The sequence below is a fragment of the Rhodococcus sp. NPDC060090 genome (assembly GCF_042729855.1).
GTDB lineage: Bacteria > Actinomycetota > Actinomycetes > Mycobacteriales > Mycobacteriaceae > Rhodococcus.
In genome coordinates, this window is the sequence record NZ_JBHWXB010000003.1 from 137,472 (window position 1) to 195,142 (window position 57,671).

Sequence of the window (57,671 nt, forward strand, 5' to 3'; positions counted from 1 at the left end):
CCGCCCCGGTCCCGGGGTTACTCCGGCTGTTACCCAACCCCCCCCTCCCCCGCCTGTTCTTTTACCTCCCCCCCCCCCCCCCCGCCGGGGCCCCCCCCCCGGCCCCCCGCGTCCGTGTGCGGTTCGCGGGGCGACTCGTCGACGGATTCCTCCTGTCCAGAGTCGCCACGAGCGACCATCCCGGCAAGCTGGGCATGCTCGACCGCGTGGTGTCCGACGAGGTGGTCCTCACCGAGGAGATCGTCGAACTCGCCGACGAGGTCGCCACCCGCTATGCCGGGACCCGTGCGGACGTCCTGCGGCTGGCGGTGCCGCCGCGGCACGCCCGCGTCGAAGCCGAAGCGCCTCGCGTCACGGAGGTACCACCGGCGCCCGAAGTCGATCACGCCGCATGGGCGCGATATCGACACGGCGAGAACTTCCTCGACGCGCTCGGTGCCGGTCGCGCGGCCCGTGCCGCGTGGCAGGTACTTCCGGGCGACGACTGGCCGCGTCGTCTCGCTGAACTCGCGGCGGTCGTCGCGTCCACCGACCGCGCCGCGGTCCTCGTCGTACCCGATCAGCGTGACCTCGATCGGGTCCTGTCCGCATGCGTCGAGGTGGCCGGCGTCGATCATGTGGTCGGTCTCGCGGCGGGGCTCGGCCCCGCCGAACGGTACCGGCGCTGGCTCGCCGCGCTGCGCGGCTCGGCGCGCATCGTCGTGGGCACCCGCGCAGCGGTGTTCGCACCCACACCGCGACTCGGGCTGGTGGTCGTCTGGGACGACGGCGACGACCTGCACTGCGAACCACGCTCGCCCTACCCGCACACCCGTGAAGTAGCGGCGTTGCGCGCCCACGCGACGAATGCCTCGGTCGTCATCGCCGGGCACGCCCGCACCGCGGAGACCCAGTCGCTCGTCGAGGCCGGATGGGCTCACGATCTCGTTCCGTCCCGCGATGTGCTGCGAGCGTGGGCGCCGAAGGTGACCGCGCTCGCCGACAGCGACCAAGCGCTGGCCCGCGATCCCGCGGCCCGCGCCGCCCGGCTCCCCGCGATCGCCTTCGCTGCCGCACGCACGGCGCTCGGCGCCGGTCACGGCGTGCTGGTGCAGGTGCCGCGTCGCGGCTACGTCCCCGCACTCGCGTGCGGGAAGTGCCGAGCACCCGCGCGGTGCCGGCGCTGCAACGGACCACTCGCATTGCCGTCCGCGGGTGGACCCGACGGCGCGGCGGTCCCCGCCTGCCGGTGGTGCGGCGTTGCCGACGCCACCCATCGGTGTCACGCATGCGGTGCCCGCTCCTTACGTGCCGTCGTGGTCGGCGCGGGACGCACCGCCGAGGAGCTGGGTCGCGCGTTTCCCGGTGTGCCGGTGGTGATCTCGGGAGGATCCGACGTCAAGGCGGTCGCTCCGGAAGGGGCGGCGCTCGTCGTGTCCACTGTCGGCGCGGAACCCGTCGCGCCCGGCGGATACGGTGCTGCGCTCCTGCTGGACGGTTGGGCGCTGCTCGGACGTGCCGACCTGCGGGCCACGGAAGAAACGATGCGCAGGTGGCTCACCGCATCGGCGCTGGTGCGGTCGTTTTCGGACGGCGGCCAGGTGGTCGTGGTCGCCGATTCGGGGATCCCCACTGTGCAGGCACTGGTGCGATGGGACCCGGTCGGGCATGCGCGCAACGAGGTCGCAGATCGCGCCGAAGTGGGTTTCCCGCCCGTCGTCCACATGGCGGCCGTCGACGGGGGAGCGGCAGCGGTGGCCGAGTTGATCGAGGCCACACATCTGCCCGACGGTGCAGAGGTACTCGGGCCGGTGCCGCTACCGCCTGGCCAGCGACTGCCTTTCAGTGCCGACGACCCCGAGCCCGACGAGGTGCACCGCATGCTCATCCGGGTTGCCCGCAACCGTGGGCGGGAGCTGGGTCTGGCGCTGCGGCAGGCGCAGGCGACCCGCACGGCACGCCGCGCGAACGGGCCGCTGCGCGTGCAGATGGATCCGCCGAAGATCGGTTAGCGGGCGAAGGCCGGCGGCGTCACCGGTCGGCTCGCAGCGCAGGCATCATCTGCGCCGTCAGAGGCGCGATGTCGTCGGGGAGAATGTCGAGACCGAGGTCGAGCCAGCGCACCTCGTCGATTTCGGCGGCAGGCCCCCCGATCGGCACGGTCGGATGTTCGAACACGGTGGCTTCGACCTCGAATCCGTCCTCGTTGGCGGCTGCAGCCCGGAAGACTCCGAGCGGTCGCAGGGCTGAGGGGTCCAGGCGCACTCCGAGTTCCTCGTCCAATTCACGGATCAGGGTTTCGGCGGCGGTCTCGCCCGGTTCCGGTTTGCCGCCGGGAAACATGAAGCGGGTCGTTCCGCGTTTGCGGACGGTCAGCACCGACGACCCCGCTGCGTTCCTCAACACGACTGCACTGACGGTGATCACTCCGGTCGTTGCCACCTCGACATGTTATCCGCGCGACGCACGTGATTCACGACTCGCACTGTGGAACCTCATGTAGGTGCGACAATTGCGATGTGTGAAGTCACAATTGAACAGGGTCGGGTGAGGGAAGGAGAACGTTGTGCGGACACATCGGATGGCGGGTGCGGCGATCGTGGGTGCGGCGATCGTGGGTGCGGCGATCGTGGGTGCGGCGATCGTGGGTGCACTGTGCGCCCTCGCCCTCGTTGCAGGACCGGCGGGTGCACAACCCGCAGAAATCTCTACCGACTTCATTCCCGTGACCCCCGGCCCGGTGGCCCACACCCATGCGGAGGCTGCCGAGTACGCCGACCATCACCGTGGCGCAGCGCCCGCAGACACGAACGACTTCACGTGCGTGCCGTCGGCCGAACACCCCAGGCCGGTGATACTCGCCCACGGTACCGACTCCAATAGTTACTCCGACTTCGCGGCTCTCGCTCCGTTGCTCGCGGAGTCGGGCTGGTGCGTGTTCGCTCTGAACTACGGCCTGGCCGCAGGTGACGAGGAGTACGGCACCGGCGACATCCGTGTCAGCGCCGTCCAACTCGGCGAATTCGTCGACACCGTCCGAGCGTCGACCGGCGCCGAAGAGGTCGACTTGGCCGGCTACTCGCAGGGCGCCACCGTCGCCCGCTACTACATCAACGAACTCGGCGGCGCGGACGTCGTCGACCGCTGGGTGGGCATCGCATCGCCGAGTTACGGAGGCACCTTCTACGGCCTCGGCGCCGCCGCTGCCCTGCTGCCGGGCGCCTTGGACACCGCTCAGGCGAGTTTCTCCGAAGCCCTCGTCCAACAACTCGAGGGATCCGCCCTGCTCGCCGAGGTCAACAACCCCACCGACACGGTGCCCGGCGTGCGGTACACCACGATCGGTTCGAGCGTCGACGAGGTGATCCAACCGTCCGGGAACGTCGCACTACGAAGCGGCGATGCCGTGAACCACATCATCCAGGACCTCTGCCCGCAGAACCGGACCGGGCATTTCAACATGGTGTACGACCCGTTCACCCTTGCGCTGGTCCGTCATTCTCTCGACCCCGACCGCTACGGTCTCGGCGAGTGCGTTCCCGTAGCGTTGGGCACCGAAATCCCCGAGATGATCGTGCAGAGCAACTTCTGAGTCCGGGAGGATCGGCTGCATCCGGGTCGCAGCCGTCGACTCCCTGGACCGGTGGACTCCTTAGACTGTGGGAATCATCGTCGTCGAGACTCGGGAGCAGCATTCGTGACACGTCCGGCCGGACCCACCCCCACACCCCCTCACTTCGTGCCGGTGGTGCGCTGACATGCGTCTCGTGTTCGCGGGCACACCCGAACCCGCTGTTCCGTCCCTGCGCCGCCTGATCGAGTCCGCTCGGCACGACGTCGTCGCGGTGGTGACCCGCCCGGACACCACGGCAGGCCGCGGCCGCAAGGCGGTGCGCTCGGCCGTCGGACAGCTCGCCGACGAGTACGGCATCGAGGTGCTCACCCCGCGCTCCCCGCGCGACCCGGAATTCGTCGCTCGGTTGACCGAGCTGGCACCTGACTGCTGCCCGGTCGTCGCGTACGGGGCGTTGATCCCGCAGGACGTCCTCGACATCCCCGGCCACGGCTGGGTGAACCTGCATTTCTCGCTGCTGCCGGCGTGGCGCGGCGCCGCGCCCGTGCAGGCCGCACTCGCCGCAGGCGACGAAATCACCGGTGCGAGCACCTTCCGGCTCGAAGCCGGTCTCGACACCGGGCCCGTCTACGGTGTGGTCACCGAGACGATCCGCCGCACGGACACTGCCGGTGACCTCCTCGAACGCCTCGCCGACGCCGGAGCCACCCTTCTCGAATCGACCCTCGACGGCATCGCGGACGGCATCCTCAGCGCCGCCCCCCAGCCCGCAGACGGGGTCTCGCTGGCCCCGAAGATCACCGTCGACGCGGCCCGGGTCATCTGGGCGCACCCGGCGCACGTCGTCGACCGGCATATCCGTGCGGTCACCCCCGCGCCCGGCGCGTGGACGATGATCAGTGACGTGCGTGTGAAGCTCGGGCCCATCACGGTGACGGACGAGACTCTCGAACCCGGCGAAATCCTCGCACGCAAGGACGGTCTGTTCATCGGGACGGCGACGACCGCAGTCCGGCTCGGCACCGTCCAGCCACCCGGCAAGAAAGCGATGGCCGCCGCAGACTGGGCGCGCGGCGCCCGCCTCGATGAGAAGGTGCGTGCACAGTGACCGAATCCCGCAGACCAGCACGCCGCCCCGGTCAGGGCACCGGCGATCGCAACGCGAAACCGCGTCAGGCGCGGCGACCGTCGCCGTCCGCGGTGGACCCGGCACGCACGGCGGCCCGCGACGTACTGCGCGCGGTCCGTGACCGCGACGCCTACGCAAACCTGGTGTTGCCCGCCCTGCTGCGCGAACGGAAACTCGATTCCCGCGACGCGGCGCTCGCCACCGAACTGACCTACGGCGCCGCCCGCGCGCAGGGCCTGCTCGACGCCGTCATCGAATCGGCCGCGCAGCGTCCGGTCGACGAGATCGATGGTGGGCTGCTCGACGTGCTGCGGCTGGGTACCTATCAGCTGCTGCGCACCCGTGTCGCGCACCACGCCGCCGTCGCCACCAGCGTGGATCTGGTGCGCGCCGAATTCGGCCAGGGCCGAGCGGGGTTCGTCAACGCCGTGCTTCGCCGTGTCGGTGAGCAGACCGAGGACCAGTGGATCGAGCGACTCGCCCCCGACGCCGATCGTGATCCCGTCGGGCACCTTGCGTTCCGATACGCGCACCCGATGTGGATCGCGCAGGCCTTCGCACACGCGCTCGGGGCGGACGCGGGTGAGCTCGCCGAGGTGCTCGCGGCCGACGATGCTCGCCCGATCGTGCATCTTGTCGCGCGTCCCGGCATCATCACCGCCGAGGAACTGGCCCTCGTCACCGGCGGGGAACAAGGGCCGTGGTCGCCGTACGCAGTGCACCTCGATCACGGTGATCCCGGCCGGCTCGACGCCGTCCGCGAGGGCATGGCAGCCGTGCAGGACGAGGGCAGCCAGCTTGTCGCACGGGCATTGACCCTCGCACCGCTCACCGGCGACGACGGCGGGCGCTGGCTCGACCTGTGCGCCGGGCCGGGCGGAAAAGCTGCGTTGCTCGGCGCCCTCGCCGACCTCGACGGATTCACCGTGGACGCCGTCGAGCCGATCGAACACCGCGCCGACCTGGTCCGCAAGACCACCCGCGGCATGCCGGTCACCGTGCACGTGGCCGACGGACGCGAACCCGGGCTCGACCCCGGCTACGACCGTATCCTCGTCGACGCACCCTGCACCGGGCTCGGCGCGCTGCGCCGCAGGCCCGAGGCGCGGTGGCGCCGCCAACCCGGCGACGTCGCCGACCTGGTGCGCCTGCAGAAGCAACTCCTGGCCTCCGCGATCGAGTTGCTGCGTCCCGGTGGCGTCGTGCTGTACTCGACCTGTTCGCCGCACGTGTCCGAAACCGTCGCGATCGTGGCCGACGCAGTGCGCCGCCACGGCGTCGAAGAACTCGACACCCGCGAACTCGTGCCGGGAGTACCTCAGCTCGGCGATGGACCGGGTGTGCAGCTGTGGCCGCACCGGCACGGGACCGATGCGATGTTCATGGCGGCGCTGCGCAAACCGATCGGTTGAGTCATCTTCGCCGGGGCGCGCAGTACACCGCGCCCCGGCGAAGATGAAGACTCTCTCATCTTCGTTTCACGAACTGTTCACCACGGCGATAGAACATTGTTGCCATGGCAGTCGTGAAGCGGATATCTGCGCTGGTAGCGCTCTTGGTGATCCCGGCGGGTCTTGCATGGGCCGGTCAGGCACTCGGCGGAAACGCCGGGTCACCCGACGTCGGTAATGCCTCGATCACCGTGTCCGTCGAGCCCTCGGACGATGCGGACCTCAGGGGCGGTGTCGAGAATCCGGCCACCTCACCGTCGGCGACTCCGATGCCGCCTGCCGACGCATCCGAGGTGCCGGTGGTCGCCGAGAGCGGCGCCGCGCCGATTCCCGGCGTTACCGGTGCACCCGCCGGGCCTCCCGCGGCGAATACGCGCGCCCCCTCGTCTCCGCCGATCTCCGATGTGCAACGGCAGCCGATTCCCGCTCCGCAACAGGAATGGGACGACGACTGGGACGATGACTGGGATGACGACGGGGGAGACGACGACTGGGACGACGACGCAGACGAGGGCGACGACTGGGACGACGATGGCGAGTGACGGTGAGAAACGCCCCAGTGGGTCGGCTCTGCCGGCCCGCTGGCGCATCCTCTCGTGGATTCTCGTCACCACAGCAGTCGCACTGGTCTCGGTGGTCTTCACCACGCGTGTGCTGCTGCTCAGCGACGTCGACCACGACGCAAACGCCGACATCACGCAGGAGATCGACGAGTTCCGCGCGTTCGCGGCCGTCGGTGTGGACCCGACCACCGCCGCACCGTTCACCTCCGTAGACCGGATGCTCGAGGTGTACCTGAACCGGCAACACACTTCGGAAGGCGAGGTGATCGTCGGGGTCTTCGGGGGCCAACTACTGTTCGATCGCCGTATCGCACTGGACCGGCCCGACCTGCCGCCGGATCTGACCGACGACGGAAACCTGTTCGACCAGATCCTCGGCATCCCCGCCAACTCCGGTGTCATCGATGTCGACGGTGGCCGGATGCGGTGGGCCCGTGCCGATGTGACGTCGGGAAACGACAACGGCTCCCTGATCGTCGCCGTGTTCACCGCCGAACAGCGAGCACAGGTCGGTGAGACCATCCGCACCATCGCGCTCGTCGCGGTCGGGGGTCTCGGGCTTCACCGCCATCATCGGCTGGCTCGTTGCAGGCCAGATCCTCGCCCCGATCCGCCAGGTGCGCGAAGTCGCGTCCGAAATCGGGGAGAAGGACCTCACGAGCCGGGTGCCCGTCCACGGGCGCGACGACATCGCCGCGCTCGCCGAGACCTTCAACTCGATGCTCGACCGCCTCGAACAGGCGCACGACACCCAGCAGCGCTTCGTCGACGATGCCGGGCACGAACTGCGCACCCCGATCACCGTGATCCGCGGGCATCTCGAGGTGATGGAACTCGACCGGACCGCCGATGCCGCCACCCGCGCCGCGACCCTCCGGCTCGTCGAGGACGAACTCGACCGCATGGCCCGCATCGTCAGCGACCTGCTGGTGCTCGCCAAGGCGGAACGCCCCGACTTCGTGACTCGCAGCGCCGTCGACGTCACCGACCTGACACTCGACATCGAAGCCAAGGCCCAGATGCTCGGTACCCGCGACTGGCAGCTCATGGAGATCGCCGAGGGCGTCGCCGACATCGACAGTCAACGCGTCACCCAGGCCACCCTCCAACTCGCTACCAACGCGGTCTCGCACACTCGCGACGGTGACGTGATCCAGCTGGGGTCCGCCTTCGTCGACGACGAGGGACAGCACCTGTTCCGGGTGTGGGTGCGCGACACCGGCCCGGGAGTGGCACCGGAGGACGCGACCCGCATCTTCGAACGTTTCCGTCGCGGCAACCCCAGCGCCGCAGACCTCGACGGCCCCGCACCCGAACGCGGTGGTGCGGGACTCGGGCTGGCCATCGTCCGAGCCATCACCGATGCCCACCACGGTTCGGCGTGGGTCCACAGCGAACTCGGTCACGGAGCCACCTTCGGCATCGACCTTCCCGTCGAACGCCCCACCATCGCGAACTCCGACCAACTTCTCATCGCCACCCACGACCCCGAACCCGCCACACGAAAGGCCGCAACTCCGTGAGCCGCATCCTGATCGCCGAAGACGACACACGCATCGTTGCCTTCCTGGAGAAGGGCCTGCGCGCCGCCGGCTACACCATCACCCATGCGGGCGACGGAGACACAGCCCTGTTGCTGGCCCGCAGCGACGAGTTCGACCTCGTGATCCTCGACATCGGGCTGCCCCGGATGGACGGATTCACCGTCCTCGGCCGACTCCGTGGCGAAGGCGTCCGCACTCCCGTCATCGTGCTCACCGCCCGCGACAGCGTCACAGACACCGTCGCGGGACTCGAGGGCGGCGCCAACGACTACGTGAGCAAACCCTTCCAGTTCGCCGAACTCCTCGCCCGGATCCGACTGCGTATCGGAGACGCAGGCACGTCCGATCCGACGTCGGTGCTCGGCGACGGTGATCTTGCACTCGACCTGCGGACCCGTCGCGTCGAAGTCGGCGGCGCCACCGTCGACCTCACCAGCCGCGAATTCTCCCTCCTCGAGGTGTTCCTGCGCCATCGCGGGCAGGTGCTCTCCCGCGAACAGATCCTCGGGCACGTGTGGGGCTACGATTTCGACCCGGCCTCCAACGTCGTCGACGTGTACGTGCGCGCGTTGCGCAACAAGATCGGCGGCGACCGCGTCGAGACGATTCGCGGAGCGGGGTACCGGTTGCGATGACCTATTACTCCACCACACCGCCGCGCGTCCCGACGTCACCGACGTCACCGACGTCACCGTCGACGCCGCCTCCGCGTGTGCAGCGCAGAGCAGCACCCGGCCGGGTCGCTGCCCTCGCAGTCCTGGTCGCGGCGTGCGCAGGCATCGTGCATCTCGCCCGCACCGACGCTGCTCTCAGCGCGGAGGCCGCGGTCACGTTGATCGTGTTCGTGATCGCGGTGTGGTTGTGGATCTTCACCCGCGTCGACGACACCTACGTGGCGCTCGGAGCCGCAGCCGGTCTCACCGTCGTGGGGGTCGCCGACGCCGATGCGCTGTTCGCCACCCTCGGCGACGACATCGTGTGGCTGCTACTGTCGGCGTTCGTCATTGCCGCCGGCGTTGCCTCGTCGGGCTTGGCCACACGCGGCGCCGCCTTCCTCGTCACCGGCGCCCGCACCCCCCGCGCCCTGATCCACCTGGTGACCGCGGCGCTCGTGGTGACCGCCTTCGCGGTGCCGTCGACATCCGGCCGCGCGGCACTCGTTCTGCCGGTCTTCGTTGCCATCGCCGCGGTCCTGTCGGACCGGCCCCGGCTGGTGCGCGCACTGGCGCTGCTGTTCCCGACCGTGATCCTGCTGTCTGCCGTGGCATCCCTGCTCGGTGCCGGAGCACACCTGATCACCAGCCAGATCGTCGCGACCGCCACCGGCGCCGGATTCGATTTCGCGACGTGGATGCTTCTGGGCCTGCCGCTCGCGATCGTCTCGTCGCACGCCGCAGCGGAACTGGTGCTGCGGATGTTCACCGCCGCCGACGACCGCCGCCGACATCTGACGATCACTGCCGAGGACATCGAAGCTCACTCGTCGACTCCGGTGACCGGACCGTTCACCGTCGCCGAATCCCGGTCTGCGGTGCTGCTTGCCGTGGTGACGGTGCTGTGGTGCACCGAACCGCTGCACGGCATTCATCCGGCAGTGGTCGCGCTCCTCGGCGCACTCGTCGCGGCGTCGCCGCGCTACGGGTCCGTCCGACTCGGAGCGGCGCTGAAGACCGTGCCGTGGTCGCTGCTGTTGTTCATGGCTGCCACCCTGTCGATCGGCACCGCGCTCACCACGAGCGGCGCCGCGGACTGGCTCGCGAACACCGCGTTCGGACCGCTCACCGCACGAGGTGCGGCCGCGGGCCCGCTGTTCGTGGTGGTCGTCGTCGTTGTCTCGACCGCGGCGCATCTTGTGATCCAATCGCGTTCGGCCCGGTCGGCGGTGCTCATTCCCGTGGTCGTCGCGCTCGCGCCCACCGTCGGGGTCGATCCGCTTGCCGCAGCATTCATCTCGACCGCCGCAGCCGGTTTCTGTCACACCCTGCCCAGTTCCGCGAAGCCGGTGACACTGTTCTCGTCGGTGCCGGACGTCCCCACCTACACGAGCAGGGACCTCCTGCGGTTGTCCGCGGTGCTCGGTCCTCTCAGTGCCGTGCTGGTGCTGTTGTTCGCCTGGTTCGTGTGGCCGTTGCTGGGCATGCCGCTCTTCCCGTGATCCCACCCGTATCCGCCCATTGATTTTTCTCACCGCATTTTTTCACCGCACCGATCGGAGTGAAGTTATGGCACTGAAGGTTCCGCACCGAATCCTTGTCGCGCCCAGCGGATTCAAGGAGAGCCTCGACGCCCCCACAGTCGCATCGGCGATCGCTATCGGTGTCCGCCGCGCGCTGCCCGGGGTGGCCGTCGACACCGTCCCGATCCCCGACGGGGGCGAGGGCACCGCCGAGATCCTCGCGGCCGCCACCGGTGGCGTCCTCGTTCCGACCACCGTCACCGGCCCCGTCGGCGAGCCTGTGGTCGCGCACTGGGCGCGACTCGGAGGCGATGCCTCGGGCACCGCCGTGGTCGAGATGGCCTCGGCTGCCGGTCTGCGTCTCGTGCCCGGCGACCGCCGCGACCCCGGCGCGACCACCACCCGTGGTGTCGGTGAACTCATCGTCGCCGCACTCGACGACGGGATCCGTCGCATCTTCGTCGGATGCGGTGACTCCGGAACGAGCGACGGGGGCGCCGGCGCCTTACGTGCTCTCGGCGTTCGCATCCTCGATCGCGACGGACATGACGTTCCGGACGGGGGCCGCCATCTCGTGCATGCCCTTCGACTCGATCTCGACGCGCTGCACCCCGCCCTCGCCGACACCGAGATCGTCCTCGCCTGCAACACCCACAACGTGCTCTGCGGTCCGCGGGGTGTCGCCCGCGTGTTCGGTCCGCAGAAGGGCGCGAGCCCCGCGCAGGTCGAAGAGCTGTCCGCCGCGCTCGATCGGTGGGCCGAGATTCTCGAACAGCACAGCGGTACCGCTCAATTCGATATCAGGACCGGTCCGGGCACCGGCGCATCGGGTGGGCTCGGCGCCGGACTCGCCACTATCGCCGGGGCACGCATCGCGTCGCGCTTCGACGTGTTGCTCGACAGCGGCCTGTCCGGTATCGATCTCGACGCGCTCGTCGCCCGCGCCGACCTGATCATCACCGCGGAGGGGAGCATCGACTTCCAGACACCGCACGGCAAGGTGCCCGCCGAGATCGCGCGACGCGCTCAGCAGGTCGGAGTGCCGGTGCTCGCGCTCGCCGGGTCGCTCGGCCGGGGTGCCCCGGACGTGCACGACGTCGGGATCGGCGCGATCGCCTCGATCATCCCCGTGCCGATGAAGCTCGAGGACGCCGTCGCCAACGGACACGACCTGCTCGTCGATGCCGCAGCACGGTCCATGCGGCTGCTCATGCTCGGCTCTGCCGTCGCGTGTCGGAGCAAGGGGCGCGGCAAGAAGGTCGAGCGCCAGGTCGCCGCGGTAACCGCGGCCTGACGCGGAGGCCGGCCGCCTCGCCCCTCGATGCGCCCAAGGCAGGTCGAATGCCTTCAAGGTAGTGCTGCGCGTGCTGCGGCGAGGAACTCGGTGGACTGCATCCAGTCGAGGTTGTCGGCGCCCGCGACGACCCGGTCTGCTCCGGCCGCGTGGAAGTCGGTGAACACCTCGGCGAGTTCCTGCGGGGTACGTGCGCGGATCGGGACGGCCGATGCCTGCTCCGGTGGGATTCCGTGCACCTCCACCAGGTTGCGCACGAAGGCGTCGTAGGCCGCTCGGGCCTCCGCGTCATCGCCCACGATGAGGTGACCTCCGACGGTGACTCCCGGCATCGGCAGCCCACGTTCGACGGCCGACTCCCGCAGCTTCCCGACCGCGCTGGCAAGACCCGACGGGGAAATCAGCGACGGGCACCAGTCTGCACCGAACCGCAAGACTCTATCGAACGCGTGCTCAGTACCACCCACCAACAGGGGTGGCATCACCGCTGCCGGGGCCTGCACCAGTGGTGGACGCGTTCCGTCCAGTCCGACCGGGTCTCCGGTGAGCAGCCGTGGCAACAGGTCGAGTGTGACGTCGGTCATCCGGCCACGATCACGGCCGGACACACCCACGGCCTGCCAGAACGGACTGTCGGGAAACCCACCGGAGCCGACACCGAGCAGTAGTCGGTTACCCGACAGGTGCTGCAGAGTCGCGACTTGCGCCGCGAGCCAGGGGGCGGGACGCAGCGGCACGACGAGGACACTGAACCCGATTCGCAGTCGCTTCGTCGCGGCGGCTGCGGCAGCAAGGACCAATGGTGCGTCCAGTGCCGGTGTTCCATCGCCGAGGATCAGATCGGAGATCCAGACGGATTCCAGTCCCATGTCCTCGGCGGCGCGCGCGGCAGCCGCGATAGAGGGGCTGCCGGTGGTGTCTGCGCCTCCAGGGGCTCCTGGCAGGCCGGTTCCGACCTCGATTCCTGCCGTGACACTGATTCCTGCCGTGACACTGATTCCTGCCATGACACTATGGTGCAACGCGCACAGAGCAGCGATGCTGGATTCGACGGTTTCCCGATCCGAGGCCAGGAGACAGCGATGATTCTGCAGCCCCGACAGTGTCGATACCGGACATGAGGACACTTGCGATCACCCAGAACATCACCCTCGACGGCGCCATCGAGATGCTCGGGGACTGGTTCGATCCCATGGACCAGGACCCGGAATTGCTGGAAGAGACCCGTACACAGTCCGCGGGTTCCGACGCGATCGTGCTGGGTCGGCGAACCTTCGAGGACTTCCGCGGCTTCTGGCCCCAGCAGACCGACGACGAAACCGGGATAACCGACGAGCTCAACCGCATCGAGAAGTACGTCGTCTCGTCGACGCTGACCGACCCCCAGTGGCAGAACTCGACCGTGCTCACCGGCGACTGGGTCGCCCGGGTGCAGGCCCTGAAAGCACAGTCGGGCCTCGACATCGTCGTCACCGGCAGCATCATGTTGACCCATGGCCTGATCGAGTTCGGTCTGGTCGACGAGTACCGACTGTTCGTCCATCCCGCCGTCCAGGGCCGGGGGAGACGGCTGTTCCCCGACGGGTACGAGACGTCGAACCTCCAACTGGTCGAAGCCCGAGGCTTCCCGAGCGGCGTCTCCCTGCTGCGCTACACCGTCCGAGAAACGGGGCTCGAGCAGTGAACAGCCGACTCTCGCCACGCCTCGTCGAGATCGTGGCAGCGCTGCCGATCCGACCGCACCTGCGAGTCCTCGAGATCGGCTGCGGTTCCGGTCCTGCGGCCCGCGCGATCGCCGACGAGCTGGCCACCGGCCACATCCTCGCGATCGACAGGTCCGCCACCGCGATCGAACAGTTGAAGGCTCGCTCGATCGACCAGATGGCCGCAGGCCGCCTGAGTGCACGCCACGTGGCCATCGAGGATTTCACCCTGGCCGGTGATGAAGAGCCGTTCGACCTCGTCTTCGCGATCCGTGTCGGCGCCCTCGACGGCCGGCACCCCCAAGCAGGCCGAGTAGCCATCGAACGCATCGCGGCAGCAACCCGCCCACGCGCCCGACTCTTCATCGACGGTGGAAACCCATTGCTCGAACTGCCGATTCACGGGCCCTCGGAGTCGACGAGCGCGCACCTCTGCCAATAGGGTTCGCGTATGCCCGACATCGTCACACTGACCATGAACCCGGCCCTCGATGTCACCACATTCACCGACCAGGTGGTTCATACCCGCAAACTCCGGTGCGACGAGCCGTTCTACGACGCAGGCGGGGGCGGGGTGAACGTCGCGAAAGTTGCGCGCGTGCTCGGTGCGTCGGCCGCAGCGGTGTATCCGGCCGGGGGTGCGCGCGGCGAACAGATGAGCGGGCTACTCGACGACGATGATGTCGAAGAACACATCGTGCCCATCGCCGACGACACCCGGGAATGCTTCACCGCGATCGACCGCACGAGTGGTCTCGAATACCGGTTCGTCACCCCGGGGCCGGAACTGACCGCCGAGGAGCAGGAACAGTGCCTCGTCACGCTGACGAAGGTGGCGAAGGACGCGAAATATGTCGTCGCCAGCGGAAGCTTCCCGCCCGGTGTGCCAGGCTCCTTCATACGGCAGGTCGCCGATGCCGTCCGCGATGCAGGCGCGCGATTCGTCCTCGATTCTTCGGGCGACGCACTCGCCGGCATCGAATCGGGGGTGTTCCTCGTCAAACCGTCGTTGGACGAACTGTGCGAATGGGTCGGTCACCACCTCCCCACGTCGGACGACCGGATAACCGCAGCCCGCGAGCTCGTCGAACGTGGTGTCGCGGAGGTCGTCGTGGTGTCGCTGGGCGCGGACGGCGCCATCATGGTCACGGCCGACGACACTGTGCAGGTGCCTGCCCTCGATGTCGAGGTGCGCAGCGCGGTCGGGGCCGGCGACAGCATGGTCGCCGGGCTCGTCGTGGGATTGTTGCAGGACCGGTCGCTGCGCGACGCGTTGGCGCTGGGTGTCGCCTGCGGCTCCGCGGCCTTGCTCACGGCAGGCAGCCACGTCTGTCGCCGCGAAGACATCGACCGGTTCGACGCGCTCGCCCGCGATCTGTGACTCCGCGACTCCGGCAGCACCGCGTCGCCCGAACTTTCCTCCATGTCTCCGGCTTTCCGTGACTCGACGACCTGCGGAAACCCGTGTAACCGGAGGAAAGTTCCGGAGGTTGACGCGTAGTCAGTCGAGGAAGAGATCGAGCTGCAACTCGCCGTCGCCTGCCCGGTACGGCTCGAGGTCGGTGACCCCGGCAGCGGCCAGCACCTCGTCGTCGATGTAGAAGTTGCCGGTCGCCTCGGTGCTCGGCGAGGTGAGGACCACGTATGCGGCATCGGCGTAGATATCGGGTGTCCGCGAGGAATTGACCATGTGTTCGCCGCCGAGAAGGTTGAGCACCGCCGCGGTGGCGATGGTGGTGCGCGGCCAGAGCGAGTTGACGCCGATTCCGTCGTTCTTCAACTCTTCTGCCAGTCCGAGCGTGGTCAGACTCATTCCGTACTTGGCCATTGTGTAGGCGAGATGCCCGCCCGCCCATTTCGGCGACAGGTTCAGCGGCGGCGACAGGGTCAGGATGTGCGGATTGCGTCCTGCTTTCGCGGAGTCGCGCAGTGCGGGAATCGACAGCTTCGAGAGCAGGAACGTGCCGCGGCAGTTGATGTCCTGCATGAGGTCGTACTTCTTCATCGCGATATCGGCGGTGGGGGACAGATCGATCGCGGATGCGTTGTTGACGACCATGTCGATACCGCCGAACCGTGCGATCGTCTGTTGGACGGCGTCGGCCACGGCGTCGTCGTCTCGGATGTCGCCGACGAACGGCAGCACTTGCCCGCCCGCCCGCTCGAGTTCGGCGGCGGCAGTATGGATGGTGCCTGGAAGCTTCGGATTCGGGGTGTCGGTCTTGGCGATCAGTGTGATGTTGGCGCCGTCGCGCGCGGCGCGCAACGCGATCGCGAGGCCGATTCCACGGCTCCCGCCGGACATGATCATGGTTTTGCCGGCGAGTGGTGTCGGATCTGAAGTGCTCATCGGTGCCTCCTTCGTCGGATGCCGTCGAGTATGGGGGCGCCGCAGGATTCCTGAAGGAGATTCACCTGTTGTAGTGAATTCGTCGACTGGTGGGTGAGGTCGGGCCACATCGCGGTCGCGATCACCGGAGCACCCCCCTGCGGTGCTGAGGGATCGCCACCGCGATGTTGCCGCGGACACGGACCCGATGGCACCTCGCCGAGATCGGCGGACTACCCACGATTGTGGGCACAGTGCCGTGACCCTCTCCAGGGAACCATCCGGCCGGCTCGCCGACCAGGGGAAAAGGTCCCGGATTCGGTGTGTTGCCCGCCCCGGCCCCGGCTGCTCCCGCGCGCACTAGACTTGCCAGACGTGGCCCACCCGATGATCGCTCCCTCCATCCTGTCCGCAGATTTCGCACGCTTGGCCGACGAAGCCCAGGCCGTCGCCGGCGCCGACTGGCTGCATGTCGATGTCATGGACGCACATTTCGTGCCGAACCTGACCCTCGGCCTGCCGATCGTGCAGTCACTGCTGAAAGCGACCGAGATTCCTCTCGACTGCCACCTGATGATCGAAGATCCGGGCAGGTGGGCACCGCCGTACGCGGAGGCCGGTGCGCACAACGTCACGATCCACGCCGAAGCCACCGACGACCCGATCGCGGTCGCTCGGGACATCCGTGCCGCCGGAGCGAAGGCCGGACTGTCCGTCAAGCCCGGCACCCCCATCGAGCCGTACCTCGAGATCCTGAAGGAATTCGACACCCTCCTCGTGATGAGTGTCGAACCCGGATTCGGCGGTCAGTCCTTCATTCCCGACGTACTCGACAAGGCCCGTGCTGTGCGGCGGCTGGTGGATTCCGGTGAACTGCGTCTGCTCGTCGAGATCGACGGTGGTATCAACGCCGACACCATCGAAGCCGCTGCCGAAGCCGGCGTCGACTGCTTCGTCGCAGGCTCCGCTGTCTACGGCGCGGAGGACCCGAGCGAGGCGGTACGCAAGTTGCGCGCGCAGGCAGGGAAGGCCTCGCCGCATCTGACCCTCGCGCCGTGACCGCACCGGAACTCGCCGAAGCGCTGCAGTTCGCGCTCGACGCGGCGGAAGCCGTTCGCGGGACGACGAGCCCCAATCCGCCGGTCGGCGCGGCGATCGTCGCCGCGGACGGTCGCATCGCCGGCGTCGGTGCGACGGCGCCGCCGGGCGGTCCACACGCCGAGGTGCGAGCGCTGGCGGTCGCCGGAGAGCGGGCGCGCGGTGGGACCGCGGTCGTCACTCTCGAACCCTGCAACCACACCGGTCGCACCGGACCGTGCGCGCAGGCCCTGATCGAGGCCGGCATCGCGACCGTCCACTACGCGATCGCCGATCCGAACCCGGTCGCAGGCGGCGGTGCAGACACCCTGCGTGCCGCGGGCATAGCGGTTCACGAAGGCCTCGGCGCCGACGCCGTGGCCCACGGCCCGCTGCGGGCGTGGCTGCACCGGCAACGCACCGATCGGCCACATGTGACCTGGAAGTACGCGGCGGGGCTCGACGGGCGCAGTGCCGCCGCAGACGGCACCAGCCAGTGGATCTCCGGCCCGGACGCACGCACACGCGTGCACGACGAACGCAGCCGGTTGGACGCGATCATCGTGGGCACCGGCACCGTACTCGCCGACGACCCGTGGCTGACGGCACGCCTGCCCGACGGTGACCTCGCGCCGCATCAGCCACTGCGGGTGGTCGTCGGGTTCAGCGACCTCCCCACCGATGCGCGGGTGCTGGACGACAGCGCCCCCACCCTCGTTCTGCGTACTCACGACGTCGACGAGGTCCTTGCGGCACTGACCGACCACCCGGATGTCCTCATCGAGGGCGGTCCGCGTCTTGCCGGTGCGTTCCTCGCGGCCCGTCGCGTCGACCGCATCCAGGCGTACATCGCGCCGGTCGTGCTCGGGGCCGGAAGCGCGGCGGTGCAGGATGCGGGCGTCACGACGATCGCCGAGGCGCTACGGTTTCGTCGGGAGCGCGTCGAGACCGTCGGCGCTGATGTCCTGATGACCCTGGTCCCGGAACGGGACTGATGAGCCCGGTCCCTGGCCGGGAGTGAAGGAGCCGAACGTGTTCACCGGCATCGTGGAAGAACTGGGTGAAATCGTGGCGCGCGAAGACCTCGCGGACGCCGCGCGATTCACTGTGCGGGGCCCGGTGGTGACCACCGACGCAAAACATGGCGACTCGATCGCCGTCAACGGAGTGTGCCTGACCGTCGTCGACGTGGTGGACACCGACTCGTTCACCGCGGATGTGATGCAGGAGACACTGAACCGTTCGAGCCTCGAGGGTCTGGCGCCGGGCAGTCGCGTCAACCTCGAACGCGCGGCGGCGGTGAACAGCCGTCTCGGCGGTCATATCGTGCAGGGGCACGTCGACGGCACCGGCTCTGTGCTCTCGCGTACCCCCTCCGAGAACTGGACGGTGGTCCGGATTTCGTTGCCCGCGAGCATCGCCCGATATGTCGTCGAGAAAGGGTCGATCACCGTCGACGGTGTGTCGCTGACGGTGTCGGCGCTCGGCGGCGAACCCGGCGACGAATGGTTCGAGATCTCTCTCATCCCGACGACGTTGTCGCTGACAACGCTCGGCGGCGCCGAGCCCGGTACCACGGTCAACCTCGAGGTCGATGTGATTGCGAAGTACGTGGAGCGACTGCAGAACGCTCGGTGACAGGTCGTACTGTGGAACAGGACAGTGGACGCGAAGCACGAGTCGTCCGACTAGAAGATTTGGAGTCAGGGCAAGTGACGAGGTTCGACACCATCGAGCGCGCGGTCGCCGACATCGCCGCCGGTAAGGCGGTCGTCGTGGTCGACGACGAAGACCGTGAAAACGAGGGCGACCTCATCTTCGCCGCGGAGAAGGCCACTCCCGAGCTTGTAGCGTTCATGGTGCGCTACACCTCCGGATATCTGTGTGTGCCGCTCGACGGCGACGACTGCGACCGGCTCGGGCTGCCCCCGATGTACTCCACGAATCAGGACAAGCACGGCACGGCCTACACGGTCACGGTCGACGCGAAGGAAGGTATCGGCACCGGCATCTCGGCGTCCGACCGCGCCACCACGATGCGGCTGCTCGCCGACCCCGATTCGACCGTGCTGGATTTCACCCGTCCCGGCCACGTGGTGCCGCTGCGCGCGAAGGAAGGCGGCGTGCTGCGTCGTCCCGGCCACACCGAGGCCGCTGTGGACCTCGCCCGTATGGCCGATCTGCGCCCGGCCGGTGTGATCTGCGAGATCGTCTCCCAGAAGGATGAGGGCCACATGGCCCGCACCGACGAGCTGCGCGTGTTCGCCGACGAGCACGATCTCGCGCTGATCTCCATCGCCGACCTCATCGCGTGGCGTCGTAAGCACGAGAAGCATGTGGTGCGTGTCGCCGAGGCCCGCATCCCCACCCGGCACGGTGATTTCACCGCGGTCGGCTACCAGAGCATCTACGACGAGGTCGAGCACGTCGCGCTCGTCCGCGGCGACCTCGCCGGGCCCGATGGCGACGGCGCGGACGTGCTCGTGCGCGTGCACTCCGAATGCCTGACCGGTGACGTGTTCGGGTCGTTGCGGTGCGATTGCGGTCCGCAGCTCGACGCCGCACTCGAGATGGTGGCGGCGGAAGGCCGCGGTGTCGTGCTCTACATGCGTGGCCACGAGGGGCGCGGTATCGGCCTGATGCACAAGCTGCAGGCATATCAGCTGCAGGACGCCGGGTCCGACACCGTCGACGCCAACCTGGAACTCGGGCTCCCCGCCGACGCCCGTGACTACGGCATCGGCGCGCAGATCCTCGTCGATCTCGGTGTGTCGTCGATGCGGTTGCTCACCAACAACCCTGCCAAGCGGGTCGGGTTGGACGGATACGGACTGCAGATCACCGAGCGTGTCCCGATGCCGTTGCGCGCCAACGCCGAGAATCTGACCTACCTGCGGACCAAGCGCGACCGGATGGGTCACGATCTGGTCGGGCTCGACGACTACGAGGCCGGTGATGCCTGATGAGCGGTGAAGGGCTACCCGACCTGCAACTCCCCGACCTGCACCGCGCAGGCGCCGCGGGTCTGCGTCTGGCGATCGTCGCGGGACGCTGGCACGCCGAGATCTCCGATGCGCTCATCGCGGGGGCACAGCGTGTCGCCGAGGAAGTCGGGGTCGCGGACGTCACCGTCGAGCGCGTGGCCGGCGCGATCGAACTGCCCGTGGTCGCGCAGCAGCTCGCCCGCACCCACGATGCCGTGGTCGCGTTGGGCGTTGTGATCCGCGGCGGGACCCCGCACTTCGAGTACGTGTGCGATGCGGTGACCTACGGGTTGACGCGCATAGCGCTCGACGAGGGCACCCCCGTCGGCAACGGTGTGCTCACCACCGACACCGAGCAGCAGGCACTCGACCGCGCGGGGCTGCCGGATTCGGTCGAGGACAAGGGCGGTCAGGCGTGCGCGGCGGCACTCGACACCGCCGTCACCTTGCGTCGACTCCGGGAAACGACGCCGTGACCGCCGCTACCGACACCGAGTGGGAGCTCGACGTCCGTGCTCGCAAGATGACCCTCGCGGCGCAGCTCATCGCCGGGTTCCTGGTGGTCGGACACATCGGCGCCGCCCTCGTCCTACGATCGGGCGGTGACACCGGTGTGAACCTGCGCATCGCCGACCAGATCGCGATGGTCGCGATCGGGCTCGTCGTTGCGTCCGGTGTGCTGCTCTTCACCCGACCTCGTCTGCGCGCCGGTGCGAGTGGTGTCTTGGTGCGGAACATGTTCCAGGAAAAGCTCTTCGGCTGGAATCAGGTGTACGGCGTCTCGTTCCCGCACGACGCACCGTGGGCACATCTCGAGCTTCCCGACGACGAGTATCTGGCTGTGGTCGCGGTGCAGGCCCGAGACGGTGCGCACGCCGTCGACGCCCTGGAACGCTTCCGCGAGATCGAAGCACGCTACGGTCGGGGTGTCGGAGCAGACGACTAGCCTGGACGTCGTGCCCGACCCCTCGACATACCGCCCCGCCCCCGGCACCATCCCCACGGAGCCGGGGGTGTACAGATTCCGCGACCCGCACGGCCGGGTCATCTACGTCGGCAAGGCCAAGAACCTGCGGTCACGGCTGAACTCGTACTTCGCCGATGTCTCCTCGTTGCACCCGCGCACGCGGCAGATGGTCACTACCGCCGGCAGTGTCGAGTGGACGGTGGTGCGCACCGAGGTCGAGGCACTGCAGCTCGAATACAACTGGATCAAGGAATTCGATCCGCGCTTCAACGTGCGCTATCGAGACGACAAGACGTATCCGATGCTTGCAGTCAGTGTGGGGGAGAAGTTCCCGCGACTGTTCGTCTACCGCGGTCCCCGACGTAAGGGTGTGCGCTATTTCGGTCCCTATTCTCATGCGTGGGCGATCCGGGAAACCCTCGATCTTCTGCTGCGGGTGTTCCCGGCCCGCACCTGCTCGGCCGGCGTCTTCAAACGGCACTCGCAGATCGGGCGGCCGTGCCTGCTCGGGTACATCGACAAGTGCTCGGCGCCGTGCGTAGGCCGGGTCGATCCCGACGAACATCGCCGGATCGTCGACGACTTCTGTGATTTCCTCGCCGGCCGCACAGACCGGCTGGTCCGCGACGTCGAAGCACGCATGCACGCCGCCGCCGAAGAACTCGACTTCGAACTCGCGGCACGCCTGCGCGACGATCTCGGGGCGCTCCGCAAGGCGCTCGAGAAGCAAGCCGTGGTGCTCGGCGACGGAACGGATGCCGACCTCGTCGCGTTCGCCGGTGACGACCTCGAGGTCGCCGTTCAGGTGTTCCACGTGCGCGGAGGCCGCGTCCGCGGACAACGAGGCTGGGTCGTCGAGAAGTCCGGCGATGTCGTCGATCGGCCGGCCGACCGCGACGCGCGGCCGGCCGAATCCGACGACGCGGATCGGGACGAAGAGTTGTCGCTGCTCGTTGAGCAGTTCCTCACCCAGTTCTACGGGGAGGAGGTCGAGCTCACTACAGAGGCCGACATCGACCGCGCCGCAAGCGCCGTGCCACGCGAGGTGCTCGTTCCGGCGCTGCCGCCCGACCCGGACGAGATGAGCCGTTGGCTCTCCGGGCTCCGCGGCGGACCGGTACGGCTGCGCGTGCCCCAGCGCGGCGACAAGAAGGCGCTCGCCGAGACGGTACTGCGTAACGCGAAGGAAGCATTGACCCAGCACAAGTTGCGGCGGGCGGGCGATTTCACTGCGCGTTCGGCGGCACTGCAGGGCATCCAGGAGGCACTCGACCTGGACTCGGCGCCCCTGCGTATCGAATGCGTCGACATCAGCCACGTGCAGGGCACCGATGTCGTTGCCTCACTGGTGGTCTTCGAAGACGGTCTGCCCCGCAAATCCGACTATCGGCGATATGCGATCAAGGAGGCCGCCGGCGACGGACGGTCCGACGACGTCGGCTCGATCGCCGAGGTCACTCGCCGACGGTTCCTCCGGCACAACCGTGACGTTGCCCACTCTGCGGCAGGTGAGGGTGGCGCCGACGGTGGCGACACCGCGCCGGAGGCTGCGTTGGATCCGGTCACCGGCAGGCCGCGCAGGTTCGCGTATCCGCCGAACTTGTACGTCGTGGACGGCGGTGCACCTCAGGTGGCGGCGGCGGCCGAGGTCCTCGACGATCTCGGTATCACCGATGTCGCCGTGATCGGTCTCGCGAAACGCCTCGAGGAGGTGTGGGTGCCGGGCGAGGAGGATCCGGTGATCCTGCCGCGGGCGAGCGAGTCCCTCTACCTGCTGCAGCGGGTGCGCGACGAGGCGCACCGGTTCGCCATCACCTTCCACCGCAGCAAGCGTTCGCAGCGCATGACGGCGTCGGCACTCGACGGTATCCGTGGTCTGGGCGACGCGCGCCGCAAGGCACTCGTGACACATTTCGGGTCGGTCGCGAAATTGCGGGAGGCCACCGTCGAGGAGATCACCGCGGTCCCGGGGGTCGGCCGCGCGACCGCGCAGACCGTGCACGACGCACTGCGCGGCGAGACGCCGAACGGCGCCTCGCCACCACCGGCCGACCCGACTCCGGAACTCGACCCGGATGCAGGAGACACGCCGGTGGGCAATGATGGCACCGTCGGCGTGTCGGAAGTACGAGCGGAGTCGCAGCAATGACGGATGTGGGTAGAGAGACCATCGGGTCCGATGGGGACGGTGCCGCTCGTCGTGCTGAGGTGATCATCATCACCGGGTTGTCGGGGGCGGGGATGAGTACCGCGGCCACTGCGCTCGAGGATCTCGGGTGGTTCGTCGCCGACAATCTCCCGCCGCAGTTGGTCATCTCGATGATCGATCTCGCGGTTCGCGCCGATCCGCCGCTCGAGCGGCTCGCGATCGTCATGGATGTGCGCAGCCGCTTGTTCACCGGCGATCTCGGCCAGGTCGTCAACGAACTGGCCGCGCGGCCGGTCCAGACCCGCGTGCTGTTCCTCGAGGCGACCGACGCCGTGCTCGTGCGACGCTTCGAGCAGGTGCGCCGCAGTCATCCACTGCAGGCCGACACCGCCGACCGCACTCTCATCGACGGGATCGCGGCCGAACGAGCACAGCTCGCACCGGTGAAGGGTGCCGCCGACCTCGTGGTCGACACCTCCGCGCTCACCGGACCGGAGTTGCGTCGCAAGATCGAAACGGCCTTCGGAGATGCGACCTCCGACACCATCCAGGTGACCGTCGAATCGTTCGGTTTCAAGTACGGTCTGCCGATGGACTCCGACCTCGTATGCGATGTGCGTTTCCTCCCGAACCCCCACTGGGTTCCCGACCTGCGTCCGCAGACCGGCCGCGATGCGCCGGTGAGTGACTACGTGCTGTCCCACGAGAGCGCACCGGAGTTTCTCGACAGTTATCTGCGGATGCTCGACCTGACGACGGCCGGTTACCGGCGTGAGGGCAAGCGTTACATGACGATCGCGGTGGGCTGCACCGGTGGCAAACATCGCAGCGTCGCGATGGCCGAAGCCCTGGCGGGGCGATTGAGCGGTGAACTCGGACTCGATGTGCATGTCGTGCACCGTGATCTGGGGCGCGAGTGAGCACCTATCTCGGAGATTCTCCGACCGGTCCGGCGATCACGGCACTCGGCGGGGGGCACGGGCTGTACGCGACGCTGCGCGCCGTGCGTCAGCTCACAGAGCGGGTGACGGCTGTCGTGACCGTTGCCGACGACGGCGGCTCGTCGGGTCGATTGCGATCCGAGCTCGGCGTGATCCCGCCGGGTGACCTGCGCATGGCTCTCGCCGCGATGTCCGCCGACCTCCCCGATGTACGTGTCTGGACCGAGACCGTGCAGCATCGCTTCGGCGGAACCGGCGCCCTCGCCGGGCACTCGGTGGGCAATTTGATCTTGGCGGGCCTGAACGAGGTCCTTGGCGACACCGTCGCCGCTCTCGACGCCGTGGGGCGTCTGCTACAGGTGCGCGGCCGGGTTCTGCCGATGTCACCGATAGCCCTCGACATCGAGGCGGACGTCTCCGGGCTCGAATCCGATCCGCGGGCAAGCCGATGTATCCGTGGCCAGGTCGCGGTCGCGACCACGCCGGGGAAGGTGCGGCGTGTCCGGCTGATCCCGGCCAATCCACCGGCAAGCCCCGATGCGCTGGACGCGGTGTGCGACGCCGACCTGGTGGTGCTCGGGCCGGGGTCGTGGTTCTCGAGTGTGATTCCGCACGTGCTGGTCCCGGACGTGCACGATGCCCTGGTCCACACGAACGCACGGAAGGTGCTGGTACTCAACCTGGCTGCCGAGCCGGGGGAGACCGCCGGGTTCTCCGCGGAGCGGCATCTGCACGTTCTGGCGCAGCATGCCCCGGATTTCCGCGTCGACAACGTCGTCGTCGATGCGGCGTCGGTGCCGGTGGGGCGCGAACGTGAGCATCTTCGCCGCGCGGCGTCCGGATTCGGTGCCGACGTGGACTTCGTCGATGTGGCCGAGACCGGCACTCATCGGCATGACCCCGCCAAGTTGGCGAGGGCGCTCGGACAGTATCTGACCAAGCCGGACGGATACAGCAGTTCCGTCGGCGGTGGCGGAAGGGAGATCGTCTCGTGGCAATGACAGCGGAGGTCAAGGACGAGTTGAGCAGGCTCGTCGTCACCCGCACCAGCAACCGCAAGGCGGAGGTGTCGTCGTTGCTGCGGTTCGCCGGTGGACTGCACATCGTCGCGGGTCGCGTCGTCGTCGAGGCCGAGGTCGACCTGGGGTCGATTGCGCGGCGGCTGCGCAAAGAGATCTTCGAGCTGTACGGCTACCAGGTGGAGGTCCTCGTTCTCGGTGCGGGTGGGCTCCGCAAGAGTTCGCGGTACGTGGTGCGGGTGGGCAAGGACGGTGAGGCACTCGCTCGGCAGACCGGGTTGCTCGACAGCCGCGGCCGGCCGGTCCGAGGCCTGCCTGCGCAGGTGGTCGGCGGCAGTGTGTCCGATGCTGCTGCCGCGTGGCGCGGTGCCTTCCTCGCGCACGGTTCGCTCACCGAACCGGGGCGCTCCTCGGCGCTGGAGGTCAGCTGCCCCGGGCCGGAGGCCGCGCTCGCGTTGGTGGGGGCGGCCCGCCGTCTCGGGATCACGGCCAAGGCGCGTGAGGTGCGCGGCGCAGACCGCGTCGTGATCCGCGACGGCGAGGCCATCGGCGCGCTGCTGACCCACATGGGCGCCCAGGACACCCGGCTGACCTGGGAGGAACGTCGCATGCGCCGCGAGGTGCGCGCGACCGCCAACCGGCTCGCGAACTTCGACGACGCGAACCTGCGACGGTCGGCGCGGGCCGCAGTCGCGGCAGCAGCACGGGTCGAGCGGGCTCTGGCGATCCTCGGTGCCGACGTCCCCGACCACCTCGCGGCGGCAGGCACACTGCGGGTGCAGCACCGGCAGGCCTCGCTCGAGGAACTCGGCCAGCTCGCGGATCCGCCGATGACCAAGGACGCTGTCGCAGGTCGGATCAGGCGTCTGCTGTCGATGGCCGATCGGCGCGCGAAGGAACTCGGGGTGGCCGACACCGAGTCGGCGGTGACCGCAGAGTTGCTCGAGGAAGCGTAGCGCGTCACCCTGAAGTGGTGATCCATGCCACGCGAGGGTGGATCCCGCGCGGTGAACCACGCACATTAGGGTAGTGGTTACACCAGCACAATCATCTTAAATTCTGGGCAAAGGAGCTTCACTGTGACTGTCCGCGTAGGCGTGAACGGCTTCGGTCGTATCGGACGTAACTTCTTCCGTGCCGTGGAGGCGCAGAAGGCGCTCGGCACCACGGACATCGAGATCGTGGCGGTCAACGACCTCACCGACAACGACACCCTGGCGACGCTCCTGAAGTACGACTCGATCCTGGGTCGCCTCGGCAAGGATGTCCGTGTCGAGGGCGACTTCATCGTCGTCGGCGACCAGAAGATCAAGGCTCTGTCCATCAAGGAAGGCCCCGCCGCGCTTCCGTGGGGCGATCTGGGTGTCGACGTGGTCGTCGAGTCCACCGGCATCTTCACCGACGCCGCGAAGGCCAAGGGCCACCTCGAGGCCGGCGCCAAGAAGGTCATCATCTCCGCGCCCGCCAAGGGTGAGGATCTCACCGTCGTGATGGGCGTCAACGACGACAAGTACGACGGCAGCCAGAACATCATCTCGAACGCCTCGTGCACCACGAACTGCCTCGGCCCGATCGCCAAGGTCCTCGATGACAGCTTCGGCATCGAGAAGGGCCTCATGACGACGGTCCACGCCTACACGCAGGACCAGAACCTGCAGGACGCGCCGCACTCTGACCTGCGTCGTGCCCGTGCTGCCGCGCTGAACGTCGTCCCGACCGGCACGGGTGCCGCCAAGGCCATCGGCCTGGTCCTCCCGCAGCTGCTCGGCAAGCTCGACGGCTACGCGCTGCGGGTGCCGATCCCCACCGGCTCGGTCACCGACCTCACCGCCAACCTGCGCACCAAGGCGTCGGTCGAAGAGATCAACGCCGCGATGAAGGCTGCCGCAGAGGGTCCCCTCAAGGGCATCCTCAAGTACAACACCGACCCGATCGTGTCCTCGGACATCGTCACCGACCCGCACTCGTCGATCTTCGACGCGCCGCTGACCAAGGTCATCGACGAGCAGGTCAAGATCGTGTCCTGGTACGACAACGAGTGGGGTTACTCCAACCGCCTGGCCGACCTCATCGGTCTCGTCGCCAAGTCCCTCTAGTCACCTCACACCGAACAGGACATCCGAACAGTGGCAGTTCAGACGCTGAAGGATCTGCTCGACGCCGGGGTGGAGGGTCGTGGCGTGCTGGTGCGCTCCGACCTCAACGTCCCCCTGGACGGCGAGACGATCACCGATCCCGGCCGCATCCTCGCGTCCGCGCCCACGATCAAGGCGCTCGCCGAGGCCGGCGCCAAGGTTGTCGTGACCGCGCACCTGGGTCGCCCCAAGGGTGAACAAGACCCGAAGTTCTCGCTGGCGCCCGTCGCGGCGAAGCTCGGTGAGGTACTCGGTCGCAATGTGCAGCTCGCCGGCGATGTCGTCGGGCAGGACGCTCTGGCTCGCTCGGAGGGTCTGACCGACGGCGACATCCTCCTGCTCGAGAACATCCGCTTCGATCCGCGCGAGACGAGCAAGGACGAAGCGCAGCGTCAGGCGCTTGCACGTGAGCTCGTCGAACTCGTCGGCGACGACGGTGCATTCGTCTCCGACGGTTTCGGTGTCGTGCATCGCGCGCAGGCGTCGGTGTACGACGTGGCGAAGCTGCTCCCGCATTACGCGGGTGGCCTCGTCGCGGCGGAGGTGGAGGTGCTGGCGAAGCTCACCACCGACACCGAACGTCCGTACGCGGTGGTGCTCGGCGGTTCGAAGGTCTCCGACAAGCTCGCGGTGATCGAGGCGCTCGCACCGAAGGTTGACACCCTCGTCATCGGCGGCGGAATGTGCTTCACATTCCTTGCTGCGCAGGGCATTTCGGTGGGTACCTCGTTGCTCGAGGAGTCGATGATCGACACCTGCAAGAGCTTGCTCGACAGGTTCGCCGACGTACTGCACATCCCGCAGGACGTGGTGGTGGCCGACAGCTTCTCCGCCGATGCGGAAGCGAAGACCGTCCCGGTCTCCGAGATACCCGACGGCTGGATGGGTCTGGACATCGGGCCCGAGTCGGTGCAGCGATTCGCGTCGCTGCTCACCTCGGCACGGACAGTGTTCTGGAACGGCCCGATGGGCGTGTTCGAGTTCGAGAAGTTCGCCGCAGGCACCAAGGGTGTCGCCGAGGCCATTGTCGAAGCTACCGGCAAGGGCGCGTTCAGCGTCGTCGGCGGCGGCGATTCGGCCGCGGCGGTGCGTTCGCTGGGGCTGCCCGACGACGGGTTCTCGCACATCTCCACCGGTGGCGGTGCTTCCCTCGAATACCTCGAGGGCAAGGAACTGCCCGGCATCTCGGTTCTGGAGGGCTGACACAGTGACATCACCCGGCGCTCCGCTTGCGCGGAAAGCACGTAAGCCGCTCATCGCGGGCAACTGGAAGATGAACCTCAATCACCTCGAGGCCATCGCTCTGGTACAGAAGATCGCGTTCACCCTTCCCGACAAGTACCTCGAGAAGGTCGACGTCACCGTCATCCCACCGTTCACTGATATCCGCTCGGTGCAGACCCTGATCGAGGGCGACAAGATCGCGCTCACCTACGGCGCCCAGGACGTGTCCGCCCACGCTTCCGGCGCCTACACCGGCGAGATCTCCGGTGCGATGCTCGCCAAGCTCGGCTGCACCTACGTGGTCGTCGGTCATTCCGAGCGGCGCACGCTGCACGGCGAGACCGACACGATCGTCCGAGACAAGGCGAAGGCCGCGCTCGCACACGGCATCACGCCGATCGTGTGCATCGGCGAGGGCCTCGACATCCGTGAGGCAGGTAACCACGTCGCGTACAACGTCGAGCAGCTGAAGGGCTCGCTCGCCGGCCTGTCCGCCGACGACATCGCCAAGATCGTGGTCGCGTACGAGCCGGTCTGGGCGATCGGCACGGGCAAGGTCGCTTCGGCTGCCGACGCCCAGGAGGTGTGCGCCGCAGTGCGTGCCACCCTCGCCGAGCTCGCCTCGTCCGAGGTCGCGGCATCTGTCCGCGTCCTCTACGGCGGTTCCGTCAACGCCAAGAACGTCGGCGAGCTCATCGCTCAGACCGACGTCGACGGTGGCCTCGTGGGCGGCGCGTCGCTCAAGGCCGACGAGTTCGCGCAGCTGTCGGCGATCGCTGCCGGCGGCCCGCTGCTGTAAGGCAACCGACACACCGGTTTCACCACTGTGGGGCGCAGGATCCGAACGGATCCTGCGCCCCACAGACAATGTCCCTCAGTCCGCGGACCGGCCACTCGGCCGACGGCGGGAGCCACGAAGCCGCGCGGATCCGATCACCGGGTAAGCTGACGCCCGACGTCACCCACCAGCCGAAGGACACCGCACACCGACATGGAACTGTTCCTGGACATCCTGCTGATCGCCACCAGCCTCCTGCTGATTCTGCTGGTGCTGCTGCACCGCGCCAAGGGCGGCGGCCTGTCGAGCCTGTTCGGCGGCGGGGTCCAGTCGAGCCTGTCCGGTTCGACCGTCGCGGAGAAGAACCTCGACCGGGTGACCCTGTTCGTCGGCATCATCTGGGTCGTCTCGATTCTCGGAATCGGGCTGCAGATCAAGTTCAGCTGAGGCTGTAGCGGTCGCGGAGCGGCCACCGCCCGCGGATACTGGGCGCATGACCGACACCGCTCCGGCCTCGGCCACCGAACCTCTCCGCGACGACATCCGACTACTCGGCGGCATACTCGGCACCGTCGTCCGCGAACACGCGGGCGACGAGATCTTCGATCTCGTCGAAGCCGCGCGTGTCGCCAGCTTCCAGATCCGGCGTTCCGAGCTGGAACGTCCCGAGCTGGCCGCGCGCCTTGCCGCGGTCCCCACCGCCGACGCGATCCCGGTGGTGCGCGCGTTCAGCCACTTCGCACTGCTGGCGAACCTTGCCGAAGACCTTCACCGCGAACGGCGCCGCGCCGTCCACGTGCACGCAGGGGAGTCGTCGCCGGACAGTTCGCTCGCCGCGACCTACGCACGACTCGACGCGGCCTCTCTCGACCCTGACACCGTCGCCGATGCACTCGCCGCCGCGCTCGTTGCCCCCGTCGTCACCGCGCATCCCACCGAAACCCGCCGACGCACCGTATTCGACGTGCAGACCGCCGTCACCGATCTCATGCGTCGCCGCGAGTACACCGTCGACCCGCACGCTCACGAGGCGCTCGAGAAAGATCTGCACCGCCAGATCCTGACGTTGTGGCAGACCGCGTTGATCCGGCTGTCCCGGCTGCGGATCAGCGACGAGATCGAGAACGGCCTGCGGTACTACGAACTCGCACTGTTCGACGTCGTCCCCGAACTCAACACCGAGGTCCGCCGCGAACTGCGACGCCGCTGGCCCGATGCCGCGATCCTCACCCAACCGCTCGTGCGGCCAGGATCATGGATCGGCGGCGACCGTGACGGCAACCCCAACGTCGACGCCGACGTCGTGGCGACGGCCTGCGACCGGGCGAGCGCCACGGCCCTGCGCCACCACCTCGGTGAACTCGCCGCGCTCGAACGCGAACTGTCGATGTCCGAGCGGATCACCCCGGTCTCCGGACAACTGCGAGCGCTCGCGGACGGCTCCGGCGACGACGACCCCGCCCACAGCGACGAACCGTACCGACGCGCGATTCACGGGATTCGCGGCAGACTGTCCGTGACCGCGACCCGACTGCACCCGGGAATCGAGTTTCCGGACACCGTCGACACCGGACGAGAAGGCTACGAGACACCGGCCCAACTGCTCTCTGATCTCGGCGCTCTCGATGCATCGCTGCGCGGTGCGGGCAGCGCCGTGATCGCCGACGACCGCCTCGTCCGGCTACGCGGCGCCGTCGAGGTGTACGGGTTCCATCTCGCCCCGCTCGACCTGCGCCAGAACTCGGAGGTCCACGAACGCGTCGTCGCCGAACTGCTCGCCTGGGCGGGCGTAACCGACCGCTACCGGGAACTCGACGAGGACGCCCGGGTTGCGCTGCTCGGCGCGGAACTGCGTGTCCGACGTCCGCTGATCAGTCCGCGGGCACACCTCACAGAGGAAACCTCGAAGGAACTCGCCATCCTGCGTGCCGCCGCAGCGTCGGTGCGCCGCATCGGTCCCGCGGCGATCGAGCACTACATCATCAGCATGTGTACGTCCGTATCGGACCTGCTCGAAGTGGAGGTGCTGCTCAAGGAGGTCGGTCTGCTCGACCTCGACGCCGGCTATCCGCGATGCACCGTGCAGGTCATTCCGCTGTTCGAAACGATCGAGGACCTGCGTGGGGGTGCAGCGACCCTCACTGCGGCGCTCGCAGTCCCCGAGTTCCGCAGTCTCGTCGACGCCCACGACGGCGTGCAGGAAGTGATGCTCGGCTATTCGGACTCGAACAAGGATGGCGGCTATCTTGCCGCCAACTGGGCGCTGTACCGGGCCGAGCTCGATCTGGTGGACGCGGCACGCAGCACCGGGATTCGGCTACGACTGTTCCACGGCCGGGGCGGCACCGTCGGCCGCGGCGGCGGGCCGAGCTACGACGCGATCCTCGCGCAGCCACCGGGTGCGGTGAACGGTTCGCTGCGGCTGACCGAACAGGGTGAGGTGATCTCTGCGAAGTACCGCGATCCGATCCTGGCCCGCCGCAACCTCGAGGCGCTCGTCGCGGCCACACTCGAATCCACACTCCTCGATGTCGAAGGCCTCGGCGCCGCCGCACCCGCCGCGTATCGGGTCTTCGACGAACTGGCCGACCTCGCATACCGCGCCTACCGTGATCTGGTGCACGACACCCCGGGTTTCGTCGAATACTTCACCACCTCGACACCCGTCGCGGAGATCGGTGATCTGAACATCGGGAGCCGTCCGGCCTCACGCAAACCGACGACAGCGATCGCCGACCTGCGTGCCATCCCGTGGGTGCTGGCCTGGACCCAGTCCCGCGTGATGCTGCCGGGGTGGTACGGCACGGGCAGTGCCGTCACCGAATGGATCGGCGACGACCCCGAACGGCTCGCGACGCTGCAGGATCTCTACCGCCGGTGGCCGTTCTTCCGGTCCGTGCTGTCGAACATGGCGCAGGTCATGGCCAAATCCGATCTGGGGCTGGCGGCCCGCTACTCGGAACTCGTGGAGGACGAAGCGCTGCGGGAGCGGGTGTTCGGCAGGATCGTCGCCGAACACGAACGCACCGTGCGGATGTACCTGCAGATCACCGGATACGACTCCTTGGTCGCCGACAATCCCGCGTTGGAACGGTCGTTGCACAACCGGTTCCCGTATCTCGAACCGCTCAACCACCTGCAAGTCGAGTTGTTGCGTCGATACCGTGGTGGTGAGGACACCGACCAGGTGAGGCGCGGTATCCAGCTCACCATGAACGGATTGGCTACCGCACTGCGCAACAGCGGCTGAGATTCCCGCGCGGGAATTTTCTCGCGCGGTTGTCGATTCGAGGGGGATCCGATCGTCGTCATCATGTACGGCAACCCGGCCGCACATTCCCACACAGGAGAACCGCCGTGAAGTACATGTTGATGATCTATGCAGATACCGGCTCCGACCTCGAGCCCACCTGCGACTTCGAGGACTGGCAGCGATACGACAAGGAATTGAAGGAGGCGGGCGTCTTCGTCTCCGGGCATGCTCTCGACGACCTCGTCACGGCAACCTCCGTCAAGGTCGACGCCGACGGCCAACGCAGCATCACCGATGGTCCGTTCGCGGAAAGTCGTGAAGTTCTCGGAGGATACGACGTCATCGACGTCCCGAATCTCGACGTTGCACTCGAATGGGCGGCACGATGCCCGGGGTCGCGTGACGGCGGCCGGGTCGTCGTGCGACCCATCGCCGAATTCGGGGCGTAGAGCCGTGACCGACCCGGGCACCTCCGCCGACACCGCGCTGCGGGTCGAGGCGGTGTTCCGGGAGGAACACGGACGGCTGCTCGCGGCGCTCGTCCACCGGTTCGGCGACCTCGACCTCGCTGAGGAAGTCGCCTCGGAAGCCGTCGAATCGGCGCTGAGGCACTGGCCGGTGGACGGTGTCCCGGACCGGCCCGGCGCGTGGCTGCTCACCACTGCGCGCCGGCGCGCGGTGGATCGCCTGCGACGCGACCGCACCTACGCCGCTCGGCTGGCGATCCTCGCGGTGGAGTCCGAACGATCCGAACCCGGTCCGATCCCGGTCGGGGGCGACCTGCCCGACGACCGGCTCGAACTCTTCTTCGCGTGCGCACATCCGGCGTTGCCGCCGGACGACCGCATCGCATTGATCCTGCGGTGCCTCGCCGGATTGAGCACCGGTGAGGTCGCGCGCGCTTTCCTGGTCCCGCACAAGACGATGGCACAGCGAATCGTGCGGGCCAAGAACAAGATTCGTGGTGCGCGGATCCCGTTTCGTGTGCCGCGGCCCGACGAATTGTCGGAGCGGCTGCCGGTGGTGCTCGGTGCGGTGTACTCGATCTTCACCGAGGGATACGCCGCGAGCACCGGCGACACTCTGCAACGTCTCGACCTCGCGGAGGAAGCCATCCGCCTCGCCCGGATCCTGCACCGGCTGATGCCCTCGGAACGCGAGGCGACCGGGCTGCTCGCACTGATGCTGCTGGTCCACGCGCGGCGCGCGGCACGCACCGACTCTTCGGGTGCGATGGTGTTGCTCGCGGACCAGGACCGCACCCGATGGGACAGGCCGATGATCGACGAAGGCCTGGGGTTCGTGGCCGCTGCGTTGATGGGCGGCCGACCCGGTCCCTACGCCGTGCAGGCCGCGATCGCGGCGGTACACGACGAATCGGACCGAGCCGACGACACCGACTGGTCGCAGATCGTCGCGCTCTACGACGTGCTGTGTGCGCTGATGCCGTCACCGATCGTCGCGTTGAACCGCGCGGTGGCCGTTGCTATGCGGGACGGTCCCGCTGCCGGACTCATCCTGCTCGAGGATCTGGCCGACGAACCGAGACTGCGTGATCACCATCCGTACGCCGCGGCTCGTGCCGAATTGCTGCACCGACTCGGTCGCCACGGCGAGGCCGCCGAGTTGTACCGGCGCGCGTTGGACCTCGCCGGTAGCGCGCCGGAGCGTCGGTACCTGGAGATGAAGCTCGGCGAGATCACCGCGCAGTGACGCCCCGGAGTCGTGTCTCGGTCACGATGTCCCAGTGGTCACCGGTACTCGTCGACGAGATCCGGATATTCGTCCCACTGCGGAAGCCGAGACCCGAGCAGAGTGGCCTCGAGCCGGTCGAGATAATACTGCCAGCCCGGACCGATCTCCCCGGCCTGGGACCGCGGCACATGCCGATGGGAGAACTCGACGGTGGTGACCTGACCGACCGCATGCAAACTCACTTCGAGCAACCACCCGTCGATGTCGACGACGAACCCCGTCGGGGGAGTGCACCGCACGACCCGTACATCGGTGGTTGCGCTGTCGTGCTGGTCGGTCATCGTCAATCGGATCCATCCCGTCGTGGGATCGCCGGTGTAGGAGCCGTACCAGTGCAACAGGGATTCCGGGTCGGTCAGGGCGGTCCACACCTCACCGAGCGAGCGGACGACGGCCCGCTGGTACTGCAGCGTCACCAGGTTCGATCCGTCGGGGCAATCCCGCTCGGGCCGCACTACTCCGGGGATTGTCGTCGGGATGCTCATCGTGACGCTCCTCTCCCACGTATCGCATGTCGTACTCACCCATTGTCGCGCAGTGCGTCAAGGTTCCGGTGACGTATTCGGCGCGGGAGGGAACCGTTCGGGCCTTCGCCGCGTCGAACTTGACGAGAGGGAAATCTCGCGGCGAGAGGCCGCGGCAACCACGTGAGGAGACTGCCGCATGGATCCACGAACGGCGCGATGCGTACCGACCAGATCGCCACTGAGGGCACTGCGCGCGACGAGCAGTCCGCGTTCGCTGACGCGGATGCGCTGCGTGCATGTGGCAGAAGCTACGCCGCAGCCGCGGTCGGGTCAGGACGACACGGATCGGAACGGGCCGGAGGAGTCGTGACCGGTGCGGGGCGAGCGCGGTGGGTCGGCGGAACGGGAACACCGTGACGAATGCGGGTGGCGGCGTCCACACCCGCGAAGAAGTTGCGCACATTCGAGATCATCGGATGGATCCGCATGGAACTGGCCTCCTTGATGGTCCTGACCGCTGTCACGCTCTGAGCACACCAGTGTCGGCACGCCGACAACAGTGGCAGTCACGTCATGTCTCGGTAAGATCTGGTCATGTCGCATGTGGTGGCTCTTCCGGTGTACGACGGAATGACTCTGCTCGAATACGGCGCCGTGGTCGAAGCCCTGGGGTTTCGGTGGCCCGAGTTGCCCGAGCTCGGCTACGAGCTGCGTACCTGCGGTCCACAGACGGGCGTGACCACGATCAGCGGCGCCACCCTCGTCCCTCGATACCCGATCGACGCGATCGCCGACGCCGACACCGTCGTCGTGACGGGCGTCCGCGATCCCTATCGCGATCGCTGTGCGGAGTGGGCGGATCTGCTCCGCGCGGCCGCGACACGCGGCGCCCGCATGGTGTCGGTCTGCACCGGTGCATTCGCCTTCGCCGAGGCCGGACTCCTCGACGGTCGCCGGGCCACGACCCACTGGCGGCACGAGCACCTCATGAGGTCCGCATTTCCGGCTGTCGACCTGAACATCGCGGCCATCGTCGTGCGCGACGGCAACTTCGTCACCAGCGCCGGAGCATCCGCGGGCCTCGACCTCAGCATCGCCCTCATTCGCGACGACCACGGGGTCGAGCGGGCCAACGACGTCGCCAGGCGACTGGTGGTGACACCGCATCGCCACGCGGATCAATCACAATTCGTCGACGTCGACCGGATCCAGGTCCGCGACGACGTCGACTTCACACGCATGCTCGATTCGGTCGGCGACGACGTCTGCCGCTCGTGGACGGTCCAGGAACTCGCCGACGAAGCGAACGTATCGCCGCGCACGCTACACCGGAGGTTCCGGGCATACACCGGGTTCTCGCCGTTGGACTGGCTTGTCCGCCAGCGCATTCGAGCGGCCATGTCGCTGCTCGAACGCACCGACCGGCCGATCGAAGCAATCGGCCGCGCAACCGGATTCGAAGCCGCCGAAACCTTCCGATACCACTTCCGGCGTATTGCCGGTACCAGTCCGCGTGACTACCGCATGAGCTTCCGCGGAGCGTAGAACCGGTCGGAGAATCAGGACTTCGGAAGGTCCGCTGCCGCAGCAGGGTCGACGAACCACACCGTCCGCTCACGACCCCGCGCGCCCGCGGCCGGAATCTCGTGCGGATCGGCACCACCGACCGCGGCGGCCACCGCCTCGGCCTTGGCTTCACCGGTGACGAGCAACCACACCTGCCGCGACCGCCGCACCGCAGGCAATGTCAACGTCACCCGTGCCGGCGGAGGCTTCGGGGAATCGTCGAGGCCGACTACGAACTCGGCGCCTTCGCGCACCGCATCCGTGTGTGGGAACAACGAATTGACGTGCCCTTCACCGCCCATACCGAGCAGGTGCACATCGAAGATGGGGACGGTGCCGTCGGGGGAGTGTTGCGCGAGCATCTTCGCGTACCGGGCAGCGGACTCCTGCGGGGTGGTGCACCCGTCCTCACCGAGTGCGGGCATCGCGTGAATACGGGCCGGGTCGATCGGCACCAGATCGAGCAGGGCCGCACGGGCCTGCACCTCGTTGCGGTCGGAGTGGCCGGACGGCAGGAACCGTTCGTCGCCGAAGAACACGTTCACTGCCGACCAGTCGATTCCGCCCTGGGCTCGGCGGACGTGCTCGAGTACCGCAATGCCGGTACCCCCGCCGGTCAGGACCACCGATGCCTGCACGCGCTCGCTCTGCGCGGCAACGATCGCCTCGACCAACTTCGACGCAGCAGCTTTCGCGACCGCGTCGGCATCGGCGAACTTCGCGACTTCCACGGGACCGAACTCAGACATATTCCACCTTCGACAGTTCGGCCAGCGCGGCCTCGTAGATTTCGTCGGGATCGAGACGTCGCAGTTCCTCTGCGAGACATTCGGCAGAGTCGCGGCGTGCCAGAGTGATCAGCGCGTCGGGCTTGTCGGTGCGCTGCAACGTCGCCACGCGACCGTCCTGCGGGCGATCGAGCACGATCGTCTGGGTTTCGGTGTGCAGTTCGACACGAAGTTCACCCACCGCGCGCTGCACCGGGCAGTCGAGCCGGCTCGCGAGCCATCCAGCCAGAAGATCGATCGCGACCTCCCCGTGCAGGCCGGACACCTTGGCCGAGAGCACCTTCTCGTGGGGCGGCTGGTCCAACGCGGCGACGAGCAGCGCACGCCAATACGTGATCCGGGCCCACGCCAGGTCGGTGTCGCCGGGCTTGTACCCGGTCAGCCGTCCCACGATGTCGGAGCGCGGATCGATCGCGTTGGTGGCGTCGGTGATGCGCCGCACCGCGAGTTTCCCGACCGGATCCCGGGCCGGCACGGCAGGGGCCTGATTCGGCCACCACACGACCACCGGTGTATCCGGAAGCAGGAACGGAACCACGACCGACTCCTGGTGGTCGCCGAGCTCACCGTGCAACGCCAGGATCAGCACCTCGGAGGCACCGGCCTCGCCGGCGACCCGGATCTCCGCATCGAGGCGCGGCGGGCCGTCGGCACGTCCCCGGCCGATCACGATGACGCGACACGGATGTTCGCGGGATGCGTCGGTCGCCGCGGAAATCGACGCCTCGAGACGTCGTGCGTCTCCGGCACACACGATCAACGTCAGCACGCGGCCCTGGGTGACGACGCCACCCGTGCGCCGCAGTTCCACGATCTTCTTACTGACATCCACCGCGGAGGTGTCGCGCAACTGGACTCTCACGGTCGCCTCCATTCGCGGCCGGATCGGCGCAGCATCTCGTCGCCGCTCGCCGGACCCCACGTGCCCGACTCGTATCCTTCGGGACGGCCCGACTCCGCCCAATGCTCGAGCACCGGATCGAGGATCCGCCAGGACAATTCGACTTCCTCGTCCACCGGGAACAGTGACGGCTCGCCGAGCAGTACATCCAGCAGCAACCGCTCGTAGGCCTCGGGGGACGACACCGTGAAGGCCTGGCCGTAGCTGAAGTCCATGTTCACGTCCCGCACCTCCATCTCGGAGCCGGGCACCTTGGAACCGAAACGCATCGTGACACCTTCGTCGGGCTGGACCCGGATGACGAGGGCGTTCTGACCGAGTTCCTCCGTCATGGTGGTGTCGAACGGCAGATGCGGTGCGCGCTTGAACACCACCGCGATCTCGGTGACACGCCGACCGAGCCGTTTGCCCGTGCGGAGATAGAACGGCACACCCGCCCACCGGCGAGTGTCGACCTCGAGGGTGATCGCGGCGTAGGTCTCCGTCGTCGAATCCGTCGCGAAGCCCTTCTCCTCGAGCAACCCCACGACCGGTTCGCCGCCCTGCCAGCCCGCGGTGTACTGGCCCCGCGCGGTGGTCTCGTCGAGCGGCTCGGCGAGACGGGTCGCGGAAAGCACCTTGATCCTCTCGGCGCGAAGCTGAGACGGCGCGAAGCTGACTGGTTCCTCCATCGCGGTGAAGGCAAGCAACTGCAGCAGGTGGTTCTGGATGACATCGCGAGCTGCGCCGATCCCGTCGTAGTACCCCGCGCGGCCCCCGAGACCGATGTCCTCGGCCATCGTGATCTGTACGTGGTCGACGTAGTGGGCGTTCCAGATCGGATCGAACAGCTGGTTCGCGAAACGCAGCGCCAGGATGTTCTGCACCGTTTCCTTACCGAGGTAGTGGTCGATGCGGAACACCGAATCCTCGGAGAAGACCTCGCCGACGACGGCATTGAGGTCGCGGGCACTTTCCTCGTCGTGCCCGAACGGCTTCTCGATCACCACACGACTCCATGCGCCGTTCTGCGGTTCGGCGAGCCCGGAGCGGGACAGCTGCCCGCACACCACGGGGAACGCGGCGGGCGGCACCGACAGGTAGAACGCGTGGTTTCCGCCGGTGCCGCGTTCACGGTCGAGTTTCTCGAGCGTGGCCGTCAACTCCTCGAAGGCGCGGTCGTCGTCGAACGAGCCCTGCACGAAACGGATTCCTTCGGCGAGGCGCTGCCAGACTTCTTCACGGAACGGGGTGCGCGAATGGTCGCGCACCGCATCGTGAACGACCTGGCCGAAGTCCTCGTCGACCCAGTCCCGCCGGGCGAAGCCGACCAATGCGAATCCGGGCGGCAGCAGACCTCGATTGGCAAGGTCGTAGACCGCGGGCATCAGCTTCCGTCGGGCCAGGTCGCCGGTGACCCCGAAGATCACCAGCGCACACGGCCCGGCAATGCGGGGGAGTCGACGGTCTCTGCTGTCCCGCAGCGGGTTGACCCACGCCGCCGCGCCGGATTCGCGCACGCTCAGCCCTCCGCGCCCGGTGCGTGGGCCGTCAACTGCTCAGAGGTGGCCGTCAGCAGCTCGTTCCACGACACCTCGAACTTCTCGACGCCCTCGTCCTCGAGTTTGCGGAAGACGTCGGGCAGATCGACACCGATCTTGGTGAGCGCATCGAAGACCTGCTGGGCGGCCGCAACAGTGCCGGTGACGGTGTCGCCGGTGATCTCACCGTGGTCGGCGACGGCTTCGAGCGTCTTCTCCGGCATCGTGTTGACCGTGTTCGGCGCGACCAGCTCCGTGACGTACAGGGTGTCGGGGTAGTCGGGGTTCTTCACACCCGTCGACGCCCACAGTGCCCGCTGCGGGTGGGCACCGGCAGCGTCGAGCGAGGCGAAGCGCGCGCCACCTTCGAACGCCGCGCGGTACGCCGCGTAGGCGAGGCGAGCGTTGGCCAGCGCGGCCTTGCCGCGAAGGGCGAGTGCGGCGTCGGTGCCGATTTCCTCGAGCCGCGGATCGATCTCGGTGTCGACGCGGGAGACGAAGAAGGATGCCACGGACCGGATCTGCGACAGGTCGTGACCGGCGGCCTTGGCGGCGGTGAGACCGTCGAGGTAGGCGTCGATCACGCGCTCGTAGCGGTCCACCGAGAAGATCAGCGTCACGTTCACGCTGATGCCTTCACCGATCACCCGGGCGATTGCAGGCAGGCCCGCCACCGTCGCGGGGATCTTGATGAACAGGTTCGGGCGGTCGACGATCTTCCACAGCTCGAGCGCCTGCTCGACCGTCTCGTCGGTCTTGTGCGCCAGGCGCGGATCGACCTCGATGGACACGCGGCCGTCGAGACCACCCGACGCCTCGAAGACCGGGGCGAGCACGTCGCACGCGGCGCGCACGTCGTCGGTGGTGGCAGCGAGGATCGCGGCGTCGACGTCGGCGCCCGAGGCGGCGAGTTCGCGGATCTGCGCGTCGTACGCGTGGCCCTTCGACAGCGCCGCCTGGAAGATCGACGGGTTCGTCGTCACACCGACGATACTGCGGGTCGCGACGAGTTCGGCGAGGTTGCCGGACTCGATCCGCTCACGCGACAGGTCGTCGAGCCACACCGACACACCTTCGGCGGACAGCTGCGCCAACGTTTCGTTCTGGGTGGAAGTCTGCTGAGTCATCGAGGTCATCCCTTCACACGGGTCAGCGAGCGGCGGGCAGCGTCGACGACGGCCTCGGCGGTGATGCCGAACTCGCGGTACAGAGTCTTGTAATCGGCGGAGGCGCCGTAATGTTCGATCGAGACCGGCTCACCGGCATCACCGAGCAGCCGGTACCAGGGCATCGCCAGGCCTGCCTCGACCGAGACGCGGGCCTTGACCGACGGGGGCAGCACCTCGTCGCGGTAGGCCTGATCCTGCTCGAAGAACCACTCGAGCACCGGCACCGACACGACCCGTGTCGGGACACCGTCTGCCTCGAGCGTGTCGCGTGCGGCGACGGCGAGTTCGACCTCGGAACCGGTGGCGAGCAGCACGACCTCGGGGGTGCCGGTGGATGCCTCGACGAGGACGTACGCGCCGCGGGCGACGCCCTCGGCGGCCTTCTCGCGGGTGCCCTCGAGTACCGGCACGTTCTGGCGGGTCAGGGCCAGTGCGGTGGGGCCGGTGCGGTTCTCGAGCGCCGCCTTCCATGCGAACGAGGTTTCGTTGGCGTCGGCGGGGCGGATCACCGCAAGGTTCGGGATGGCCCGCAGCGCGGTGAGGTGCTCGATCGGCTGGTGGGTCGGACCGTCCTCACCGAGGCCGATCGAATCGTGCGTCCACACGTAGATCGCCGGGGTCTGCATCAGCGCAGCGAGACGGACGGCCGGGCGCATGTAGTCGGAGAACACGAGGAATGTGCCACCGTAGGGGCGGGTGGGGCCGTGCAGCGCGATGCCGTTGAGGATCGATCCCATGGCGTGCTCGCGGACGCCGAAATGCAGGGTGCGGCCGTACGGCTGCGCTGTCCAGTCCTTCGTCGAGATCGACGTCGGGCCGAACGACTCGGATCCGGAGATCGTGGTGTTGTTGCTGCCCGCGAGGTCTGCGGAGCCGCCCCACAGTTCGGGCAGGATCGGGCCGAGTGCCGCGAGTGCCTTACCCGACGCGGCACGCGTGGCCGGTCCCTTGTCGGTGGGCTCGTAGGTGGGCAGTGCCTCGATCCAGCCGGCGGGGAAGCGGCCGTCGTGCAGACGATCGAACAGTTCCTTGCGCTGCGGCTCACGTTCGGCCCACGCATCGAAGTCGGCCTGCCAGGTCGTGCGGACCTCTGCGCCACGGTCGACGACACGGCGGGTGTGCTCGATCACCTCGGGCGCGACATCGAAGTTCTTCTCGGGGTCGAATCCGAGGGCGGTCTTGACCGCGGCGACCTCGTCGGCACCGAGCGCGGCACCGTGCGCGTCGCCGCTGTTCATCTTGTTCGGGGCGGGGTAGCCGATGATGGTGCGCACCGAGATGAACGACGGACGGTCTGTGACGGCCTTGGCCTTCTCGATGGCCTCGAGCAGTGCGGAGACGTTCTCGCCGCCCTCGACGGTCTGCACGTGCCAGCCGTATGCCTCGTAGCGCTGGGAGACGTCCTCACCGAGCGCGATCGCGGTGTCGTGCTCGATGGAGATCTTGTTGTCGTCGTAGAAGACGATCAGATTGCCGAGTTCCTGCACCCCGGCAAGCGAGGACGCCTCGGAGGTGACGCCCTCCTCGATGTCGCCGTCGGAGGCCACCACGTAGATGTAGTGGTCGAACGGGCTCGCGCCCGGTGCGGCCTCGGGATCGAACAGGCCGCGTTCGCGGCGCGCGGCCATCGCCATGCCGACAGCGGAGGCGAGGCCCTGGCCCAGCGGGCCGGTGGTCATCTCGACACCGGCGGTGTGGCCGACCTCGGGATGGCCGGGCGTGAGGGAACCCCAGGTGCGCAGCGACTCGAGATCGGCGAGTTCGAGGCCGTACCCGGACAGGTACAACTGCACGTACAGCGTCAGGCTGGAATGCCCGCACGACAGCACGAAGCGGTCGCGGCCGACCCACGTCGGATCGGTCGGGTCGTGTCGCAGCACCCGTTGGTAGAGCGTGTAGGCCAGCGGAGCCAGGCTCATCGCGGTGCCGGGGTGCCCGTTGCCGACCTTCTGGACGGCGTCCGCGGCGAGAACGCGCGCGGTGTCGACGGCCTTGGTGTCCAGGTCGGTCCAGTCGGCGGGGTGGACCGGCTGGGTAAGGGTGCGGATCTCGTCTGTGATCGACACGAGCAGAAGTCTCCTGACATGGGTGTACGGGGTGCCGGCGGGTGTGAATGCCCCACGCGCATCTCCAGAGTAATGCCCGGTCGTGAGCGGGTCGATTCGGTGCGCGGGTAGCTGCGGTCTACCATCGTTCGTAGTAGTGACAGTGGCGCGTCCGAATGACCGGGCGACCGTGAGCGGGCGAGCGAAGGTGCGTAGTCGCGTGGTGCAAGGAGACAGTGTGCGGGCAGGACGGCGACCGGGAGGTCACGGCTTGGGCGCCCCGGAAGTTCCCGCCACGCCCCGGTCGGACACCGCGTGGGGCCGGCTTTCCGGCAGGGTGCTCGCCTATATCGCGCTGACCAAGCCGCGCGTGATCGAGTTGCTGCTCGTCGCGACGATCCCCGCGATGTTGTTCGCCGACCGTGGCAGCGTCGATATCGTTCTGATCCTCAGCACCCTGTTCGGTGGCTGGATGGGTGCTGCGAGCGCTAACGCGCTCAACTGCGTCGTCGACGCCGACATCGACAAGGTGATGAAACGCACGGCGCTGCGACCGCTCGCGCGTCAGGCAGTCCCGACTCGCAACGCCTTCGTGTTCGGCGTCGTGCTGGGCGCCGCGTCGTTCCTGTGGTTGTGGTGGCGCGCGAATCTTCTTGCCGGTGTGCTGGTGGTCATCACCATCGCGTTCTACGTGCTCGTCTACACGATGGTGCTCAAGCGCCGTACGTGGCAGAACGTCGTGTGGGGCGGTGCTGCCGGATGCATGCCGGTGATGGTGGGCTGGGCCGCGGTCACCGGGTCGCTGAGCTGGGAACCGATCGTGTTGTTCCTGGTCATCTTCTTCTGGACTCCGCCGCACACCTGGGCGCTCGCGATGCGCTACAAGGAGGACTACAAGGCGGCCGGGGTGCCGATGCTTCCGGTGATCGCCACCGAACAGCACGTCACCAAGCAGATCCTGTTCTACACGTGGGCAACGGTCCTCGCGACACTGGTCATCGTGCCCGCGGCCGGTCTGGTCTACGCGGTGGTCACGGTGCTGGCGGGGGCGTGGTTCCTGTTCGTCGCGCATCAGCTCTATTACAGCGTTCGTGGTGGCGCGGCGGTCAAGCCGCTCAAGCTCTTCCTGCAGTCCAACAACTACCTCGCTGTCGTGTGCCTCGGTCTGGCCGTGGATTCGGTGCTGGACCTGCCCACCATTGCGTCGTACTTCTGACACCCTTCCCGCGACGATTCTTGCTTCCCGCGCTGGTCGTAACCGACGCGGGAAGCAGATTTCATCGCGGGAAGCTGCTTTACGGGAGTAGCACGATCGATCCGGTGGTGCGCCGAGACTCGAGATCGGTGTGTGCCCGGGCTGCGTCGGCGAGCGGATAGGTCGCGCCGACCCGGATCTTCAGCGTTCCCGCAGCGATCGCAGCGAACACGTCTCCGGAGCGCCACAGCAGCTCCTCGCGGGTCAAGATGTGGTGCGCCAGCGTGGGACGGGTGACGAACAAGGATCCGGCCGGATTGAGTCGCTGCAGATCGAACGGAGGCACCGGACCGCTCGCGGCCCCGAACAGGGCGAGAGTGCCGCGAATTCGCAGCGACGCCAGCGACGCCTCGAAGGTCGTGGCGCCGACCCCGTCGTACACGGCGGCGACCCCGTGGCCGTCCGTGAGTGCCCGGACCTGCTCGGCGAGGTCGTCGTCGTACCGCAGGACCTCGGCGGCACCTGCCTCACGCGACAGGGTCTCCTTCTCGTCCGTCGACACCGTGGTGATCACGCGGACGCCCTTGGCGACGGCGAGCTGGGTGAGGAGCAGCCCGACGCCACCCGCCCCCGCATGCACGAGGACGGTGTCTCCCGGCTGAGCAGGACAGGTCGATTCGATCAGGTAGTGCGCGGTCATTCCCTGCAGCAGCACCGACGCGGCCCGCTCGGCGGGAACCGCATCCGGGACGGGCACGGCCACGGTCGCCGGGACGCTGACCAGTTCGGCGTACGAGCCCGGCGCCGTACACCACGCGACACGTTGTCCGACGGTGACGTCATCGACCTTCGAACCGACGGCCACCACCGTCCCGGTACCTTCGGAGCCCGGGACGTACGGTAGATCCGTGCCGTACAGACCGGTGCGGAAGTAGGTGTCGATGAAGTTGACGCCGATGGCGTCGGTACGGACCAGCAGGTCGCCGGGGCCGGGTTCGGGGTCGGGTAGTTCGACCCCGACGAGGACTTCCGGACCGCCATGGTGTGCCACTTGGATTGCGCGCATACCGCCACAGTATTCTGCAGTCATGAGCGTCGAAACCCAGACCGCGTCGGCACCGGCCGACATCGTCTCGTCCCTCCGCAGCTTCGTCGCCGAGCACGGCGAGACCGCCAAGGCGGTCATCCAGCCCGTCGGGTACGTCGGTGTACGGATCACCGTCGTGGCCGAGGACGGTGTGCTCGGTGATCATGTGGTCGCCGACCTGCCGACCGCACGCGCAGTGGTCGAAGCGCTGCCCAACGTCACCGTCTCCGAGTGGGAGCGCGAGGTCACCAGTATCGCCACACCGGCGAAGGGGCACTGGAAGAGGATGGCAGGCTGGGTCGCTACCCAGACGCGCTTCCCGAAGGCACGTAACGAACGCTGACCACATTCCCTAGCGCAACACTTCGGCCGCCCGAGATCCCTCGGGCGGCCGAAGTCGTATCAGCGGCGGCGGCTCAGGCCGCGACGGGCTCGCGGTCGGGAGAGATGGTGCGGATCCGGCCTGCAGCCCAGACAGCAGCGGTTGCTGCGGTGCACAGGCCCGCTCCGGCGACGTGGAACACCACGAGAACGGCAGGGACATCCGTCCAGAACTGTACGAGACCGATGAAGGACTGTGCCACGACGAGGGCAAGTACGACCTTGAGGCGCAGTTTGACGGCGTCGGTGGTGCGCACGGCATACACGGCGAAGGTGAGTCCGACGAGCAATGCCAGGTAGGCAATGAGCAGCTCGGCGTGCAGATGCACGAGGGTGGTGATGTCGATGTCCAGGCGCGGTACCGGCCTTTCGACACTCTTGTCGCCGGCGTGCGGGCCCGCGCCGGTGACCATGGTGCCGACGATCATGACTCCGGCGAGTGCGAGGCCGGAGAGTGCGGTGAGCCATCGCAGCGGCTGAGGGAGTGTCTGCACCACGACCCCGTCATCGGGTTCGCTGACCTTCGCGAAGAGCACCGTGGCGAGCCAGACCATGAGCATCGACACCAGCAGGTGGATCGCGACTGTCCACCACAGCAGGCCGGTGAGGACGGTGATCCCGCCGATGATCGCCTGCAACACCGTGCCCGCCGGCATCAGCCATGCCCAGCCGATCACCTCGGGGCGGCGCCGTGCCCGGGTCACGGCGAGCACGATCGCGGCTGCCACGAGCACGACGACGAAGGTGAGCAAGCGGTTGCCGAACTCGACGACTTGATGCAGTGTGCTCACCCCGCTGGACACCCCGACCGGCACCATGGATCCGGGGAAGCACTGCGGCCACGTGGGGCATCCGAGCCCGGACGCGGTCACACGCACCACCGAACCGGTGACGGCGATGCCGCCCTGCACCACGATCGACAGGAACGCGATGATCCGCTGCGTCCGCAGGGACGGCATGGGAAGACGGTCGACAAGACTCAGATAGCCGCGATACAGCACGGTCACGATGGTACGACCCCGTCCACTACGGGCTGTAGTTGGGTGTTCATGGTGGATCTCAGGTGAAGCGGAACCATCGAGCTGCGGCCGCGCCGCCGATCAATGCCCACACCGCCATCACCACGAGCGACAGCCAGTCGACCCCGCCGGCGATCGCGGTATCGAGGGCCAGGGTCAATGCTCCCGACGGCACCAACCGCACGACGTGTACGAGCACCTCGGGAAGCACGTCGTCGAGGAGCACGACACTGCCGATACCCAGCAGTACGAACCAGACGATGTTCGCGAGGGCCAGCACGATCTCGGCACGCATCGTGCCGCCGAGGAGCAGACCCAGGGTCGCGAACATCACAGTCCCCAACGCGATACCCACCGCGCCGATGAGGAGACCGAGCAGGGTCGGTCGCCAGCCGAGCGCGAGACCGATAGCACCCAAGAGAATTGATTGCATCACCACTACGATTCCGACCGCAGCGCTCTTACCTGCGATGATGCCCCATTTCGGAAGGGCGGTCGCGCCGATCCTTTTCAGTGCACCGTATCTGCGGTCGAATCCGACAGCGATCGCTTGCCCGGTGAAGGCGGTGGACATCACCGCGACCATCATCACCGCCGGCAGGACGCTGTCGACGCGGGCCTCACCGAGGTCGCCGATGGGCAGCAGCGTCAATCCGACCAGCAGGGTGATCGGGATGAACATGGTCAGCAGGAGCTGTTCCCCGTTGCGCAGCAGCAGCGTCAGTTCCATGCGGGTCTGCGCCGCGAGCATCTTCGCGGGAGCATTGGGTCGCGGGTCCGGTGTGAAGGTGCCGGGGGCGAAGCGGTTGTCGACCAGACGGTCGCGGGGCGTCACGCTCATCCTCTCAATTCCCGTCCGGTGAGCTCGAGGAACACGTCCTCGAGGCTGCGCTGATCGACGCGGATCTCGGTGGCGAGCACATCCTGATCGGCGCACCACGTGGCCGCCGCGGCGACCACGAACGGCTCGATATCGCCTTCGACGAGATAGCGACCGGGCAGGGCTTCGCGCACCCGATAGGGATCGGGTAGAGCAGTCCGCAACGTGGTGATGTCGAGGTCGGGTGGCGCCGACAGCCACAGCTGACCTTCGGCGCCGATCCGGGTGACCTCCTCGGGGGTACCCGAGGCGACGACCTTGCCGTGATCGATGATGACGATCTCGTCGGCGAGTTCTTCGGCCTCGTTCATGAGGTGAGTGGTGAGCAGCACGCTGACACCGTCGCGGCGCAGGGCGTCGATCAGTTCCCACACCAGCAGCCGGGCCTGCGCGTCCAGCCCCGCGGTGGGTTCGTCGAGGAACACCAGTTCGGGGCGGCCGACGAGCGCGCACGCCAACGCGAGGCGCTGTTGCTGCCCGCCGGAGAGCCGGCGGTACGGGGTGCGGCGGGAGTCCTCGAGGCCGAGGCGCTGTAGCAGCCAATCCGGATCGAGTGGATCGGCGGAGTACGCCGCCACCAGATCGAGCATTTCCCCGGCCTTGGATCCCGGGTAGGCGCCGCCGCCCTGCAGCATGACCCCGATCCGCGGCCGCAAGAGGTCGGACTGGGTGATCGGGTCGAGTCCGAGGACGCGAACGGTGCCTGCATCGGGGGTGACGAACCCCTCGCACATCTCCACCGTGGTGGTCTTGCCTGCGCCGTTGGGGCCGAGCAGCGCAAGTACCTGGGCGGGTTCGACCGTCAGATCGAGTCCGTCGACCGCGGTCACACCCCCGAATTTCTTGACAACGCCGTCCAGGCGCACAGAGGGAGCCGCACCCGCGGCGGATTTCGAGGTCACGGGTTTCCAGCGTAGGCGTCCACGGCTTCTGTGGGGCGCGCCGGTGGGTGTTCCTCGCCGCGCCACGGCAGCAGAGTGCGGGTCGCGACGATCAGCAAACCTGCGGTCACGATCGTGGCGATCGCGGCCTGCACGATGATGAACGGTTGGTATTCGCCCCCGTTGGGCATCAGGATCACGCTGACCACCGACGAGAACACGATCGTCGGGACGCGGAAGATCGGCCGGGTCGCCCACGCCGCCAAGGGAATCACCGCCCACAGCAGATACCACGGTTGGACCACAGGGAACAGCAGCACGATCGCGCCGAGGGAGACACCCAGCGCGCCGACGGGATGCAATCTCCCGGTCAGGACGGCCAGCAGCATGCGCAGGGCGATGAACGCTGCCACCAGTGCGGCGATGGGCCGTGTGATCGACAACACCGCGGTCGTGTGGTCGCCGAGGCCGAGCAGGACTCCGGCCAGCCCGGTGCCCACGCCGAGCAGGGTCGGGATCGACATCCAGCTGCGCACCTCGGTGGCAGTCCCCAAGGTGTTGGTCCAGCCCAGTCCGAGGCCGCTGCCCCAGCTGATCAAGGCGATCACCGCCACCGCGACGACGCCGAGCGCCGCAGCCGCCGCGAGCACCGACCGCAGTGAGCCACCCCACTTTCGCGCGAGGGCCATGCCGACGAAGCCGAGGGCGAGCAGCGACGGCACCTTGATCATCGACGACACCGCGATCACGGACGTGCCTGCCACAAGCCAGGCGACGACCTGCCAGCGCGGCGTGCGGGCGGTGTCGCTGTAGACCCCGCGCAGCGCCAGTTCGACACCGGCGAGCATGAGGCCGAGCATCAATGCCTCGTTGTGGATGCCCGCCACCAGGTGGAACAGAAGCAGCGGGTTCGCTGCGCCGAGCCACAGTGCGCTCACCGAGGCCACGCCGCACCGCCGGGCGAGACGGGGCAGGGCCCACACGATCAGCGCGACGCCGAGCAGGGCGAGCAGTCGGTGCACGAAGATGCCGGCGACGATGTTCTCGCCGGTGAGGAAGGCGACCTTCTCGCCGAGCCAGATGAAGGCGGGTCCGTACGGTGCGGAGGTGTCGCGCCAGATGTTCGGCACCGTGCGGGTCAGGACGTGATCGACGCCGAGCGCACCGGCGGGGCCGATGCCGTACGGGTCCATGCCGCGTGCAGCGATCTCGCTCTGTGCGAGGTAGGAGTACACGTCCTTGCTGAACATCGGCGGTGCGACGACCAGCGGAAGGATCCACAACAGCAGGGTGCGATCGAGTTGCGATCGGGTCAGCCTGCGCGGTTGTCCGTCGGGGTCGCGGCGTCCGATCGCGAAACGCCCGAGCAGCAGCCAGGCGAGGACGACGAGCACGGTTCCCGTCATGGTCAAGGTCAGCGCGGCGCTGGGCATCCGCGCGGCGAGTCCGAGCGCGCGGACACCCTGCACGGGATTCTGCAGCACGGGTTGCGCACCGGCCCCGAGCGCGCCGACGGCCATGAGAACAGCACCGGTGGCACCGAACAACCGGATGCGGTGTAGTTGGACCGTTTCGGTGGTATCGAGACCGCGCCCTTCGGGTTCGTCGCCGTGGAGGACGGCGGCCACATCGGGTCGTGCGCCGCGGCCGTCGAGGCCGAGAGCGCGCCGACCGAGCGTGAGCGCGCGGGTACCGATGCCGGTTCCGCCGGCGGAGTGATCCGAGGGCGGGTCTGGTTCGGGTGGAGTCGACGGCACTCAGGAAGCGTAACGGGCGCGCAGGCACCTGCCCGGACGCGTCCGGTGCCAGGTTTATTCCGGCGGTGAGGAAGGGCACCCTTGGTGGACCGGCGTCCTGAATTCCGTCACACTGGTGTTGTGAAAAGCCCGTCGGAACTCGTGGAGCATGCAGAACGCGCAGGTCATGTGCCTGTCGCGGGTTCTGCGCACCCGTCGACCGGACGTGAGCACCAAGAAGGTCAGACTCGCGCCGCGGTAGTGCAGCTGCTTGTCGAGAACGGACCGATCACCGCAACCGACATCGGAGAGCGGCTCGGGCTGAGTGCGGCGGGGGTGCGACGGCACCTCGATGCCCTCATCGAATCGGGCGAGGCCCAGTCCGTCGTGCCGCTGCGCGCGAAGACTCGCGGCCGCGGTCGGCCCGCCCGGCGGTTCCAGCTCACCTCCGTCGGTCGCGCCCGACTCGGACACTCGTACGACGATCTCGCCGGGGCCGCGATGCGCCACCTACGGGAACTCGGCGGATCGGCAGCGATCGAAGACTTCGCGCGCCGCCGCGTCCAATCCATCCTCGGTGGCGTTCGCCCCGTCGAATCCGACGACGAGATCGACGCGGTCGCCAACGAGATCGCCGACGCGTTCAGCGCGGCGGGATTCGCGGCGTCGACCCGACGGGTCGGTACCGGCGTGCAGCTCTGTCAGCACCACTGCCCGGTCTCCCACGTCGCCGAAGAGTTCCCCGAACTGTGTGAGGCAGAACAGGACGCCTTCGTGGAGTTGCTCGGCAGCCACGTGCAGCGTCTCGCGACGATCGCCAACGGCGACGCGTTCTGCACCACCCATGTGCCGGTCCTCCCGGTGAAGGAGCCGCCGAGCCCGTGACCCACCGAGTACCTCCAGATTTCCGAATTACTGGACAGCCCGAAGTTCGTCCGTCGGTACAGCCCGCGCCGACAACCACCCCACTCCGGAAGGAGCCCGTATGACCGTCACATCGGACCAGACGTCCGGCGCCGGTACACCGCTGACGCAGGAAGAGGCCATCGAGTCTCTCGGCCACTACGAATACGGCTGGTCGGACTCCGACGCGGCCGGCGCGGTGGCACAGCGCGGCCTGTCCGAGGCCGTCGTGCGCGACATCTCCTCGAAGAAGAGCGAGCCTCAGTGGATGCTCGATATCCGCCTCAAGGCGCTGCGCACCTTCGACAAGAAGCCGATGCCGATGTGGGGTTCGACGCTCGACGGGATCGACTTCGACAACATCAAGTACTTCGTGCGTTCCACGGAGAAGCAGGCGGCAAGCTGGGATGACCTGCCCGACGACATCAAGAACACCTACGACAAGCTGGGGATCCCGGAAGCGGAGAAGCAGCGTCTCGTCTCGGGTGTCGCCGCCCAGTACGAGTCCGAGGTGGTGTACCACCAGATCCGCGAGGACCTCGAAGCCGAGGGCGTGATCTTCCTCGACACCGACTCGGGTCTGCGTGAGCACCCCGAGCTGTTCCGCGAGTACTTCGGCACGGTGATCCCGGCGGGCGACAACAAGTTCTCCGCACTGAACACCTCGGTGTGGTCCGGTGGTTCGTTCATCTACGTCCCGCCCGGTGTCCACGTCGACATCCCGCTGCAGGCCTACTTCCGGATCAACACCGAGAACATGGGCCAGTTCGAGCGCACGCTGATCATCGTCGACGAAGGCGCATCCGTGCACTACGTCGAGGGTTGCACGGCGCCGATCTACAAGTCGGATTCGCTGCACTCCGCGGTCGTGGAGATCATCGTCAAGAAGGGCGGCCACTGCCGCTACACGACGATCCAGAACTGGTCGAACAACGTCTACAACCTGGTGACCAAGCGCACCAAGGTCGAGGCGGGCGGCTCGATGGAGTGGATCGACGGCAACATCGGTTCCAAGGTGACGATGAAGTACCCGGCCGTGTGGATGATGGGCGAATACGCTCGCGGTGAGGTGCTCTCGGTTGCGTTCGCAGGCGAGGGTCAGCACCAGGACACCGGCGCGAAGATGCTGCATCTGGCGCCGCACACCTCCTCGACGATCGTGTCGAAGTCCGTCGCGCGGGCAGGTGGACGGGCCTCCTACCGCGGTCTTGTGCAGATCAACAAGGGTGCCTACGGCTCGAAGTCGACCGTCAAGTGCGATGCGCTGCTCGTCGACCAGATCAGCCGCTCCGACACCTACCCGTACGTCGATATCCGCGAGGACGACGTGACGATGGGCCACGAGGCCACCGTCTCCAAGGTCAGCGACGATCAGCTGTTCTACCTGATGAGTCGCGGTCTGAACGAAGACGAGGCGATGGCGATGATCGTGCGCGGCTTCGTCGAGCCCATCGCCAAGGAACTGCCGATGGAATACGCACTCGAGCTCAATCGGCTCATCGAACTGCAGATGGAAGGGGCAGTCGGCTAAATGACTGCGGAAGCGAAGAACATTCCCACCGCCGGCGAGCCGGCAGTCGGTACCGCCGGCAAGCCGGCAGTCGGTACCGCCGGCGAGCCGGCTGCCCGTAACGGCGTCCAGGGCGCCGCCCGCGCTGAGAACCGCACACCGGCCGTGAACACGCAGGCGGTGCCTGCCACGAACAAGGGAGAGGTGTTCACGTCGTTCGACGTCAACGCCTTCGAGATCCCCGGCGGCCGCGACGAGGCGTGGCGATTCACTCCGCTGCGCCGACTGCGTGGACTGCACGACGGCACCGCCGTCGCTGACAGCAACGCCACCATCGAGATCGGTGACGTCGAAGGCGTGCAGATCGAGACCGTCGGCCGCGACGACACCCGACTCGGGCAGGGTGGCGTGCCGTTCGACCGGGTCGCCGCGCAGGCATATTCGTCGTTCGAGACGGCCACCGTCATCACAGTCGGCCGCGAGGTCGCGGTCGCCGAACCCGTCATCATCACCGCGACGGGTCCGGGCGAGGGCCACGTGGCCTTCGGGCACCTGCAGGTCAGGCTCGAGCCGTTCGCGCAGGTCACCGTCGTGCTCGATCAGAAGGGCAGCGGGACTTACGCGGAGAACGTCGAGTTCGTCCTCGGCGACAGCGCGCAACTGCGGATCGTCGCAATCCAGGACTGGGCCGACGATGCCGTGCACGTCGCCGCCCACCATGCCCGCCTCGGGCGCGACGCGGTGCTGCGGCACTTCACCGTCGGACTCGGCGGCGACCTGGTGCGCGTCTCGGCCACGACCAAGTACGACGGCCCCGGCGGCGACGCCGAACTTCTCGGCCTGTACTTCGCCGACGCCGGACAGCATCTCGAACAGCGACTGCTGGTCGACCACTCGCAGCCGCACTGCAAGTCGAACGTGGTGTACAAGGGCGCGCTCCAGGGCGATCCCGATTCGGGTAAGCCCGACGCCCGTACCGTGTGGATCGGCGACGTCCTCATCCGCGCCGAGGCCGAGGGCACCGACACCTTCGAACTCAACCGCAATCTCGTGCTCACCGACGGTGCGCGCGCCGACTCGGTGCCGAACCTCGAGATCGAGACCGGCGAGATCGTCGGCGCCGGCCACGCCTCCGCGACCGGCCGCTTCGACGATGAGCAGCTGTTCTACCTGCGTGCCCGCGGTATTCCGGAGGATCAGGCCCGACGGCTCGTCGTGCGCGGTTTCTTCCACGAGTTGCTCGAGAAGATCACCGTGCCCGAGGTACGTGAGCGCCTCGAGGCCGCGGTCGAAGCCGAACTCGCTGCGGTCGGCGTCTGACACGCCACCCGCCGTTACCCCCATCGACTTTCGAAGGAATCAGTAGACCGATGTCCAGCCCCCAGAACGTCCTCGAGATCACAGACCTGCACGCGTGTGTCGCGCAGACCGACACGAATGCCGAGCCGATCGACATCCTCAAGGGCGTGAACCTCACAGTCCGCTCCGGTGAGACGCATGCGATCATGGGCCCGAACGGCTCCGGCAAGTCCACGCTGTCGTATGCGATCGCGGGACACCCCAAATACGAGGTCACCTCGGGCTCGATCACCCTCAACGGTGAGAACGTCCTCGAGATGAGCGTCGACGAGCGGGCCCGCGCCGGACTGTTCCTCGCCATGCAGTATCCCGTCGAGGTGCCGGGTGTGTCGATGTCGAACTTCCTGCGCACCGCCGCCACCGCCGCCCGCGGTGAAGCCCCCAAGCTTCGCCACTGGGTCAAGGAGGTCAAGGAGGCGATGAAGGAACTCGACATCGACCCCGCCTTCGGTGAGCGCAGCGTCAACGAGGGATTCTCCGGTGGCGAGAAGAAGCGCCACGAGATCTTGCAGCTCGGGATCCTCAAGCCGCGGATCGCGATCCTCGACGAGACCGACTCGGGACTCGACGTCGACGCGTTGCGTGTGGTGTCCGACGGTGTCAACAGCTATCGGGAACGCGAGCAAGGCGGCGTCCTGCTGATCACCCACTACACGCGTATCCTGCGGTACATCAAGCCGGAGCATGTGCATGTGTTCGTCGGTGGCCGCATCGTGGAGTCCGGTGGCCCGGAGCTCGCCGACGAACTCGAAGCGAACGGCTACGAGCGCTTCGCCGCTGCCGTAGCGACGGCAGACACCCAGGGAGCGTGACTGCATGACGGTGCCGGTGCGGACGTTCGACGTCACCCGGATACGGGAGGACTTCCCGATCCTCGCGCGCACGGTGCGTGACGACAAACCGCTGGTCTACCTCGATTCGGGGGCGACCTCGCAGCGTCCCGTGCAGGTGCTCGACGCCGAACGCGACTTCCTCTTCACGTGTAATGCCGCGGTACACCGCGGCGCTCACGCGTTGTCCGAGGAAGCGACCGACGCGTACGAAGGCGCACGCGCCGTCATCGCCTCGTTCGTCGGAGTCGACGCCGACGAGGTCGTGTTCACCAAGAACGCCACCGAGTCGCTCAACCTCGTCACCTACGCATTCGCCGACTCCCGGTTCGCGCACCGGCTCGGCCCCGGCGACGAGATCGTCATCACCGAGCTCGAACACCACGCCAATCTGGTGCCGTGGCAGGAACTGGCCCAGCGCACAGGGGCCACCCTGCGCTGGTACTCGGTCACCGACGACGGCCGCATCGACCTCGATTCGCTCGAGCTCACCGACGCGGTCAAGGTGGTCGCGTTCACCCATCAGTCCAACGTCACCGGTGCGATCGCTCCGGTCGAAGAGATCGTCCGTCGTGCCAAGGCGGTCGGAGCGCTGGTGGTTCTCGACGCATGCCAGTCGGTTCCGCACATGGCGGTGGACTTCCGGGAACTCGGTGTCGACTTCGCCGCGTTCTCCGGACACAAGATGTTCGGTCCGTCGGGCGTCGGTGTCTTGTACGGGCGGCGTGCACTTCTCGCGGAGGTGCCGCCGTTCATCACGGGCGGATCGATGATCGAGACCGTGACCATGGAGTCCTCCTCGTTCGCGGCACCGCCGCAACGATTCGAGGCCGGCTCGCCGATGTCGTCGCAGGCCGTCGGTCTCGGTGCCGCGGTGCGTTATCTGCAGGACATCGGCATGGACGCCGTCGCCGCGCACGAACACGAGCTGACCGCCGCTGCGCTGACCGAACTCGGCGGCATCGACGGGCTGCGCATCATCGGCCCGACCACCTCGGAACAACGCGGTGGCGCGGTGTCGTTCGTCGTCGACGGGATCCATGCTCACGATCTCGGGCAGATCCTCGACGACGAGGGCGTGGAGATTCGTGTGGGGCACCACTGCGCGTGGCCGTTGCATCGTCGCTTCGGGGTCGCCGCCACCGCTCGCGCTTCGTTCGCGGTGTACAACACGCTCGACGAGGTGGCTGCGCTCGGCGCCGCGATCCGCCGTGCACAGGACTTCTTCGGGGTGCGTGGCTGATGCGGATGGAACAGATGTACCAGGAAGTCATCCTGGACCACTACAAGCGCCCCCATCACCGGGGACTGCGCGATCCCTACGGCGCAGAAGTGCACCACGTCAATCCCACCTGCGGAGACGAGGTGACGCTGCGAGTACACATCGACGAGGGCATCGTCGCCGACGTGTCCTACGACGGCCAGGGCTGCTCGATCAGTCAGGCCTCGACCTCGGTCCTCACCGACCAGGTGATCGGCATGCCCGTCGAGGAGGCACTGGCCACGGTCGCGAGCTTCGCGGAGATGGTCGGCAGCCGCGGCGCCATCGAGGGCGACGAAGATGTGCTCGGCGACGGCATCGCCTTCGTCGGGGTCTCCAAATACCCGGCGCGGGTCAAGTGCGCGCTGCTGGGCTGGATGGCGTTCAAGGATGCGGTCGTGCAGATCGCCGACAGCACCCGCGACGACGAAACCGTTTCGAGCGGAGGACAGAAAAGATGACCGAACCCGCCCCCGACACCACTGTCGGCGACACCGAGCAGACCACCGACGAGGCCACTACCGCCTTGGTGGCCGACGTGGCACCACCGCTAGACCCCGTGCGCCTCGACGAGCTCGAGGAAGCAATGCGTGATGTGGTCGACCCCGAACTCGGTATCAACGTCGTCGATCTCGGGCTCGTCTACGGAATTTCCGAATCCGACGAGGCCGTCACGGTCGACATGACGCTGACCTCGGCCGCATGCCCGCTCACCGATGTGATCGAAGATCAGGCCCGTGGCGCCATGGTGCGCAGTGGCCTGTGCAACGAACTGCGCATCAACTGGGTGTGGATGCCCCCATGGGGCCCCGACAAGATCACCGACGACGGGCGCGAACAGTTGCGCGCCCTCGGTTTCACGGTGTGACCAGAGCAGACACCTCCGAATCGGCGGATCCGCCGCCGGCCTCAGCGCCGGCGGCGGCCGTCGATTCGGTCTCTGAGCTCGATCCCGTTCCGGGGCTCGAGCAGGGGTTGGTCGTCCTGTGGCGTCGGGTCCGCGGTTTGATCCGCGAGCGCGCGCTGGCCGTGCATCCCAAGCTCGATCCGGTGTGTTATCCGATGCTGATGATGCTGCGTCGCGCCGACGCCGTGGCGATGGCCGATCTTCATGCCGACCTCGGCATCGAGAAATCGACTCTCACCCGTCGAATCGACAGCACGGTCCGGTTGGGTCTGGTCGAGCGGACACCCGACCCGAACGATGCGCGCGCTCGTCTGCTGGCTCTGACCCCGTCGTGCCGGGACCGGTTGAACGAACTGGAGTCGGTACAGACCGAGCAGTGGCGCGCTCGATTGTCGGACTGGGACACCACGGACATCCGTCGCCTGAGCGAACTTCTCGGTCGCCTCGGAGACTCGATCGAGGATCACGACGGCTGATCGGGCACCGATCCCGGAGGTCGGTCGTGTTACGCGCGTTTGCGCGCCGCACTTTTCTTCGCGGTGCTCTTGGAGGCCGGACTCTTCTTCGTAGGAGTCTTCTTGGTGGCAGTCTTCTTCGCTGCGGCTTTCGCCGGTGCTTTCCGCCTGCTCGATTTCGCCGCGGGCTTCGTATCGCTGTCGTCCTGTTTCCCGCCCGCAGCCTTGACGCTGCGCTGGAGCGCCGCCACCAGATCGAGCACCTCGGCGTCCTCACCGTCGCTCGACGTCTCGGCGACCTGGAAGACCTTCTCACCCCCGCGTTCGATCGCGTCGTCGAGCAGCGCGCGTAGTTCCATCTGATATTCGTCGGTGAACTCGGCGGGGTCGAAGTCCTCGGACATCGACTCGACGAGGGTCTCGGCCATCGCGAGTTCCTTGTCGGTCGGCGCCGCCGCATCGTCGAGAGCGCCGAATTCGGCGGCACGTACCTCGTCCGGCCACAACAGAGCCTGCAGGACGAGGACCCCGTCGGCGGTCCGCAGCGCCGCGAGCCGGGTGCGCTGCCGCAACGTGAAATGTACGAGCGCGGTGCGGTCGCTGCGCTCGAGGGTCGCAGCGAGCAGGGCATAGGCCTTCGGGGACGCAGAATCCGGCTCGAGGTAGTACGACTTCTCGAACAGAATCGGATCGATCTGCTCGGTGGGGACGAACTGCAGCACCGGGATCTCATGTTTCTCGGCAGCGGGCAGCTTCTCGAAATCCTCGTCGGTGAGCACGACGCGCA

General features: G+C 67.7%; 56 protein-coding genes (1 of these 56 only partly in view). 40 read left to right on the forward strand and 16 right to left on the reverse strand.

The window, feature by feature from the left end; all coding sequences use genetic code 11:
• Positions 1 to 1,991, forward strand: a 1,991-nt coding sequence (locus tag ACFWCF_RS05270) for a primosomal protein N' (RefSeq protein ID WP_378558082.1), incomplete at its 5' end; no start/stop codon positions are given.
• 19 nt (positions 1,992 to 2,010) lie between these two features.
• Here ACFWCF_RS05270 and ACFWCF_RS05275 read toward each other — a convergent pair.
• A complete protein-coding gene (locus ACFWCF_RS05275) occupies positions 2,011 to 2,421 on the reverse strand; it encodes an NUDIX domain-containing protein (protein WP_378558085.1) in 411 nt (136 codons plus the stop codon).
• Positions 2,422 to 2,560: 139 nt separating this feature from the next.
• Between ACFWCF_RS05275 and ACFWCF_RS05280 the strand changes: the two genes are divergently transcribed.
• The 4 genes from ACFWCF_RS05280 (at position 2,561) to ACFWCF_RS05295 (ending at position 6,675) form a co-directional block, all read left to right on the forward strand.
• Complete coding sequence (locus ACFWCF_RS05280) at positions 2,561 to 3,571, forward strand: esterase/lipase family protein (protein ID WP_378558648.1); 1,011 nt, start codon at positions 2,561 to 2,563, stop codon at positions 3,569 to 3,571.
• A 166-nt stretch (positions 3,572 to 3,737) separates the two neighbouring features.
• Positions 3,738 to 4,661, forward strand: coding sequence for a methionyl-tRNA formyltransferase (gene fmt, locus ACFWCF_RS05285; protein ID WP_378558088.1), 924 nt, complete (start codon positions 3,738 to 3,740; stop codon positions 4,659 to 4,661).
• Positions 4,658 to 6,094 carry an RsmB/NOP family class I SAM-dependent RNA methyltransferase gene (locus ACFWCF_RS05290; protein ID WP_378558091.1) on the forward strand — a complete coding sequence of 479 codons (1,437 nt, stop codon included), beginning with the start codon at positions 4,658 to 4,660 and terminating at the stop codon, positions 6,092 to 6,094. The genes fmt and ACFWCF_RS05290 overlap by 4 nt, the downstream gene beginning before the upstream one ends.
• 104 nt (positions 6,095 to 6,198) lie before the next feature.
• Positions 6,199 to 6,675, forward strand: a complete 477-nt coding sequence (locus tag ACFWCF_RS05295; protein WP_378558094.1) for a hypothetical protein — start codon at positions 6,199 to 6,201, stop codon at positions 6,673 to 6,675.
• Between the two features lie 310 nt (positions 6,676 to 6,985).
• Here the strand turns inward: ACFWCF_RS05295 and ACFWCF_RS05300 are convergent, their stop codons facing one another.
• Positions 6,986 to 7,270: a hypothetical protein gene (locus tag ACFWCF_RS05300; RefSeq protein ID WP_378558097.1), complete on the reverse strand. Its 285-nt coding sequence runs from the start codon at positions 7,268 to 7,270 to the stop codon at positions 6,986 to 6,988.
• A 43-nt stretch (positions 7,271 to 7,313) separates the two neighbouring features.
• On the opposite strand from ACFWCF_RS05300, the gene ACFWCF_RS05305 reads away from it, so the two are divergent.
• The 4 genes from ACFWCF_RS05305 (at position 7,314) to ACFWCF_RS05320 (ending at position 11,710) form a co-directional block, all read left to right on the forward strand.
• A complete protein-coding gene (locus tag ACFWCF_RS05305) occupies positions 7,314 to 8,219 on the forward strand; it encodes a sensor histidine kinase (RefSeq protein WP_378558100.1) in 906 nt (301 codons plus the stop codon).
• Positions 8,216 to 8,875 (forward strand): response regulator transcription factor, encoded by a 660-nt coding sequence (locus ACFWCF_RS05310; RefSeq protein WP_378491740.1) that lies wholly within the window; start codon positions 8,216 to 8,218, stop codon positions 8,873 to 8,875. The genes ACFWCF_RS05305 and ACFWCF_RS05310 overlap by 4 nt, the downstream gene beginning before the upstream one ends.
• A complete protein-coding gene (locus tag ACFWCF_RS05315) occupies positions 8,872 to 10,395 on the forward strand; it encodes an SLC13 family permease (RefSeq protein WP_378558103.1) in 1,524 nt (507 codons plus the stop codon). Before ACFWCF_RS05310 ends, ACFWCF_RS05315 begins: the two co-directional genes overlap by 4 nt.
• A 67-nt stretch (positions 10,396 to 10,462) precedes the next feature.
• Positions 10,463 to 11,710, forward strand: coding sequence for a glycerate kinase (locus tag ACFWCF_RS05320; protein WP_378558106.1), 1,248 nt, complete (start codon positions 10,463 to 10,465; stop codon positions 11,708 to 11,710).
• A 53-nt stretch (positions 11,711 to 11,763) separates the two neighbouring features.
• Here ACFWCF_RS05320 and ACFWCF_RS05325 read toward each other — a convergent pair whose 3' ends face one another.
• A complete protein-coding gene (locus tag ACFWCF_RS05325; RefSeq protein WP_378558109.1) occupies positions 11,764 to 12,717 on the reverse strand; it encodes an LLM class flavin-dependent oxidoreductase in 954 nt (317 codons plus the stop codon).
• A gap of 110 nt (positions 12,718 to 12,827) precedes the next feature.
• Between ACFWCF_RS05325 and ACFWCF_RS05330 the strand changes: the two genes are divergently transcribed.
• Genes ACFWCF_RS05330 through ACFWCF_RS05340 form a run of 3 tightly spaced genes read left to right on the forward strand, consistent with a single transcriptional unit; the run spans position 12,828 to position 14,794 of the window.
• Complete coding sequence (locus ACFWCF_RS05330; protein ID WP_378558112.1) at positions 12,828 to 13,394, forward strand: dihydrofolate reductase family protein; 567 nt, start codon at positions 12,828 to 12,830, stop codon at positions 13,392 to 13,394.
• A complete protein-coding gene (locus tag ACFWCF_RS05335; RefSeq protein WP_378558115.1) occupies positions 13,391 to 13,855 on the forward strand; it encodes a class I SAM-dependent methyltransferase in 465 nt (154 codons plus the stop codon). The genes ACFWCF_RS05330 and ACFWCF_RS05335 overlap by 4 nt, the downstream gene beginning before the upstream one ends.
• A 9-nt stretch (positions 13,856 to 13,864) precedes the next feature.
• Positions 13,865 to 14,794, forward strand: a complete 930-nt coding sequence (locus ACFWCF_RS05340; RefSeq protein WP_378558118.1) for a 1-phosphofructokinase family hexose kinase — start codon at positions 13,865 to 13,867, stop codon at positions 14,792 to 14,794.
• A gap of 120 nt (positions 14,795 to 14,914) precedes the next feature.
• Here ACFWCF_RS05340 and ACFWCF_RS05345 read toward each other — a convergent pair whose 3' ends face one another.
• The gene (locus tag ACFWCF_RS05345) at positions 14,915 to 15,763 is read right to left on the reverse strand and encodes an SDR family oxidoreductase (protein WP_378558121.1); all 849 of its coding nucleotides are present in this window, start codon (positions 15,761 to 15,763) and stop codon (positions 14,915 to 14,917) included.
• Positions 15,764 to 16,117: 354 nt separating this feature from the next.
• Between ACFWCF_RS05345 and rpe the strand changes: the two genes are divergently transcribed.
• From rpe to ACFWCF_RS05430, 17 genes are all read left to right on the forward strand, one after another.
• Positions 16,118 to 16,801 (forward strand): ribulose-phosphate 3-epimerase, encoded by a 684-nt coding sequence (gene rpe, locus ACFWCF_RS05350; RefSeq protein ID WP_378558124.1) that lies wholly within the window; start codon positions 16,118 to 16,120, stop codon positions 16,799 to 16,801.
• A complete protein-coding gene (ribD, locus tag ACFWCF_RS05355; RefSeq protein ID WP_378491747.1) occupies positions 16,798 to 17,814 on the forward strand; it encodes a bifunctional diaminohydroxyphosphoribosylaminopyrimidine deaminase/5-amino-6-(5-phosphoribosylamino)uracil reductase RibD in 1,017 nt (338 codons plus the stop codon). The genes rpe and ribD overlap by 4 nt, the downstream gene beginning before the upstream one ends.
• Positions 17,815 to 17,851: 37 nt before the next feature.
• Complete coding sequence (locus tag ACFWCF_RS05360) at positions 17,852 to 18,457, forward strand: riboflavin synthase (RefSeq protein ID WP_378558127.1); 606 nt, start codon at positions 17,852 to 17,854, stop codon at positions 18,455 to 18,457.
• A 74-nt stretch (positions 18,458 to 18,531) separates the two neighbouring features.
• On the forward strand, positions 18,532 to 19,782 hold the full coding sequence (locus tag ACFWCF_RS05365) for a bifunctional 3,4-dihydroxy-2-butanone-4-phosphate synthase/GTP cyclohydrolase II (protein WP_378491749.1): 1,251 nt from the start codon (positions 18,532 to 18,534) through the stop codon (positions 19,780 to 19,782).
• Complete coding sequence (gene ribH / locus ACFWCF_RS05370) at positions 19,782 to 20,279, forward strand: 6,7-dimethyl-8-ribityllumazine synthase (RefSeq protein WP_378558130.1); 498 nt, start codon at positions 19,782 to 19,784, stop codon at positions 20,277 to 20,279. The genes ACFWCF_RS05365 and ribH overlap by 1 nt, the downstream gene beginning before the upstream one ends.
• Positions 20,276 to 20,749 carry a PH domain-containing protein gene (locus tag ACFWCF_RS05375; RefSeq protein WP_378491751.1) on the forward strand — a complete coding sequence of 158 codons (474 nt, stop codon included), beginning with the start codon at positions 20,276 to 20,278 and terminating at the stop codon, positions 20,747 to 20,749. The genes ribH and ACFWCF_RS05375 overlap by 4 nt, the downstream gene beginning before the upstream one ends.
• Positions 20,750 to 20,759: 10 nt before the next feature.
• A complete protein-coding gene (gene uvrC, locus ACFWCF_RS05380; RefSeq protein WP_378558133.1) occupies positions 20,760 to 22,919 on the forward strand; it encodes an excinuclease ABC subunit UvrC in 2,160 nt (719 codons plus the stop codon).
• Complete coding sequence (gene rapZ / locus ACFWCF_RS05385) at positions 22,916 to 23,839, forward strand: RNase adapter RapZ (RefSeq protein ID WP_378558136.1); 924 nt, start codon at positions 22,916 to 22,918, stop codon at positions 23,837 to 23,839. The genes uvrC and rapZ overlap by 4 nt, the downstream gene beginning before the upstream one ends.
• Complete coding sequence (gene yvcK, locus ACFWCF_RS05390) at positions 23,836 to 24,861, forward strand: uridine diphosphate-N-acetylglucosamine-binding protein YvcK (protein ID WP_378491754.1); 1,026 nt, start codon at positions 23,836 to 23,838, stop codon at positions 24,859 to 24,861. The genes rapZ and yvcK overlap by 4 nt, the downstream gene beginning before the upstream one ends.
• Positions 24,858 to 25,835 (forward strand): DNA-binding protein WhiA, encoded by a 978-nt coding sequence (gene whiA / locus ACFWCF_RS05395; RefSeq protein WP_378558651.1) that lies wholly within the window; start codon positions 24,858 to 24,860, stop codon positions 25,833 to 25,835. Before yvcK ends, whiA begins: the two co-directional genes overlap by 4 nt.
• A 123-nt stretch (positions 25,836 to 25,958) precedes the next feature.
• Complete coding sequence (gene gap, locus ACFWCF_RS05400; protein WP_378558139.1) at positions 25,959 to 26,975, forward strand: type I glyceraldehyde-3-phosphate dehydrogenase; 1,017 nt, start codon at positions 25,959 to 25,961, stop codon at positions 26,973 to 26,975.
• A 30-nt stretch (positions 26,976 to 27,005) separates the two neighbouring features.
• A complete protein-coding gene (locus tag ACFWCF_RS05405; protein ID WP_378558142.1) occupies positions 27,006 to 28,217 on the forward strand; it encodes a phosphoglycerate kinase in 1,212 nt (403 codons plus the stop codon).
• Between the two features lie 4 nt (positions 28,218 to 28,221).
• Positions 28,222 to 29,037 (forward strand): triose-phosphate isomerase, encoded by an 816-nt coding sequence (gene tpiA / locus ACFWCF_RS05410; protein ID WP_378558145.1) that lies wholly within the window; start codon positions 28,222 to 28,224, stop codon positions 29,035 to 29,037.
• Between the two features lie 192 nt (positions 29,038 to 29,229).
• Entirely contained in the window at positions 29,230 to 29,463 is a 234-nt protein-coding gene (gene secG, locus ACFWCF_RS05415; protein ID WP_378491975.1) for a preprotein translocase subunit SecG, read from the forward strand.
• Between the two features lie 46 nt (positions 29,464 to 29,509).
• Positions 29,510 to 32,266 (forward strand): phosphoenolpyruvate carboxylase, encoded by a 2,757-nt coding sequence (gene ppc / locus ACFWCF_RS05420; protein WP_378558149.1) that lies wholly within the window; start codon positions 29,510 to 29,512, stop codon positions 32,264 to 32,266.
• A gap of 107 nt (positions 32,267 to 32,373) precedes the next feature.
• Entirely contained in the window at positions 32,374 to 32,718 is a 345-nt protein-coding gene (locus ACFWCF_RS05425; protein ID WP_378558152.1) for a YciI family protein, read from the forward strand.
• Between the two features lie 4 nt (positions 32,719 to 32,722).
• Positions 32,723 to 33,982 (forward strand): RNA polymerase sigma factor, encoded by a 1,260-nt coding sequence (locus ACFWCF_RS05430; RefSeq protein WP_378558155.1) that lies wholly within the window; start codon positions 32,723 to 32,725, stop codon positions 33,980 to 33,982.
• Positions 33,983 to 34,020: 38 nt separating this feature from the next.
• On the opposite strand, the gene ACFWCF_RS05435 is transcribed toward ACFWCF_RS05430, so the two are convergent.
• Entirely contained in the window at positions 34,021 to 34,509 is a 489-nt protein-coding gene (locus ACFWCF_RS05435) for an SRPBCC domain-containing protein (RefSeq protein ID WP_378558158.1), read from the reverse strand.
• A 576-nt stretch (positions 34,510 to 35,085) separates the two neighbouring features.
• Between ACFWCF_RS05435 and ACFWCF_RS05440 the strand changes: the two genes are divergently transcribed.
• Positions 35,086 to 36,036, forward strand: coding sequence for a GlxA family transcriptional regulator (locus ACFWCF_RS05440; RefSeq protein WP_378558161.1), 951 nt, complete (start codon positions 35,086 to 35,088; stop codon positions 36,034 to 36,036).
• Between the two features lie 14 nt (positions 36,037 to 36,050).
• Here the strand turns inward: ACFWCF_RS05440 and pgl are convergent, their stop codons facing one another.
• Genes pgl through tkt form a run of 5 tightly spaced genes read right to left on the reverse strand, consistent with a single transcriptional unit; the run spans position 36,051 to position 42,501 of the window.
• Positions 36,051 to 36,806, reverse strand: a complete 756-nt coding sequence (gene pgl, locus ACFWCF_RS05445; RefSeq protein ID WP_378558164.1) for a 6-phosphogluconolactonase — start codon at positions 36,804 to 36,806, stop codon at positions 36,051 to 36,053.
• The gene (gene opcA / locus ACFWCF_RS05450) at positions 36,799 to 37,707 is read right to left on the reverse strand and encodes a glucose-6-phosphate dehydrogenase assembly protein OpcA (RefSeq protein ID WP_378491968.1); all 909 of its coding nucleotides are present in this window, start codon (positions 37,705 to 37,707) and stop codon (positions 36,799 to 36,801) included. Before opcA ends, pgl begins: the two co-directional genes overlap by 8 nt.
• Positions 37,704 to 39,245, reverse strand: coding sequence for a glucose-6-phosphate dehydrogenase (gene zwf / locus ACFWCF_RS05455; protein WP_378558167.1), 1,542 nt, complete (start codon positions 39,243 to 39,245; stop codon positions 37,704 to 37,706). Before zwf ends, opcA begins: the two co-directional genes overlap by 4 nt.
• A 2-nt stretch (positions 39,246 to 39,247) precedes the next feature.
• Positions 39,248 to 40,393, reverse strand: a complete 1,146-nt coding sequence (gene tal / locus ACFWCF_RS05460) for a transaldolase (protein ID WP_378491966.1) — start codon at positions 40,391 to 40,393, stop codon at positions 39,248 to 39,250.
• A gap of 5 nt (positions 40,394 to 40,398) precedes the next feature.
• Entirely contained in the window at positions 40,399 to 42,501 is a 2,103-nt protein-coding gene (gene tkt / locus ACFWCF_RS05465; RefSeq protein ID WP_378558170.1) for a transketolase, read from the reverse strand.
• Between the two features lie 217 nt (positions 42,502 to 42,718).
• On the opposite strand from tkt, the gene ACFWCF_RS05470 reads away from it, so the two are divergent.
• Entirely contained in the window at positions 42,719 to 43,696 is a 978-nt protein-coding gene (locus tag ACFWCF_RS05470) for a heme o synthase (protein WP_378558174.1), read from the forward strand.
• A 79-nt stretch (positions 43,697 to 43,775) separates the two neighbouring features.
• Here ACFWCF_RS05470 and ACFWCF_RS05475 read toward each other — a convergent pair whose 3' ends face one another.
• Positions 43,776 to 44,741 carry a quinone oxidoreductase family protein gene (locus ACFWCF_RS05475; RefSeq protein ID WP_378558177.1) on the reverse strand — a complete coding sequence of 322 codons (966 nt, stop codon included), beginning with the start codon at positions 44,739 to 44,741 and terminating at the stop codon, positions 43,776 to 43,778.
• Between the two features lie 22 nt (positions 44,742 to 44,763).
• Between ACFWCF_RS05475 and ACFWCF_RS05480 the strand changes: the two genes are divergently transcribed.
• On the forward strand, positions 44,764 to 45,105 hold the full coding sequence (locus tag ACFWCF_RS05480) for a hypothetical protein (protein ID WP_378558180.1): 342 nt from the start codon (positions 44,764 to 44,766) through the stop codon (positions 45,103 to 45,105).
• Positions 45,106 to 45,178: 73 nt separating this feature from the next.
• Here the strand turns inward: ACFWCF_RS05480 and ACFWCF_RS05485 are convergent, their stop codons facing one another.
• From ACFWCF_RS05485 to mptB, 4 genes are read right to left on the reverse strand one after another with little or no spacing between them, the layout of a single operon-like run.
• On the reverse strand, positions 45,179 to 46,144 hold the full coding sequence (locus ACFWCF_RS05485; protein ID WP_378558654.1) for a heme A synthase: 966 nt from the start codon (positions 46,142 to 46,144) through the stop codon (positions 45,179 to 45,181).
• Between the two features lie 58 nt (positions 46,145 to 46,202).
• Positions 46,203 to 47,003, reverse strand: coding sequence for an ABC transporter permease (locus tag ACFWCF_RS05490; RefSeq protein ID WP_378558183.1), 801 nt, complete (start codon positions 47,001 to 47,003; stop codon positions 46,203 to 46,205).
• Positions 47,000 to 47,944 carry an ABC transporter ATP-binding protein gene (locus tag ACFWCF_RS05495; protein WP_378558186.1) on the reverse strand — a complete coding sequence of 315 codons (945 nt, stop codon included), beginning with the start codon at positions 47,942 to 47,944 and terminating at the stop codon, positions 47,000 to 47,002. The genes ACFWCF_RS05490 and ACFWCF_RS05495 overlap by 4 nt, the downstream gene beginning before the upstream one ends.
• A complete protein-coding gene (gene mptB / locus ACFWCF_RS05500) occupies positions 47,941 to 49,680 on the reverse strand; it encodes a polyprenol phosphomannose-dependent alpha 1,6 mannosyltransferase MptB (RefSeq protein WP_378558189.1) in 1,740 nt (579 codons plus the stop codon). Before mptB ends, ACFWCF_RS05495 begins: the two co-directional genes overlap by 4 nt.
• Before the next feature lie 120 nt (positions 49,681 to 49,800).
• Here mptB and ACFWCF_RS05505 point away from each other — a divergent pair, with 120 nt between their 5' ends.
• The 8 genes from ACFWCF_RS05505 to ACFWCF_RS05540 all read left to right on the forward strand — a co-directional run bounded on the left by ACFWCF_RS05505 (position 49,801) and on the right by ACFWCF_RS05540 (position 56,905).
• Positions 49,801 to 50,544, forward strand: coding sequence for a helix-turn-helix transcriptional regulator (locus ACFWCF_RS05505; RefSeq protein ID WP_378558192.1), 744 nt, complete (start codon positions 49,801 to 49,803; stop codon positions 50,542 to 50,544).
• A gap of 100 nt (positions 50,545 to 50,644) precedes the next feature.
• Positions 50,645 to 52,093 (forward strand): Fe-S cluster assembly protein SufB, encoded by a 1,449-nt coding sequence (gene sufB / locus ACFWCF_RS05510; protein ID WP_378558195.1) that lies wholly within the window; start codon positions 50,645 to 50,647, stop codon positions 52,091 to 52,093.
• A complete protein-coding gene (gene sufD / locus ACFWCF_RS05515; protein WP_378558198.1) occupies positions 52,094 to 53,392 on the forward strand; it encodes a Fe-S cluster assembly protein SufD in 1,299 nt (432 codons plus the stop codon).
• 50 nt (positions 53,393 to 53,442) lie between these two features.
• Positions 53,443 to 54,243 (forward strand): Fe-S cluster assembly ATPase SufC, encoded by an 801-nt coding sequence (sufC, locus tag ACFWCF_RS05520; RefSeq protein WP_378558201.1) that lies wholly within the window; start codon positions 53,443 to 53,445, stop codon positions 54,241 to 54,243.
• 4 nt (positions 54,244 to 54,247) lie between these two features.
• On the forward strand, positions 54,248 to 55,504 hold the full coding sequence (locus ACFWCF_RS05525; protein ID WP_378491954.1) for a cysteine desulfurase: 1,257 nt from the start codon (positions 54,248 to 54,250) through the stop codon (positions 55,502 to 55,504).
• Positions 55,504 to 55,983 carry a Fe-S cluster assembly sulfur transfer protein SufU gene (gene sufU / locus ACFWCF_RS05530; RefSeq protein WP_378491953.1) on the forward strand — a complete coding sequence of 160 codons (480 nt, stop codon included), beginning with the start codon at positions 55,504 to 55,506 and terminating at the stop codon, positions 55,981 to 55,983. Before ACFWCF_RS05525 ends, sufU begins: the two co-directional genes overlap by 1 nt.
• Positions 55,980 to 56,390 (forward strand): metal-sulfur cluster assembly factor, encoded by a 411-nt coding sequence (locus tag ACFWCF_RS05535; RefSeq protein WP_378558204.1) that lies wholly within the window; start codon positions 55,980 to 55,982, stop codon positions 56,388 to 56,390. Before sufU ends, ACFWCF_RS05535 begins: the two co-directional genes overlap by 4 nt.
• Entirely contained in the window at positions 56,387 to 56,905 is a 519-nt protein-coding gene (locus ACFWCF_RS05540; protein ID WP_378491951.1) for a MarR family winged helix-turn-helix transcriptional regulator, read from the forward strand. Before ACFWCF_RS05535 ends, ACFWCF_RS05540 begins: the two co-directional genes overlap by 4 nt.
• 29 nt (positions 56,906 to 56,934) lie before the next feature.
• Here the strand turns inward: ACFWCF_RS05540 and ACFWCF_RS05545 are convergent, their stop codons facing one another.
• Positions 56,935 to 57,671: the 3' portion of a Ku protein gene (locus ACFWCF_RS05545; RefSeq protein WP_378558207.1), read on the reverse strand. 208 nt of this gene lie beyond the right edge of the window; only the last 737 of its 945 coding nucleotides appear in the window; its start codon lies beyond the right edge, outside the window; its stop codon occupies positions 56,935 to 56,937.

Coding starts and splice junctions, on each gene's coding strand:
- ACFWCF_RS05280 (WP_378558648.1), top strand. CDS start 2,561: ATGGCGGGTGCGGCGATCGTGGGTGCGGCGATCGTGGGTGCGGCGATC.
- fmt (WP_378558088.1), top strand. CDS start 3,738: ATGCGTCTCGTGTTCGCGGGCACACCCGAACCCGCTGTTCCGTCCCTG.
- ACFWCF_RS05295 (WP_378558094.1), top strand. CDS start 6,199: ATGGCAGTCGTGAAGCGGATATCTGCGCTGGTAGCGCTCTTGGTGATC.
- ACFWCF_RS05300 (WP_378558097.1), bottom strand. CDS start 7,270: ATGATGGCGGTGAAGCCCGAGACCCCCGACCGCGACGAGCGCGATGGT.
- ACFWCF_RS05315 (WP_378558103.1), top strand. CDS start 8,872: ATGACCTATTACTCCACCACACCGCCGCGCGTCCCGACGTCACCGACG.
- ACFWCF_RS05320 (WP_378558106.1), top strand. CDS start 10,463: ATGGCACTGAAGGTTCCGCACCGAATCCTTGTCGCGCCCAGCGGATTC.
- ACFWCF_RS05325 (WP_378558109.1), bottom strand. CDS start 12,717: ATGGCAGGAATCAGTGTCACGGCAGGAATCAGTGTCACGGCAGGAATC.
- ACFWCF_RS05330 (WP_378558112.1), top strand. CDS start 12,828: ATGAGGACACTTGCGATCACCCAGAACATCACCCTCGACGGCGCCATC.
- ACFWCF_RS05340 (WP_378558118.1), top strand. CDS start 13,865: ATGCCCGACATCGTCACACTGACCATGAACCCGGCCCTCGATGTCACC.
- ACFWCF_RS05345 (WP_378558121.1), bottom strand. CDS start 15,763: ATGAGCACTTCAGATCCGACACCACTCGCCGGCAAAACCATGATCATG.
- ribH (WP_378558130.1), top strand. CDS start 19,782: ATGAGCGGTGAAGGGCTACCCGACCTGCAACTCCCCGACCTGCACCGC.
- rapZ (WP_378558136.1), top strand. CDS start 22,916: ATGACGGATGTGGGTAGAGAGACCATCGGGTCCGATGGGGACGGTGCC.
- whiA (WP_378558651.1), top strand. CDS start 24,858: ATGACAGCGGAGGTCAAGGACGAGTTGAGCAGGCTCGTCGTCACCCGC.
- secG (WP_378491975.1), top strand. CDS start 29,230: ATGGAACTGTTCCTGGACATCCTGCTGATCGCCACCAGCCTCCTGCTG.
- ppc (WP_378558149.1), top strand. CDS start 29,510: ATGACCGACACCGCTCCGGCCTCGGCCACCGAACCTCTCCGCGACGAC.
- ACFWCF_RS05435 (WP_378558158.1), bottom strand. CDS start 34,509: ATGAGCATCCCGACGACAATCCCCGGAGTAGTGCGGCCCGAGCGGGAT.
- ACFWCF_RS05440 (WP_378558161.1), top strand. CDS start 35,086: ATGTCGCATGTGGTGGCTCTTCCGGTGTACGACGGAATGACTCTGCTC.
- pgl (WP_378558164.1), bottom strand. CDS start 36,806: ATGTCTGAGTTCGGTCCCGTGGAAGTCGCGAAGTTCGCCGATGCCGAC.
- tal (WP_378491966.1), bottom strand. CDS start 40,393: ATGACTCAGCAGACTTCCACCCAGAACGAAACGTTGGCGCAGCTGTCC.
- ACFWCF_RS05475 (WP_378558177.1), bottom strand. CDS start 44,741: ATGCGCGCAATCCAAGTGGCACACCATGGCGGTCCGGAAGTCCTCGTC.
- ACFWCF_RS05480 (WP_378558180.1), top strand. CDS start 44,764: ATGAGCGTCGAAACCCAGACCGCGTCGGCACCGGCCGACATCGTCTCG.
- ACFWCF_RS05490 (WP_378558183.1), bottom strand. CDS start 47,003: ATGAGCGTGACGCCCCGCGACCGTCTGGTCGACAACCGCTTCGCCCCC.
- sufB (WP_378558195.1), top strand. CDS start 50,645: ATGACCGTCACATCGGACCAGACGTCCGGCGCCGGTACACCGCTGACG.
- sufD (WP_378558198.1), top strand. CDS start 52,094: ATGACTGCGGAAGCGAAGAACATTCCCACCGCCGGCGAGCCGGCAGTC.
- sufC (WP_378558201.1), top strand. CDS start 53,443: ATGTCCAGCCCCCAGAACGTCCTCGAGATCACAGACCTGCACGCGTGT.
- ACFWCF_RS05525 (WP_378491954.1), top strand. CDS start 54,248: ATGACGGTGCCGGTGCGGACGTTCGACGTCACCCGGATACGGGAGGAC.
- sufU (WP_378491953.1), top strand. CDS start 55,504: ATGCGGATGGAACAGATGTACCAGGAAGTCATCCTGGACCACTACAAG.
- ACFWCF_RS05535 (WP_378558204.1), top strand. CDS start 55,980: ATGACCGAACCCGCCCCCGACACCACTGTCGGCGACACCGAGCAGACC.